Below are 57,671 nucleotides of genomic sequence, written 5' to 3'. Positions count from 1 at the left end.
CCGCCTCTTCCAGGACGGGGACTTTGTATTCGCCCATTCCGAATACGACATCTTTGGTCAGAAAATCGGCTTTGACATCTTCCGGTTCGAGGACGGAAAGATTGTAGAACACTGGGACAATCTTCAAGCGAAGCCCGCAGCACCAAATCCAAGTGGCCGAACCATGACGGATGGTCCGACTCTTCCCACGGATCTGGACAAGACCCAGGCCAACAAGATGCTGGTACGGTCGTTTGTCGAGGATGTATTGATGAACGGCCGGATGGACAGGTTTGCCGGCTATTTCAGCAATGGGAAGTACCTGCAGCACAATCCGCATATCGGCGACGATCTGTCCGGGCTGGGTGCGGCCATGAAAGGCATGGCCCAGCGGGGAATCAGGATGAAGTACGACCGAATCCACAAAGTGCTCGGCGAAGGCAACTTTGTCCTCGTGGTAAGTGAAGGCGAATTTGCAGGGAAGCCTACCTCGTATTACGACCTGTTCCGTGTCGAGGGCGGCAAGATTGCCGAGCACTGGGACACTGTTCAGGCCATTCCACCCCGTGCCGAGTGGAAGAACGCAAACGGCAAGTTCTGACCGGCGATCGGGGTCGTTAATCTGAGTACACGGCTGCGCGGTGGCAATATTTTCGCGCTCAGCGCGCAGCGCCGTCCAAGCGTCGGGCAGAAGCAAATCGGAGAAAAGTCCTGAAAGGCTAGCGGCGACAATCTGGATACATTTCGTAGGCGCATTGGCCATAGAAAAAGGCCATTCATTGAGTTTTCTGCAAACGGCTTTTTAACTAGTAACGCCGCTGGCAGGAATTTAATTCACATTCTGTTGCCAGTTAGATCGAGGGACGTCTGATTGGCGCGAACTCAGCTAGTTCGCGCCATTTTATACAGTGGCCATGCACAAAAGACCTGATAAGAAATTAAACCATGCGCATGTCCGCTATCGACCTATAGTGTTGAAAAAGTCGCTGAGCGACATGGCTAGGTTATCGAATCGTTGATTCGAAGAGAATTCAAAGCGGCAACCATGAGGGCGCCAGGCTACTTTTAGATCGCTCTATATGGCTGGATCAGCCAAGTTAAGTGCACTGGTACCGAGCTGTTTTGCCAAACGCCTTAGATTCTGAGCGGTGGCCGCCAGCAAGAACTCATCATGTGCTCCGCTCGGGCCTCGCAACCGTAAGCGATTTAATTTGAGGATGCGCTTGAGATGGGCAAAGAGCATCTCGACTTTCTTCCGTTCGCAACGAGACTGCCAATATTCAGGTGTTTGCATGATGGCGCGGGCGACATCGCGTGCATCCTCATAGACGCTGCGAGCAATCTTGCGCGTTGGAGTATTGGGACAGCATCGCGGCTTCAATCTGCAGTGTTTGCAATCGGACTTCCTCTGCCAACGCATGTGGCAAGTGATCGGACGGTCGGACAATTTGGACATTATTTTATTTGGAATAAATAGAGTAAAGAAATAGTTCGGTTTTCGCATTGTTCTTACTGTCCCCAGTGGAATTGACCGAATTGGCCAATCGTCCGCAATGGGAACGCCGATTCTATTGTTTGCTAACCTTTAGCAGCTCGGTGCCAAACCGATCCGAGCATTCTTGTGCATCCTCTTGTGCCCACACACCAGGGTAAGTGAGAAAGATGTCAACGGACGTATTGGCGCACGGTCGCATCCCGTAGTGGGACAGCAAGGCACGGTAACTTTGGGTGAATGACTTACATTGCAGTCCAAATGATTGCAACCGTCCCATCAGAAACAGTCATTTCTTTTTTCTTTTTATGTAAGCCTTCGAATTTTTTCACGTTAGCCTGGTAAATCAGGCACTTTAACTATAAGGATATCGATAGTTCAACTTTTGGGATATTGTTGACCGAGACTTTGACTCCAACCTTATTTACCTGGTATTCAACATAGCAATCTGATTTAGCGACGCCATTTCTTTGCCAGGAATTTTCACCATAACAAATGGTCTTGAACGCAATGTCTTCATTTGTCGGGTTATGCACGACGACGTACAAATCGGCATATTTATTCGGGCTAAAAACACCACCCCGGTTTTCGGTATTTCTAAACTCAAGCGTTGCAGTGCAAGCATGCAAGGCCAAAGCGCTTTGAGTCCATTTGTATGGTTTGTCTTTAATCGCGGCAAGGGCTGCTGTCGGGCTCTGTGCACCCATCGGATGTTTTCGCACCTGCTCCCAAAAAGATTTCTCTTCTGCTTCCGCCCTTTCTCGTTCGGCATCCCCTTTTTCATCTTGCTTGATGATTTCATCCAGTTCCACTGCCCATGTCTGGCCTAAGGACACCCCCAACTGAATGCATCTTCTTGAAAGTTCTTCGTTATTTACAAAGGTGAAGCCGAAATCGCTATCCCACTTATTGAAACGGTATAAAAAATAGGGGGTGGCTGCCACATTCTGGTTGAGTGCTTTGGTGTACCAAGCGATACTTTCGCTATCGTCTTCTGAAACGCCTTTTCCGAATTGATAGCACCATCCGACATTGTGTTGCGCCTCTTTCACCCCCTCCGTGGCCAGTTTGAGCCAGTAGTGAAAGGCTTGCTTCCAACCTGAGGGTTCATCGCCAACCCTGAGAAGATTTTTCGACGTTACCAAGTCGGAGAAATCCTGGTCAAAGGCTCGATCAGTCAGTACCTCGGCGTCGCGCGCTTTCTTTTTCGTCTCAAGTCTTTTCTTTAATACTTGTGATTTTTCTTTAATAATTGGGATGCCTTCTGCATTTGAACCATGTTCCGGGGGGTGTTTATTCTCTAGAACGTCAAATTTCTTCGCGTCCCCCTTTGCTATTACTTCATCAAGTGTTAAGGCTTTTTCGAGACCAAACTGAATCGCCAGTTCTTTAAACGCTTTTTGCGACACCATCCATTCGGCAAGGTGTGTCATCAGCTCTTCATAGTTCTGCCTGAAATCACTATTGCGCTCTGCAATTTCAGCCAGCGGCAGGCGAAGTATCTGGCCAATGTCAGCAGCCGTCTTGTTCGCTTTTTTGAGATCCTCATTTTCTCGGCGCAGATCTAATATTTCCTGCTCCAACTCCCGGCTGATCTGTTTTTGGATGCGCAGCCCCTCCACTCGAGCCACATCTAACCCCTGCAGCTCCGAAATGACCATCCCTTTTCCAATGGAGTCAATACTCATCAGTTTATCCTTTTAATAAAAGCTACCACGGTGGCCCGCCCTTAAACACTGGGGAGGGCAGTCTGGAAGTTGCATTGTTTCTTACATATCGTGTGATATCAAGCAATTCGCTGGTTGCAATCATCGGCCAGAAGTGTTTACGGCGTTCGGGGCAGTCCATGAATCAGCAGACTCAATGCGTACTTGACGGAGAATTAGATTTTTACGCGTTCGACGAAAAAGTCCGAGACCTGCTGCTCGGGTCCAGAGATGGCTCTACTCAGCACCTCTCAGTCAACATCATGATCGTAGACGAATAATTTGCTCTTGCAGGAGACGCAGAGTTCCGGAATCGGGAAGTTTGACGTCCGAAAGTAAATGACGCGCCGGTCTTTTGCCGGGCTTTTGCCGGTCTTCAGGTCAAAGGAAACGACGAATAGGGCTTGTCTGGCCACAGAAATAAATGCCGCGAATGCCGGAAAAACCGGTAACCGGTAGGCAATGACCGAACCAAGTGGTATCAGGATTTCATAGGTACCTAACTATGCTTAACTGTCGCCAAATAGGAAAGGCTTGGTGGGAAGATTTTTAGAGCTGAAAGAATTAGAGGTTTTCGTCTTGAAAATCCTTGTGTCGGTGGTTCGATTCCGCACCGGGCCACCAAGGAAATCCTTTGCAAAACACCAACTCATGCGCACGCGATGGTCGCTATGCGTATTGGAACAACGCACTGTGAGTAACGACCTTGTTGTGCAGATGTCGTCATCACGATGACATTGGCGACAGTGCGGCAATGGATAATTATCTTTCCATTGCTCCATAAACGAGCGCGCTCATTTGCTCGCGATAATACTTTCGTATGTCGCCCGGACCGGCGGACATCATCACAACAACCAATCGTTCTCCAGGATCAACCCAGAATATGGTGCCATTGGCGCCGTTCCATGAATAATCTCCCACGCTTCCATTGATTGGGGCGATACCCTGCTCCTTGCGCACTGCAACGCCTAATCCAAAGCCGTATCCATCGCGGCCTGATTCGTTGACGCCCACCCTGTTCTCGATGTGATTGCCCAGATGGTCGGACGTCATCAGTCGCACCGTTTTGGGGCTGAGAATGCGCTGGCCATCAAGCACACCGCCGTTCAGCAGCATTTGGCCGAAACGCAGGTAATCGTGGGCAGTGCCAAATGCGCAGGCACCCGCGCATTCAAACTTCGCCGCATGATCAAGAAGCGTCAGCCGTAGCGGCCTGCCAGTCAGCGGATCGGTCGTAAGCGGCTTGGCGATCCGGCCGCGCTTGGCTTCGGGCACGTGGAAGGTGGTGTCGTTCATCTTCAGCTTTGACCAAAGCCGTTCCTGCAATACCCGCTCAAGCGGCTTTCCCGCTGTTTTCTCGGTTATCAGCCCAAGCACGTCGGTGGAAAGTCCATAGTTCCACACAGTACCCGGCTGATACAACAAGGGCAGCCGCGCCAGCTGCTCAATGAACTCCTCACCCCCCCAGTTTATTGCCGCAGCCTCGGAAGACGGCGGATAGAGCTTATGTACTTCGGTAGTACCCTGTGCGCCATAGGTCAGACCGGAGGTATGACGCATGAGATCATGGACGGTGATTGGCTGCTTTGCCGGCTCCAGCGACAATTGCCCGTCCGCAGTGATTGCGGCGACTTGTTGGCTCTTGAACTGCGGGTACCAGTCACTGACAGGCGCATTGAGCGCAAGCCGGCCTTCCTCATGAAAGGTCAGCGCGCCGACCGTTGCCATGATCTTGGTCATCGAGGCAAGTTGGAAGATGGCATCGGTGTTCATCAACACGTTCGCCGCCTTGTCCTGAAAACCATGTGCCTTGAAATAAACCAGCTTGTTATCCCTGGCAATCGCTATGACGGCGCCAGGGAGCCGTGATGCGCTGATCTCAACGGCAAAAAAACGGTCGATCCTGAGGAGCGCTGCCGGCGAAAAACCGACGTCGGCAGGTTTGCTCCGCGGCAGAGGATCTTTCGCCGCGACAGAGCCGGATGGCAACGCAATATTCCCCAGCAAGGACACCGCGCACAATACGTGGAGGAATTTGCTCTTGTTTTTCATTGGCTTTTTCCAGCTGGAGCGCACTCCCAGGAACGATGTTGTGAAGGCTGAAGTTTTGTGGTTGAGGAACCCGGCAATTTCGGCTTATCGTACCAACCATCGCAGTCTCCTCTTCCACCCCGATGAATGGCAGCAATGGTATGGCGGGTGAGTCGGTCGGTCGGGTAATCAGCGATAAGGGGGTTCTTTACAACTTTCCTGCTCTAACCAGACCGGCAGCGAAATTGAGGAATCCATAAAAGTTGCGTGAAGCTGTCATTGACTTCGTGCCTTTCCGAAGCCGACACACCGTACAGGAAAAGCCTGCAGCATCAAGCTCCATAGTCGACGAACATTGGTTGAGAATCGCTTCTCATGCCCTGTCGTGCAGGGTCCATCCCAGCACAAGCGGACATTAATATCACGATCGTAAAAACGACCATTGCTGCTTTCATGATGTTGCTCCTAAAGTAAATAGTGGACGCCGATCCTCTTCGTTTGTCGAGGGTCGGCTTTCACTTTAGGTCACGCAGCACGAAGCGATAGAAATGAAAGCTGAATCAAACTGTTTTTTGATCCCGAACAGTTTCTGTCAATCTGACTACTGTCCTTTTATAAACCATTAAACAAGACTGATTGACTGGAAGTATATTTTGTAGCTTTCGTTTGCCTGCAATCCGCATTGAATGTCTTCGCGCGACGCAGGACATCGTCATCGACCGGCCTGGCCGGCTCGGCGCGGTTGATGCATTTGCATCGGATCGAGTGGCGCAGCCAGACGATCCGCCAGTGTCGTGAATAGGCACACTGCGCCCTCGTTCGCCCGGTTAAAGAATGCGAAGGCGAACGTAACGAGCAGCATCGAACCATGGACCGCGCATCAAAGGCGGCAAATTGATCATCAACGGCAAGCGCATAGTATTGGTGCTGATCCAGCTGGCCCTGCTGGCGTTGAATGCGCTGCTCATGGCAGTCTGGAGAAGATTCGTCTTTAACAAAGGCGTTGATGGCGAATTTCTAAGCGTTGTTGAGTGCTTCAATCAACAGCGGCAGGATTGCTGGCATCTGTCGTTCATCCCAGACCGCATACACTTCAGATCGGTACTTGGACGCACCGATTGAAAAAAATTTCACACCGCCCATGCCGGCATCCGCAAGCGCACTCGGAACCAGGGCAATGCCCATGCCTTTCGACACCAGTGATACGACGCTTAGCCAGTGACGCACTTCATGCCGAACAGTCGGTTGCAAGCCTTGCTCCTCGCACAATGCCAGAATGCGCTGATAGTAATCCGGCGATGCGCCTCGCGAAAACATCACCAGAGGTTCATCGGAAAGCAGACCAATATCAATCGTGTCGGCCACAGCCGCACGATGATTGACGGGCAAGCACCAAACGAAGGGTTCAGACGCATACAGCGCTCTATTGAACTCCCTGGGGATTCGAGCAGTATGAACAAAGGCAAGATCTATCTGCCCGCGCAGTAAAGCCTCTACGTGCTCGCTGGAGTTTCCTTCAGAGAGGACGATGTCGACATCCGGATGCCGTTTCTGAAAAGCGGTCAAGCGCTCGGGTAATTTTCGGAACAGCATCGATCCCACGATGCCGATGCGTACCCTACTGCCTGCGCCCTTCGCTATCTGCCGCACCTTTTCTTTGCCTTCCTGCACTTCCGCCAACAGACGAAGCGCAATTTCGCGAAAGGCAAGGCCAGCTGGCGTCAGTTTGACCGACTTGCTGTTGCGTTCAAACAGCGCGGCGCCGAGCGAGGCCTCCAGTTGCTGGATGTTCAGGCTCAACGGAGGCTGCGAGATCGCAAGCCGTTTCGCTGCTCGGCCGAAATGCAATTCTTCCGCCAGCACAACAAAGTATCTCAGGTGTCGAAATTCCATCGCTCAACCATTAAATAAATATATCAAACGATACCGATTCAATATTTGACGCATATTGTACCCGGGCGCACAATGAATTGAACCCGTATCCTGGAGGCTGATCATGAACGCGCGCGACGGTTTGTACGAGGAAGCAATTCCCGATCGTTTTGGCACTAATTCCTACTCGGAAGATCGGGAGATGGAATCGCTGCTGAGACTCTATCTTCCAGAAGATCTTGTCACGCATCTCAAACCTCATCTTCACCGCCTTGGCGAATTTGCCGGTGGTGCACTTGACGCTCTGGCGCAAACCTCCGACCAGCATCCCCCTACCCTTGAGCATCGCACCCGCACCGGCAAGGATTTTCAGAGAATCGTTAAACATCCTGCTTACATTGAAATGGAGCGGTTGGCGTATTCCGAATTCGGCTTGGCGGCCATGTCGCATCGTGGCGGTGTGCTCGGCTGGCCTGGTCCAATGCCGGCAGCTGCCAAGTACGCCCTGACCTTCCTGTTCGTACAGGCTGAATTCGGTCTTTGCTGCCCGGTATCGATGACCGATTCCCTGACCCGGACCCTCCGCAAATTTGGCGACCCTGCGCTGGTGGAGCGATATCTTCCGGCACTGACATCGCAGGATCTGGACGCCCTCGCGCAAGGAGCGATGTTCATGACGGAGCAAGGTGCGGGATCCGACATTGCCGCGACGGCAACCATCGCGCGACCGGAAGGCGACGTATGGAAGTTGACCGGCGACAAGTGGTTCTGCTCAAACCCGGATGCCGCGCTGGCGATGGTGCTGGCGCGTGTGGAAGGTGCGCCAGCAGGGATGAAGGGCGTCTCCCTGTTCCTGCTGCCTCGCCGACTCGAAGACGGCTCACAAAATGCATACCGGATTATCCGCCTCAAAGACAAGCTGGGCACTCGCTCCATGGCCAGCGGAGAGATCCGCCTTGACGGTGCGACCGCTTATTTAGTCGGCGAACTTGGCCGCGGATTCGTGCAAATGGCGGACATGGTGAACAATTCACGCCTTTCAAACGGCGTACGTGCCGCAGGCATGATGCGGCGCGCCGCAGCGGAAGCGCTTTACATCGCGCGTCACCGCAAGGCGTTTGGAAAGCGCCTGATTGACATGCCGCTGATGCAGCGGCAGCTAGCCAAGATTGTGCTGCCGGGCGAGCAAGCGCGAACCATGATGTTTCAAGCCGCTGAGGCTTTGCGGCGGTCCGACAGCGGCGACAGCAAAGCGTATTCCCTGGTACGCATTCTCACGCCAATGCTGAAGTTTCGTGCATGCCGCGATGCCCGTCGCGTAACCGGTGACGCAATGGAAGTGCGCGGCGGCTGTGGCTACATTGAGGAATGGAGCGATGCCCGCCTGGTAAGGGATTCGCATCTCGGCTCGATCTGGGAAGGCACCAGCAATATCGTGGCGCAGGATGTCATTCGCGCCATCGTTCGAGAGGATTCCCTGCATGTCCTGCAGGAACATTTATCGGGGTTGCTGGAACAGACCAATATGCACCCCGCCGTTCGTGCCCGTATCACATTGCTGGCAAGTGGTGCATCCAGGCTCGCGGAAAAGGCTGCGGCAACCGGCGGCGGCCACCTCTCGCGCCAGGCTGCCTCGGCGTTGTACCACCTGACTTCTGCCGTAGCGATGGCATGGGAAGGGAGCAACATCGGTTCGTCCAGACGCATGGCGCTTGCGCAGCTGGTCCTTTTGCACCGACTTTCGCCGAAGGATCCGCTCGACCCTGGCAGCGACGCTGGCACGCAACTGCTGTTTGACGATGATGCAAACACCGACCCGGCCATCCTGAATTTACTTGAGCAATCAACCAACGCCTAACAAGGGCAATGAAGGAGACAAAAGTGAAAATAGCCTCGATGGTTCTTACAAGCTTGTTTTGCATCCTTGCGCATACCAGTGTCATGGCCCAGGACACCGCGTCAGGCAAACCCATTACGCTGGTGGTTCCATTTGCACCGGGCGGCCCGACGGATGCGATGGCGCGTGTCATTGCAAATGAGCTCAAGGATATTCTCGGGCAGACCGTCGTCGTCGACAACCGTGCCGGTGCGGGTGGCAACATTGGCGCCGATATCGTCGCGCGGGCGCCGGCCGATGGCCAGACCCTGCTGTTCGGGACATCAGGCCCGCTCGCCATCAATGCCAGCCTTTACAAGAAAATCAGCTATGACCCTTTGCGCAGCTTTGCGCCGATCGTCAATCTGGGGTACCTGCCCAATGTGCTTGTCGTCAATCCCAGCGTACCGGCCAATAACGTCAAGGAACTCATTTCCTTCGGCAAGGCGAATCCTGGAAAACTGACGTATGCATCGTCGGGAAATGGCGCGTCGTCCCATCTCGCCGGCGTCATGTTCAACAATCTGGCCGGAACGGATTTCTTGCATGTGCCATACAAAGGCACCGGCCCCGCACTGAATGATCTGGTTGCCGGCCACGTTTCGATGGCATTCACCGATGTCCTGACCGCCCTGCCGTTTATCAAGGCAGGCAAACTGCGCGTACTGGGCGTGACGACCGCCAGTCGCTCGGGCGCCCTCCCGGACGTACCGACCGTAGCAGAACAGGGTGTGAAAGGATTCGACGTCAGCGTCTTCTTCGGCATTGTCGCTCCCGCAGGCACGCCACCCGATGTCGTGACCAAGCTGCACAAGGCATTTGCGACAGCGTTGAAGCGACCCGAGCTGGCGAAATCCCTGGAGAAGCAAGGGCTGGAAATGGCTGCCAAAAATGATCCCGAAAGCCTGCGTGCCTTCATGACGAGCGAAGTCGCCCGTTGGAAGGAAGTCGTGAAGTCATCGGGCGCACAACTGGATTGAACGATATGACAATGCCATCTGCCGGAGCGCTTCAGGGGCTCAAAGTGATCGATGTCTCACGGATCCTTGGAGGGCCGTACTGTGGCCAGATTCTAGGAGACCATGGCGCTGACGTGCTCAAAGTCGAGCCGCCCCAAGGCGATGATACCCGTACATGGGGCCCGCCATTCCTGAATGGGGTTGCTTCCTACTATCTCGGTTTAAATCGAAACAAGCGCGGGATGCGTCTTGACCTGAGCCAGGAAGCGGGCCGGACAACGCTGCTCGAACTTTTATCCGATGCGGATGTCCTGCTTGAAAATTTCAAGACCGGCACACTGGAAAAATGGGGGATAGGCTATGAAACGCTTTCCGAGCGTTTTCCGCGTTTGATTCACTGCCGTGTCAGCGGCTTCGGCGCCGACGGTCCGCTGGGCGGCCTGCCTGGCTACGACGCCGCGATCCAGGCAATGAGCGGAATCATGAGTGTCAACGGCGACGCCGGCGCAGAGCCCCTTCGCGTTGGTTTGCCGGTCGTCGATATGGTGACGGGCCTGAATGCAGTGATCGGCATCTTGCTGGCGCTGAATGAGCGTGCACGAAGCGGAAAGGGCCAGTTCGTCGAAGCTGCTCTGTATGACAGCGGCCTGTCCCTGCTCCATCCGCATGCGGCAAATTGGTTCCTCAACGATAAAACACCAGCCCGCACCGGAAACGCGCATCCCAACATCTATCCCTACGATAGCTTCCCGACGCGTACCTCCCCGATTTACCTCGCGGTTGGCAATGACCGCCAGTTTCAACTTCTGTGCAAAGTCCTGGGTGAGCCCGCTCTGGCCTTTGAGCCCGAATTCCAGGATGCCGGTTCTCGCTCATCCAATCGGCTGCGGCTGCGTGACCGGCTGACTGCGCTCTTTCAGCAATTCGATGGTGCGGCATTGACCGAGCAGTTAATGAACGAAGGTGTTCCTTGTGCCCCAATACTTGATGTCAAGAGTGCGCTTGAGCATCCCCATACGGCGCATCGCGAGATGATCGTCAGCATGCCGAACGGTTATAAAGGATTGGGTTCGCCGATCAAGCTCGGCCGCACGCCGGCGACCTACCGATTGCCGCCGCCGGATACGCTTGACGATTGAAGAATCCGTTGATTTGGCAACGGCGATGGCGTCATTTTGACCACGTCCAGTCATAAACAAGCTTTTCCTTTACGCAATGTCAACGACAAACTGTTCCTGAAAAGCCTTATCTTCTCCTTTTTCAGGATAACCACGCGGATTAGCAATTACTCGGCAAGAAAACGGTTCGCCGTTATCGATGCCGCAGACAACATAATCATTCGTGCAATGCAGGTGTCCATGCATCCAGATATCGGATAACGGCAATAGATCGTCCAGAGCGTTACAAAAGCCCGCGGTGCCTGGCGTGATGCCGTAGCGCGGGTCGGCGCTGCGCAAGGTGGGCGCGAAGTGTGTAACGGTGACCGTGGTGCCATCAAACGGCACCGCCAACGCATCGCGCAGCCAGCGTTGGCACTCGTGCGCAAGGGAGCGGATATCTTCGGCCAGCATTGGTTCGCCATTTTTGAGCGCGGTGTTCTTGCTGAGGTAAAAGTTGGCGGCTCGACAAGCCTTTTCCAGTGATTTCATTTGTTCCGTCACGGTGGCTTTTGATTTGGCGACAGCTTCAAAATCGCTCCACAAGGTCGTCCCGATAAAGCGTACCGAACCCACCGTGATGGTCTGTCGCTCCAGCCATTCAATGCCAAGCGTTTCACAGGTATTTTGCAGCCTTGCGTAGGTCGCGTCGTAGTCAAGCGAATCAAACTCATGGTTGCCAGGGATGTAGAAGACACGGGGCCATGCCGAACCCGGTCGTCGCGGTGAAAAGCGACGCAAACCAAAGTCGTCGGCCTCAAGTAAGGAGCCCGCCTGGTAGGAGCCGATGTCCCCGGCAAGTACGAGAACATCAACCTGCGCAGCAGCGCGCGGCACAAACTCTGGATAGTTTTCAAGATGAAGATCGGACAGTAGCTGGATACGCATAGGGCCTATGCTACCGTATCCTGGCGTCGGCACGCGATGCGTGGCTCCCCATCCATTTTACGAATGGGTGAAGGCAATGACACGAATCAAAGGCGACAAGCAAGCTGGCGAGCTGACGCAAGCCAGGCGCGAAATGGTTGACCACTGCTTGAACACTGCGAGAGTCAGCCTTGTCGGGCTGCTTCGATGCGCGCGATGTCGATCTTTCCCATTTCCATCATGGCTTCGAAAGCACGTTTTGCCGCAGCCCGATCTGGATCGGTAATTGCTGCCGTCAGCGCCCGTGGTGTAATCTGCCATGACACGCCCCACTTGTCCTTGCACCAGCCGCAGGCGCTTTCTTGACCTTCATTGCCGACGATCGCATTCCACAGGCGATCCGTCTCGGCCTGGTCGTCAGTGGCAACCTGAAACGAGAAGGCCTCGTTGTGCTTGAAAGCCGGTCCTCCATTCAGGCCCAGACAGGGAATGCCCATCACCGTGAACTCGACTGTCAGGATATCGCCCTGCTTGCCTGAGGGATAGTCGCCTGGCGCGCGATGGACTGCGACCACCTCACTGTCGGGAAACGTCTTAGCGTAGAACTCTGCTGCGTCCAATGCAGTACCGTCATACCACAGGCAAATCGTGCTCTTGCTATCCATGTTGATTCTCCTGACGCGGAATAGATATGCACTTGAAGCTGTGCAATTAGACACTTTACTTTACCAGCTTGCATGCCGGGGCGGGCCAGGCAGTCACATACGTATTGCTGCCTAAGTGGCGACAGATTGCTTCCAACCCTTAGCGGCCATATACCATGGCACTTTCCATCGACATTTGATCAACCTCTGTCTTGAATATGCATTTACTGGCCACTCCTCTTCGACGTCATCTTCATCAAACTTGTTACAGCCGCAGCACCCTTTTGGGCTGTCATTGGTTTCTGGTCCGCTTTCAATCTGGACACGCCATATATCACCAGGCCCAGCCCCCCCGATTTGCAACGCCGTTATTGGTTCACCAAGCATTGCCCAGGAAGCGAATAACGTCAATGCCGGCCCAAGGCTGCCAATCGCTGCAGCTTGTGCGGCACCCATGCGCTGTATCGCCAATGCCATCCAATATATTGGCAATGCCGTCGACAGCACGGCCATCAATGCCGCGTATATCCATACAGGCATTGGCAGCTGGGTCAGGATCGAAATCGGTCCAAACAGCGTAAAGTGCCCTAGGACTAGCAAACAGGACGTACCGCCGGCCAACCCAGCCAAGCGCATCGACCCCAGGCGTTGCACCATCGCACCGGTTCCAAGGTAATACAGTGCATAGGTCACCGCACTGGCGAAAACCCATGCTGAGCCAATCGCCACTTGCGTCCCGAAACCGGACTGGCCGAGATCATGCACGAACGCGATGCCAAGGCCGGCATAACACAGACCCATTGCCCAAGCAGTATGGCGCCCAGGCTTGCGGCGGAAAAGACAAGCTTGCATGATAAGCACCAGTGTCGGGTACAGGTAGAGAATCAGGCGCTCAAGGCCGGCGCTAATGGTTTGCAGAGCAACGTTCGGTCAGAGCCCTAGCGGTCAAAATGGCGCAATGGGAAAATAACTTCCCCAGAAATGCACTGCAATTGGTTTGAGTGTGGGACCAATCAGTGACGATTCGTCGTGATTGTTTTACTGAGATGTCGACCGATGCAGCGGCTCTGTTGAAGCAGCACGGCTTTGCAGCCTGCCGTCTGCCAGAAAGTATAGCGGCGTTTTGACTGCCGCTTGCAGCATACAGAGTGCGGTTTCAAAGCGTTCTTGCCCATGTTATAGCTGGCCATCCATTGGGGAGTAGCCGGCTTCCGTACAAGAAGCGCCCGTATCAACATGCTCGGCAGAATGTCTTTCGCTATGGTACGGGCGGCCGAAAGGTTGGCGAGACCATTGGCATGCCAACAAGATGGATCGGGCTTGTTGTGCATGCCATTCGTCTTTGCCCGACCCGGAAGCATCAAATGAATGTTATTTCTACCACTCTGATTGCGCTTGCCATGTCAACAGATGCCTTTGCGGCAGCGGTTGGAAAAGGCGCAGCGCTGCACAAACTTTAAATTGCGGGAAGCACTGCGAACTGGACTGATCTTCGGCATCATCGAAGCACTGACACCAGTCGTGGGCTGGGCAGCCGGACAACTTGCCGCACCTTACGTGGCTGCATGGGACCATTGGCTTGCATTTGGTCTTCTCGCCATTCTTGGTGCTCGTATGATTCACGAAGGCTTCTCTACAGGAAAAGAAGAAGTTGATAAGCCCCGCAGTCACTCTTTCTGGCTACTTGCCATCACCGGATTTGCAACCAGTATTGACGCGATGGTCGTTGGCGTTGGACTTGCGTTTATCGATGCCGATATCTTGGTCACTGCCGCCCCAATTGGACTTGCGACTTTCACGATGGTCACGCTTGGCGTGATGGTCGGCAGAGCGCTGGGCATCATCGTCGGCAAACGCGCGGAAATCGCCGGTGGCATCATCCTGATAACTATTGGATGCCTTATCCTGTACCAGCACATCGGCAAAGGCTGAACGTTCAATCGGCGGCTGTGAACAAGGACGCAACGCTATTAACAGAAGTCCACGATCAAGCGCGAAAATTGCGTCAGGACACGAAGCTTCTCACTGCATTCACCACGCCGATTTTTCATCGAGTTGAACAGATGCTTCCGGGCGGCATGGCTGATCGCGTCCTTGGTTGCGGCGATCGGAAGCTCTGTGGTATAACAAGCAGATGGCGAACAAACCGCAACTGCTATTGCTAGACCTACTGCTAAGTCTGAGACTTGGCCGGGGTCTGTTCGCGTTCGCCACCCATCTGTACCCACCACGCTAACGCACCTGTCTCCCCCCTGATCCCGGCCCTTGTACTCGCGTCTGCCCAACTGCAGGCGGGACAGGGGGAGCGCAAGTCGAATCCAACTAGCAGACGCAAGAATGCCCGCACCGAACGTGGAGTATCAGATGATGCACGACCCCTCGCAAAAATATCGCCCTTTCCCCCCTGTCCGGCTCGATAGCCGCCAATGGCCATCCAACGTCCTTTCCGTGGCGCCGGTCTGGCTGTCCACTGATCTGCGCGACGGCAATCAGGCGCTGTTCGAGCCGATGAATGGCGAACGCAAGATGCGCATGTTCCAGGAGCTTGTGCGCATTGGCTTCAAGGAGATTGAAGTCGGTTTCCCTGCCGCCTCGCAGATTGACTATGACTTCGTGCGCCGACTGATCGAAGAAGACCTTGTGCCGGACGATGTGACGCTGATGGTCATGACCCAGTCCCGGCCCGAGCTGATTGAAAGGACCGTGGAAGCCGTCAAGGATGCGCGTCGTGCGATCGTTCACCTGTACAACGCGACCGCCCCGGTGTGGCGCGACGTGGTTTTCGGCATGTCCGTGCCCGAAATGCTGTCGTTCATCGAGCGTAATGTGCAGCATGTGCGTCAGCTCACCGATGTGCAACCGCAGACGCAATGGCTGCTGCAGTATTCGCCCGAGTGTTTCAGCATGACCGAGCTCGACGTGTCCGTGCAGGCGTGTCAGGCTGCAATTGCGGCATGGGGCACGGGACCCGGCCGCAACATCATCATCAACCTTCCCACCACGGTCGAAAACGCCACGCCGAATGTCTTTGCGGATCAGATCGAATGGATGCACCAGCGGCTCACACCGCGTGAACACATCATCCTGTCGGTGCATCCGCATAACGACAGGGGTACCGGGGTGGCCACCGCGGAACTGGCGATGATGGCCGGTGCCCAGCGTGTTGAGGGCTGCCTGTTCGGCAACGGTGAGCGAAGCGGCAATCTCGATCTGGTGACCGTTGCGCTCAACCTTTATACGCAAGGCATCCATCCCCATCTGGACCTCGCCGACATCAACCGCATTGCACGGGTTGCCGAAGAGTGTACGGGTCTGCCCATCCATCCTCGTCATCCGTATGTCGGCGACCTCGTCTTCACGGCATTTTCCGGCTCTCATCAGGATGCGATCAAAAAGGGCTTTGCCGCCCGGGATCCAGGCGGCGTGTGGGAAGTGCCTTACCTGCCGATCGATCCTGCCGATATCGGTCGTACCTATGACAGCCTCATCCGCGTCAACAGCCAGTCCGGCAAGGGCGGCATTGCATTCCTGCTCGAACGCGAACGAGGTATCCAGATGCCGCGCCGCATGCAGGTCGAATTCAGCGCGCTGGTACAGCAGCAGGCCGACGCCAATGAAAGCGAGATCAGTGGCCAGGAACTGTGGCAGCTGTTCGGTGACACTTACCTGCACACCCAGCACGCTGGCGCTGCGCTGACCTATCATGGACATTCGCTGGCCGACGATGGCCAGGGCATCGAACTCGACGTGTCGCTCCATGGCAGCCGCCAGCGTCTTTACGGAAGCGGCAATGGGCCGATCGCAGCGGCCGTCGATGCGTTGGGCATCCCTGTGCGCATCGATCACTACGAAGAACGGGCGATCAGTGCCGGCGCAGCTGGCCAGGCCGTCGCCATCCTGGAAGCTGCATGGCCCGGGATCGCTGGTTCCACCTTTGGTGCCGGGATCAGCACCAATATCCTCACGGCGTCCGTGCTTGCCCTGGTCAATGCGGTCAACAGGCTGGCAGTCCGCGGCTGTCCGGTGACGCCGGCCTCCGAAAGGGTCTCGGCAAAATAGGCAAGGCAATCGACTCTGCAAAGGCATCGTGCGATGGCGACTGTTTCGGTTCGACGTGCCCAGCAAGAGAGGGGACGACGCATCGCGGCTAGCCCTCATCGATTTTCCATAGCCGATTTCGGTAAGCGCGTGCTCGTCGATCTTCTGCTGTGGGGCGGCCGCCGTCGGTTACCCGAATCGATGAAAGGACCGCCGCACTTCCGGAAGCAGGCGTTTTACTGATGTTCGACGGGCAGCTTCTAGCTGATTGCTTGCATTTTCTACCGGCCGCTATCGACCCGACGCAGACTTTGGCTTCAAAGCATAGGTAGTAAGGATGCAATTGCCTTCGTTTGACCCCGTTCTAAATAACCAAGAAATAATCTTTGACATAGATATCAACTGTGCTATCCTTTATTCGTCTAATTACGAATAAACTATGAAAACTCCGGCATGCACATCCCCGTCGCTTAAAGACTCGGTCGACTTCAACGTTGAAGAGCTAGCGATGCTTTGCAAAGCGCTTGGCCATCCGGTCAGAGTGCAATTGCTTGTGCACTTGAACAATCATGGCACATGTTTCTTCGGGAAATTTACGGATGTAGTCCCGCTGGCTGCATCAACCGTTTCGCAGCACGTCACTGTTTTGAAGGAAGCGGGTTTGATTATTGGCTCTCCTGATGAACAACGCATGTGCTACTGCATCAACCCAAAGCGGCTAGAGCTGCTAAAACAGTTAATCAATAAACTTTAAAAAATTTTTACCTTTTTATTCGTATTTCGACGAATTACAAATAGGAGCTCTTGAAATGACAATTAGACCGGATACCCATCTCGATCGCAGTCCATTGAATGCTTTGGTGTATGACGCGTTGGTGATCGGTGCTGGTCAAAGTGGCCTTGCTACTGGGTATCACCTTCAGCATGCGGGATTGAAGTTTGTGCTCTTGGATGGTGAAGAACAGCCAGGAGGATCATGGCCTCATTATTACGACAGTCTTCGGCTTTTCTCTCCCGCTCGCTTTTCGTCGCTTCCTGGCTTCCCATTTTCCGGCGATCCAGAGCGCTACCCCACTCGCGATGAGACCATCACATATTTGCGCTCCTATGCCGCGCATTTCAAGCTTCCCATCACCAAGGCACGCGTAGTCGGAGTTAGCAAGACGAACGATCTCTTCATGGTACGGGCAGCGGATGACCGAATTTTTTACGCCAAAACCGTTATTGCAGCAAGCGGTGCATTTCATCAGCCACAAATCCCAAAGATTAACGGTGAAGAGACGTTTAGAGGTCGTTTGATGCATTCCTATGAATATAAAGAGCCGACGTCCTTTGTTGACCAACGAGTGATCGTAGTGGGCGGTGGCAATTCCGCTGTCCAGATAGCAGCGGAGCTTTCAAAATTTGCTCATGTCACGATCGCAGCACGCCAACCGGTGCGGCTTATTGAGCAGCGACTCCTGGGGAAGGATGTACATTTCTGGTGGTGGTTGTTTGGCCTAGACACGAGCACTCCTAAAAGCTTGAAAGGCAAGCTGTTTCGATGGATGGTTTCTGGCGATGGACCTGCGGTGCTAGATGCAGGTGTCTATCGCAAGGCGCTGCAACAACAGAAGCCGGATCAACGCATGATGTTTGATCGTTTTACTCAAGAGGGTGTCGTATGGAGCGATGGAACATCCGAAAAAGTCGACTCCGTAATATTTGCAACTGGCTTTCAACCTGGCTTTGACTATCTTGCCCCGCTTGGGGCCTTGGATAAAGATGGCAATGCTCTGCAACTGGAAGGGGTAAGTAAAACGGTTTCTGGGCTGTACTTCATGGGAATTTCTTATCAGCGCACTTTTTCTTCTGCTACTTTACGTGGCGTAGGAGTTGACGCCTCTGCAGTAGTAAATCATCTTAAAACCGCAGTTTCGCTTGGTATTGGAAGAATCTCAAGCTCGCAGGAAGCTAGTTTAGCGATAGCCGAAGTTTGATCGTGCGGATAACGCAATCATTCAGATGACTTACTGCATATTGCCGTTCCTTTGGTAAGGTGGCATCAAAAATAGTTGATTGTTCGCTTGCAGCGGGTTACCGCCCTTCTCCACCGCCTGATATCCACCCAAAGCCGGCACTCACAATAGGTAGCGCAGAGATGTACTCATTCACCATTCCTAAAATGGTGGTTTTGGATGATTGAAATATTCCATTCATAAATACGTTGACAAATTCAGATATTTTTTGTTTCAATAGATTTGCCTCTCAAAGGGAGTAGCTGACACATACGCCCAAGTGCGTCGTGTCGCGGTGCCGTCATTACGGCGTTGGTGGTTGGCGGCCATCAGCGTTCGGTGCCGTGTCTCGGGATGTAAAAGTCCCGGGTAGCAAGACTGGCGAGGATCCCCGACAATTTGTTGCCCAAGCGTTGCCGGTTTGGGTTGAGAGGCTCGTCACGATGATTTCCATCGGTACCCCCTTATTGTGGACGCTGTTTACAGCGTTCGTCCTGATCGCTCTCGCGATCGATTTCCTAGCGCTAAATCGTCAGGGTTCGCATACCGTAAGCATGCGGGAAGCCACCCTCTGGTCGTTAATCTGGGTGGCTGTATCGTTTGTATTCGTCGGCTGGCTGTGGTGGTATCTAGGCGGTACCAGTACCGACCCCGACGCGCGGGGGCTCGCGGACGCCAAGGCGCTTGAGTTCATTACCGGCTATCTGGTGGAGAAGGCGCTCGCGGTCGATAATATCTTTGTGTTTCTCATGATATTCACCTACTTCGCCGTGCCGGCCGCTTTTCAAAAGCGGGTTTTGATGATCGGCATTTTGGGTGCTCTAGTCTTGCGCGCAATCATGATCCTGGTTGGCGCTTGGTTGATTGCCCAATTTCACTGGATCATGTATGTGTTCGGCGCGTTCCTGTTGTTTACGGCAATCAAGATGTGGTGGGCAGCAGGGCAGGAGCCTGACCTGGGGAATAATCCGGCGCTGCGCTGGATCAACAAGCACATGAAACTTTCACCCAGCTTCGATGGTGAAAAATTTTTCACCATCGACAATGGCGTAAAAATGGCTACTCCGCTTCTCGTCGTGATTCTGCTGATTGGCATCGTGGACGTGGTATTCGCGGTGGACTCGATTCCCGCGATTTTTGCCATTACGACGGATCCTTTCATCGTGCTCACGTCGAATGTCTTTGCGATTCTGGGCCTGAGGGCAATGTATTTTCTGTTGGCGGGCATGCATGAGCGGTTCCATTTGCTCTCCTATGGACTCGCGATTGTCCTGGGTTTTATCGGTACGAAGATGCTGCTCATCGACATCTACAAAATACCGGTCGCATGGTCTCTCGGTTTCACGGTCACCACGCTTGCAGTCACCATGGTTCTATCGCTGAAAATACCTTCCAGGCACGGCAAGACGGGGACGGCGTTTCCGTTCAGGCCCAAGCCGGAAAGCGGATCAACTGGAAAAAGCTGAGGCAAGGGTGGCAAGCGCTGAGGATCCTTAAGGCGGAGCCACCAAACCTTCAACAACTAAGCGCCTTTCGAGGCGCTTAGTTGCCTCATCAGTTTTCAGCAAAGTACTCACTAACAACATCAATATTGAATGCTTGCCTCGTAATGCGCTAAGCCATCACCTATCCCGTTAAAAGCGGGCATGTCTGCCTGACTTTCTGCTATCAATAGTTTCTGATCTCGACATGGAGAATCAGTACCCTGTCGCCACTCCCCCATATCGCTGCATACCATCGCTGGCGCAGCCGGGCAGCGCCGCGCGGTTCATGTCGCCGACGGACATGGCGGTAGATCGAGCAGGTATGTCTACGACGTCGTGACCTCAAGCAAGACGATCTGGAAGATCAGCCCTGCAGGCGTCGTGACGACGCCTGCAGGATCGCTCACGGCAGCAGGCGATGGCGACGGTGCCGGCGCGTCAGCCCGATTCATTTCACCGGAACATCTTGCCGCGGATTTCGCAGACTATGTATGGTCGTCGATGCACACAGACAACCCGCACTCATCTACGGCTACCAACTGCCTTTATCCGCAGGATCAAAAGCGCCATCACGTCACATGCGCTCGAAAATCGCGGCAATCCCCTGCCCGCCACCAATGCACATTGTCACCAATCCATAGCGCTTCTGCGTACGCTTTAACTCATACAGGCATTTCACGGTGATGATCGCGCCGCTGGCACCGAGCGGGTGCCCTAATGCAATTGCGCCACCATTGGGATTGGTCTTCGCCGGATCAAGGTCCAGTCCACGGCATACGCCGAGCGATTGCGCGGCGAAGGCCTCGTTGGATTCGATTACATCCATGTCCGCCAGCGTTAGCCCGGCACGCTGCAGTGCCAGTTTCACAGCGGGAATCGGCCCGGTGCCCATCAGCGACGGATCCACGCCCGCCACGGCATACGATACGAGGCGGGCAAGCGGTGCCAGCCCGGCGCGTGAGGCAGCATCGGCGTCCATCAGTACGACGGCGGCCGCGCCGTCATTCAGGCCGGACGCATTGCCTGCCGTGACCGTCCCGTTTTCTTTCTTGAAAGCCGGCTTCAGCTTCGCCAGCGCTTCCGCGGTGGTACCGGCCTTCGGATGTTCGTCCGTCTCGAAGGGCGTCGTGCCATTGCGGCCCTTGATCGCGACCGGTACGATCTGTTCCTTGAAATAACCCGCTTCAATTGCTGCCAACGCCTTGCGCTGGCTTTCCGCTGCGAACGCATCCTGTTCTTCACGAGAGATGCTGTACAGTGCCGCCACATTCTCGGCAGTAATCCCCATGTGCCCGGTACCGAACGGGTCCTGGAGTGCGCCCAGCAACATGTCGAGCATGGAGGCGTCACCCATACGTGTACCCCAACGCGCACCCTGCATGACGTAAGGCGCGCGGCTCATCGTTTCCACGCCACCGCCGACGGCGATCTCGCTGTCACCGAGCTGTATGGCATTCGCGGCCGTGATGATCGCCTGCAAGCCCGAACCGCACAGGCGATTGAGCGTCAAGGCAGCGGATTCCTTGGTCATGCCGGCATTGATCCCGGCCACACGCGACACATACATGTCGCGCGGTTCACACTGTATGACATTGCCTAATACGATCTGCTGCGCGGCGGCCGGATCGACCTTCGCACGCAAAAAAGCCTCCTTGACGGCGATTGTCGCCAGGTCAGCGCCGGCGAAGTCCTTCAGCGTGCCGCCAAAAGTGCCGATCGCCGTGCGCGCGGCGCCAACGACCACCACATCCTTCTTCTCATTCATTTTCATTCCTTTCTAAAATGCAATGCAAAAGCCATCGACCCAGGCAACGGCGTATCCCATTATGCGGGTTGGCGCCACCTGCGGCGCATCATGCGATCCTGTTCCCGAGGATATTCCAGGCTGACCGCTTCCGAAGACGCTCATCGTAGCCGAATGCGCCAGATTCCAGTCGAGCATGCTGCGAAACCATGCACCACCGCACTGTCGCACTGGCCGATTGCGGATTGAAGCTGTTGGAACGAATTTTCCAAAGCTAGCCACCAGTGCGCTTGGCATGATGACCATGCTTTCTGAGTTCTGACATGATCTGCTCGCAGTGGTCCCCCTGTACTTCAATCACACCGTCCTTCACCGTTCCGCCGGAGCCGCATGTTGTGCGCAACTGCTTGCCCAGCAAAGCCAGTGCAGCAGGATCGAGTGCCAGCCCCTTGATGAGCGTTACGCTTTTTCCGCCCCGGCCTTTCGTCTGGCGTGATACGCGCACCACACCATCCCCTGCGGGCAGGGTCTTAAGCCTGCAGGCACATCTTGAAACGGGCTGCCGGCAGTCAGCACACATGCGTCCGCCATCGGTGGAATACACAAGGCCGCCGTTTGAACTGCTTTTCATGTGTTGCTCGGTATTGTTCGAAGGAAGATCGCTCGAGTTTAGCACCGCGTGACCGTCCGCTCATGGTCCTGGATTCAACCGGTCGATGCAACGAGTCGACCCAATCGCGGAACCGGCGTTTGGTCGGCTACATTGCCCGACGGTGAATCCTGCCGCATCGCTTGCCGACGCGATCCGATACCCGTTATCGGCCAGGACGCTTCATCTGGCACGACGTCGGCTGGGTAGCGACATACGCATCGATCTTCTTGTCGGTGCGCCAGCCATAACCGGTATTCTCCTGGTCGTACTTCACATCCGTGTCATTCGTCTTGACCCACGTATTGATGTAAATCGGCTGCTGCAGCTGATGATCCGCCTTGCGCATCTCGACCTCGCCGTTGAGCGACTTTATCTTCATCCCTTCCATGGCGAATGCGACTTTCACCGGATCGGCGGACCCGGTATCCTTGACGGCCCTGGCAAGCATCGACAGCGCGCTGTGGCTCGACATCAGCCAGTAATCATCGTTGTACTTCTTCTTCATCAGCTCGACGACTTCCTTGCCTGCCGGATCACTGTTCACATTCCAATAGCTGACGTTCTTGACGCGATCAGCGCCCGCCGCCCCCATCGCCTGCGGTACGCCCGACGTATAGGCGGTGTAGGTGTAGAACGTTGTCTCCAGCCCCGCATCCTTGGCTGCCTTCACCATCAACGCAAGGTCGGCGCCCCAATTGCCGGTAATGACCGCGTCGGCCGACGCCGCCTTGATCTTGGCCACATAGGGCGAAAAATCCTTGACCGTGGCAATCGGATGAAGGTCATCGCCGACGATCTGGATATCCGGACGCTTGCGCTTCAGGTATTCCTTTGCAGCGCGCGATACCTGATGGCCGAGCGCATAGTTTTGCCCGATGATGTAGACCTTCTTGATGTTCGGGTTGTCGGCGATATAGGTCGTCAGTGCTTCCATGCGCATATCGGAATTCGGCTCGAAGCGGAAGTGCCAGAAGCTGCACTTGCTGTTGGTCATGTCCGGGTCGAGCGCCGCGTAATCGAGATAGACGATTTCCTTGCCCGGATTGCGCTCATTGTGCTTGTTGATTGCGTCAAGCAGAGCCAGGCCAACGCCAGATCCGGCGCCTTGAGCGATATAGCGAAAGCCCTGATCGACGACCGTTTTGAACGCGATCAGCGATTCCTGCGGACTGGCCTTGTTGTCGAACCCTACGACTTCCATGGTATTTCCGGGACCGGCCCATTTCTGTTCGGTGGCGATGCCGGCAATGAGCTGCAGGCTGTTCAGCGCATTGCGGCCCGGCGGCGCGAACGGACCCGACAGCGGGTCGATGAATGCGATGCGGATGTTTTCCGCCTGCACGGCCGGAGCGAATAGGGTGGCGGCGATCGAAACGGAAAGCGCGATGCGGCGCAGCTTGGTTGTCATGGTCGTTACTCCTTGCGCGATGAATGGTATGGACGGTCAGGAGCGTGCGCGCGCACGCCTGGCCGTTTCCTCGTCCTGCAGGTCTTTCTTGGAAAGCTTGCCAACCGCAGTCTTCGGCAACGTATCGCGCAATTCCATCGCCTGAATCATTTCGTGCTTGCCGAGATGGGGCTTCAGGAACGCACGCAGTTCGTCGAGCGTGAATGCGGGCGCGCCTTCATTGAGGCGAATGAACGCCTTCGGGCATTGGCCGCGGTATTCATCCCGGACGCCAATGACCATGACTTCTGCCACCGAAGGATGCTTGTAAATGGCTTCCTCGATCAATCGGGGATACACGTTATAGCCGCTGCAGAGAATCATGTCCTTGATGCGGTCCACGATCCATAGAAAGCCATCGTCGTCCATGTAACCGACATCGCCGGTGCGAAGGAAGCCGTCGGTCGTCATGCTCGCCGACGTTGCATCGGGATTTTTCCAGTAGCCCTTCATCACGTTCGGACCGGCGATGCAGACCTCGCCTTGTTCGCCGTAGTTGACCGTGCGCGCCGGATCGTCGACGCCGGCGAATCGGAGTGTCACGCCGCACATCGGCACACCGCAAGATCCGATCTTGTGCGGGCGCAATTTCGGCGTATTGGTACCGACGCCGCACACCTCGGTCATGCCCCATCCCTCCCGAAGCGAGCAACCGGTCAGCTTTTCGAACCGCTCATGCACCTCGACAGGAAGCGGCGCACCGCCCGAGTTGCTGAACTTCAGCGATGAAAAGTCATAGGTATCCACGTCCGGCACACCATTGATGGCAGTGAACATCGTCGGCACGCCAAAGAAAACCGTCACACGGCGCTGTGCGATATCCCCAACGGCTGCGGTGGGGTCAAAGCGCGTATGCAGCAGCAGTGTCGCGCCAAGGCGGATGCCGAGCAGCAAGTTGAAAGTCAATGCATAGATATGAAATAGCGGCAGCATGAGAAGAAACGTTTCCCTGCCAAATGCCAAGCCGTTGTCACCGCTCAGGTTGAGCATCGCCTGGCTGCATCCGGCCGACAGGTTCGCATGCGTCAGCATGGCGCCCTTCGGCAGGCCGGTGGTGCCGCCGGTGTACTGCAGCACCGCGATGGTTTCATGCAAATCGGCTGGCTCCATGGCCACGTAGCGCCCGTCATTTTCGAGCAGTTGTGCAAATGGAATGCGTTGCGCATCCCACACCACCTCAGTCGGTTTTTGCGCTTGCCGGAGGGCGGATTGCGTTGCGTCCGGCACATCCGACACTTCACCCAGGTTGCCGACTACCAGCGTTTTGACACGGGTGCGGGCCATGAGCCTGTTCATCAGCGGGTAAAGCGATTCAAGGTCCAGCGTGACGATAATATCGGTTTCGCTATCGCCGATCTTATGTTCAACCACGTTCTCCGCATCCAGCGGGGAGTAGTTGACGACCGTGCCGCCGGCCTTGAGTACAGCGAAGAACGCAATGATGAAATGCGGAGTGTTCGGCAGATACAGTCCAACCTGCACGCCCGGCCGCACGCCTAGTTGTTGAAGACCTCGCGCCGCACGATTGACGCCGTCAAGCAGCTGCGCATAGGTGGTTGTCTTTCCGTGGAATTGTATGGCCGGACGGTCGGGAGCAGCCGCCGCGGCAATGTCCAGCAGGCGATATACGGGCATCACCTCGACTCCGGCGTCCCATGGCAGGTTGGGCGGATACGACTTGATCCACGGATAGTCGGGGAAATTCACTTTGTCTGTCTCCGTTGCCACCTGATCGCGCAAGCCGGCAGTATTCTGCAGCGACTACGCGTCATCGCTTGTAGCTTGTAGTTGGACTTCTGTACAAAGCTTAAGTGCGGAATGCAAATGTATCCAATGATTTTGTTGGATGATGCAATATGCACAGGATTCATGCCGCCCCTGTACCTGTATCGACAAGCAGTAATGCCATGCGGCATCCCTGCCGGCGTGGGAGATGTGCAGTTGAGGCAGGAGGGATGTATTTATCGCTAGACGGCCTGCGCAGCAGAAGCGATTTGTCTGCTCTTCTGAGGCAGAGGAACCGACGTGGCATCAGTTTGCGGATGCATTACCGACAGAATTCTGGTGACGCAGCCAGCGGGCCACCACATCGTTTTCACTGCCGGCATGCCAGTAGAGAAACAATTCCAGCCGCAAAGACGAAAACGGCCAGGCAGGATTTGATGATGCACCGTATCGTTGGTCTTCAACGCGAAACAGCGGGGCATCGTCATCAGCCTATTCGTCTGGTTTAGGATGCGGCAGGCAGCCGAGTAATGCTGGTACCGCCCCCTCACCTGCCGCGTCCATCCTCATGGCCAGAAAATGCAGTTACAGCGTCGTAAGCGCGTCGGGCGTGAATGCGGCGAGTTCGTCGAACCGCCCCTTTTGCACCTTCAGTGGCCACGCTGGATCGGTGATGAGCGCGCGCCCCACGGCAACCAGATCGAATTCGTCCCTCGCAAGCCGTTCCTCCAGTTCGCCGATGTCGCCGACCTCGGCACTTTCCCCCTTGAAGGCATGGATGAAGTCGCTGCCTTTGAGCCCGACCGAACCCACCGTTATCGTCGGGTGGCCGGTGATCTTTTTTGTCCAGCCAGCGAGATTGAGCGACGACCCCTCGAATTCAGGCTCCCAGAAGCGACGCGTCGAGCAGTGGAAGATATCGACCCCCGCGTCAACCAGCGGCTCCACGAACATCGCCAACTCCGCCGGAGAATTCGCAAGCCGCGCACCGTAATCTTGCTGCTTCCACTGCGAATATCGAAGGATGACCACAAGGTCCGGCCCGACACGCCTTCTTATCGCCTTGACGATATCCTGGACGAAACGCGTGCGTTTGACGAGGTCTCCGCCAAACGCGTCGGTACGGCGGTTGGAGTGCTCCCAGAAAAACTGGTCCAGCAGATAGCCGTGCGCGCCGTGCAGCTCGATCGCATCGAATCCGATATCCGTGGCCGCCGCTGCCGCTCTGGCGAAAGCATCGATGGTGTCGGCAATGTCGGCATCGCTCATCGGATCCGTTACCTGCTTCCCGGAGGCTGTCAAACCGGATGGCCCGTCCGATTTTCCGTCGGGACAAGGGCCGGTTCCCGGCTTTCTCACCATGCCCATGTGCCAGAGTTGCGGTGCTATTTTTCCGCCGGCGGCATGCACTTCCTGTACAACGCGTCTCCAACCGTCAAGGCTTTTGGGGTCGTAAAAGTTCGGTATGTTCACGTCATTGGATGCACCGGGGCGGTCGATCGTCGTGCCTTCCGTGATGAGCAGGCCGACGCCTCCCTCTGCGCGCTTGCGGTAGTAGGCTGCAACGTCTGCCCCGGGAATGCCATCGGGACTCTTGGACCGGGTCATCGGCGCCATCACGACGCGATTGGACAGCGACAGCGACTTGTAATTGAACGGTGAAAAAAGGCGGCTGGAATCAGAACGCAAGAAATCCTCCTATGGGAATCACGAATCCGGGTTGAAGCAAGATGTGCATAGAACGCTCGTGCTATTTTATGCTATCGAGAAGATCTGTGATCGAGCTGACTCTTGGAAAGTTGATTGCCACGGATGCACTGCTTGAACCGTTGTCAAGATTGCCACGCCGACCAACCCAAATTTCGGAACATGAACTAGCACGAAAGATTTCCACTGCTTAATCCGGATCCTTGGGTGGGGGCCCAAAACTTGATCGTGCGTGGAGAGGGCTATTCGGACGGCGTAAAGCCGTTCGGTCTGCGCGAAGATATCTTTGTGACGGGTTGCGTATTGGCCGACCTGTTGCGGGAGGCGATGGACGGCTCTTGGCCTACCGTGTGGCGCCAGCGATGTATTGCGGCGATCGGGGGGCTGGAATGGTGTTCCGCGCAGAATCCGTCAGATATTAGGGTACAGTTCGTCGTAGCAGCCACGCTGTCTTTTCCCGACGACGTGATTCGTGAAAGCGGGCTCCACTGCACAGATACTCGGGAAATGGCTCGAAGCCGGTGGTACAGGGACGCTCACTGACTTGCGCTTGGCAAGGAGGCCTGACGACAGCGTGTCATCAGTTCATGATCAAGCATCCTTGAGACAACCTTGAACGAAGATCGCCAAGCCACCTTAACCATAGCCCTCCCACCGAATTTGATGATGTTCACGGATATCAAAGCGACCAGAACCTGACTGTTCCGTGTGACGATGAGATAGGACTTGTGCCTGTCAAGATCAACGGCGAGATCGACAATTGCCTTGTTGGCGGTACAGTTCGTGATTAAGAACGCTCGGTGGCGACAGCACGTTGTACTCCGGACTTCTCTCCACAAGATCTCGCGTCACATCTACTTCGATCATATTCGCCTTCCAGCTAACCCGACTGACGAGCAAGGGAGAGACCAGCATATGCTTGCCGGGCCACCAGTTTCGAGTATTGACCACGATCATGCATATGCGCCAACCCTTGACGTCAAAGATAAAATCGTCGACATGCCCGACCATATCCTGCGCCGCATAGATGTCAAATCCTGAAACTTCGCTGCAGAAACGCAAGTAAGGATCTCGACGGACACGCTCGCGCGTGATCCTCAATGCCTTGTCTTCCTTTCCTTCGTCTTTAGAAACGACACGTCCGCCAGCAGTTAGGTTGCTTATATGTCCCCATTGCGGGGGACCAGCCCAGTAATATGGATAGCGATAGTACTGAACTAGTGCTACCTCCTGCCGACCCGAGACGGGCTTTGAAATTGCGACATCCGGACTGGACTGAATGTCTTGCCTGACGAAGTCGACCTGCAGGGTTTTCCGGACCAGACTGATCCTCCTCACGGCAGCAGTCGATATCAATACCCGTCGCCCGGGCATCCGATCTCGTGTGTCGACGACAAGATACCTAATTGCCCAATCCGCATCATCGAACAGAACGTCTACCACATGACCCAACGCACCATCGACCGCCTCAACGGAAAAACCAAACAGCTCGTCTACGCTCTTGAGTTTGCCCATGACGCTCTCCTCAGCAATGGCAATTCGGTTTGTACTGGTAGTATCAAATTCCAAAAAACACTGCCAGCATTCTGACTCGGCATCGCAGGTGTTAGGTAACAAGGCGACCAATCAGCCGCGGACTTGATTGATCGCCTTGATTGAGCGGCTTGAGAGCGGTGTTGTGTCAAATTTTTCCGTGAACACGCCAATTCTGAATGGCAGGCGATATTTGCCGGACCGAGCAAATACGCCATTTGCTTATGCCGCAGCTTCACCAGTTCTTTGCAGACGTCCGCAGCACAACATCGCTCATGAACTTACGTGTTTCTGCACTCGATCTTCATGGACTCGATGGAGTCAATGAGGCCTAGATTTGCCCTCAAGTCCTGAACAATCTGATTCGGTCGAAACAGGACTGCCGGGCCACCATAGCCTTCTTCACCATAGGCTGCCACCAATGCATTCGGGCCGACACTCATACCATCTGCTCGCCCATTCCAGTTTTGGCCTGTTACCGTTTCCAGCGTCGGCATATACTTCGAACCGATAATGGTCAGGTACTCCTGCTTCGCCGGCGTACCGATATTGTCGGACAATTGGACCCAGCATCCATTATTCAGGAGCGGGTCTGGTTGCGAGGCCGGAGCAAGCACCGTAACAGGCTTGCTAGGATTCGCCGATGCTGCCGCCGCATTCGGCGTAACCGAAACAGACTGCGCCCATGCAGGGTTCGCGGCAATCGTGAGGCCCGCCAGCGCGGGAACTAGAAGTCGGGATAATTTGAACATTATTGCCTCCATAGCGGTTGATTTTGAATCGAATGATGGACCCCGTATCACATACGACCTGCTTGCGAGTACGGGTTCAGTCAATTGCGCTAACAGCTAACACTACCAGCACTCACGATGCAACGTTGTCGCAGGCAATCTTCACCGATTTAAACTCGTCGAAGAAGCCCATTTTTTTGCTGACATCGTTGCTCTTCTGGCCTGGCTTGAACGTCGAAACGAGGTCGTTGAAGTTTTCGTTGTCGTAAACCAGAACCCGAGCTTTCGGTCCGGTCTCGACGCTGGATATCTTGCGCTCCCAATCGAGTCCGAAGGGTCCGGTCATGTCAGGCATTTCGGCCGGGCCAACGAGGGTCAGCGTGTCGCCTGAAAAATTGGTGTTGTCATAAAATTTCGCCCAGCAGCCCTTCTTCATCATATTCTGGCCTTCAGTGGAAACCACCGGGACGACCATATAGCTGATCTTCGGATGACCAGGCGGGAGTGCCCCCTTGCCCGCAGCGGCAGCTTTGTTTTTTTGCGTCTCGCCCATAGAGCTCTCTTTTGTGCTGGATGCACCCTGATCCGTTTTAGCGGCGCCTCCTCCCGACGTTGACGCCGCACCCGCCTGGGCAGATGGCGGTGAAGATGCCCCTGATGTGCCCTGGCTACCGGAACTACTGGATGACGCAGGCGGATTAGGGCTTGCACCGCTGGCACTTTGGCTGAATGACGGTCCAGGGATAGTGATGAAAGCGACAGTGGACGCGAATGCTACGGCTTTGTGTAATAGCGCGATATTCATGATGTACTCCTTGATAGTGGGTCGTACCGGCAATCCAACCAACAGTCGAGGGCATGCCGGTTGTAGTCATCTGACTGCCATACAGTCGGCGGCAGCTTCGTTAAGAACATCAATGGTCCCAGCATAGGAAGCGAAAATTAAACCTTGGTTAAGGCTTTAAAGAATCTCGGGTACGCGGTTTGCTTCAATCTGCACGTTCGCGAGGTTGTTTCTCGCGTAGAACTGAACCTTTACCGGCCTTTCAAGGAGAACGAAATGAAAAGTCCTGTTCCAGTTTGCTTGGCACTAAGTATTTGCATCAGCACCGCATTCGCACAAAAGCCGGATGAATACAATGGCTGCCAGCTTCGGGAAGGCGCGTTGTGCGCAGACATGAACTTGAATGGTCTAACACTGCGCGGCACCGACCTTGCAAATTCCCAGTTTTCCGGATCGAACCTGGCCAAGGCGCAATTGCGCGAAGTGATATTTGATGGGGCAAACCTCACGAGGATAGACCTGCATGGCGCAGATTTACAAAACGCTTCACTGATTGAAGTAGATTTGCGAGCCGCCAACCTGGCAAACGCAAACCTCAGCGGAAGCGAAGGAACGAACGCAAACATGCAAAACGTGATTGCCAGGGCCGCCAACTTTCAATACGTGCAGTTTCAAGGTGCCGATTTCGCAGGTGCCGAAATGGCGTTGGCGAACTTCGATGGTGCAAAGCTGCAAAGAGCTACGTTCCGATCTGCGAACTTGAAGGGCGCAACGTTTCGCAGTGCGGACCTTCGAGGCGTCAACTTTACAAACGCTGATTTGACAGGCGCAGACCTGACCGGGGCATTAGTTGACGCGGCAATGTTTTCCAGGGCGATCACCAAGGATTGCAAAGCTTGTCCATGAACATGCGCGTCAAATATGGCAACCTGGCAGGGCGTTCAACAGAATGAGGACCCAGGAGCCGATACGTGAATTGTCAAACATGTACTGTTCACCGGACCGGAGGCTATCCCGGTTTGGGTGACCAGCATGCACAAATCGCTTTGCACCATCAGGTCCGACAAGCGATCTTTAGCGACGCAAAGTCGTCGAAGTAGCCGGTGCGCTTACTCAATTCGGCGACTGACGTCCCCGGTTCGAGTTGCGAAGTTTTCTGCCGGAACGAATCGTTATCATAGACGGTCAGAACCGCGGTCCTGCATAGTGCTATGCTCTTCACTCGATTCGTCCAATTGATTCCAAAGGGCCCGACCATGGATGGCATTGCTTGTGGACCAGTCAGCGTAATAGCACCACCGGCGAAATTGCTGTCCTCATACAGCCGACTCCAGCAGCCATTGCTTATTAAGCCCTGTTTTTCCAAGGATCTGGAAGGCATAAGAACAAAATTGGATGCCTGATGCTGGCTGGTGCCGCCCCCTTCCTGTTGCGCCCGTGTTGCCTGGTCAGTCGCTTTCGAGGACGCAAACCGGGCGTCGGAAGCCCATGAACCTCCGATAGACAAGAGCAAAATAGCAGCGAATGCCGCTGTTTTCCAACTGTGGGCAGCTGCAAACATAGAGCCTCCTGCGTTATTTAACCTGTGCTTATCCGGCAGACTCGATGCAATTCCCGATACTTGCGTCCCGGCCCCTCACCATTCAGTAGCACTCGACCCGATGCGGGCCGGCTTTGAATGCGGTCCCCGGTCGCCACAATGGACCACCTTGGGCAATCTGCATAATTGCCGCAACGACGGACGCGTATGGACTTTTGTCTCCGGCGACCTCTTCCCTAATCGGAATTTCGGGCCGGTCACCTGACGTGTCGGGACTGTCGCAAGACCAGGGGAAAACAATATTTACATGAACGCGTTGCAGTCTACTTCTGGTCGAACCGATACGAGCCATGTCCACCATAGCCGATGACGCTGCTGCATAGACGACCTGCGCGTAGGTTGAACCGGTTGGCGGTGGCGCGAATACGATACAAACCATGCCATCAGGAGCCATGAAGCGGGGAACGTGCTTTAGCAGGTAATGGGCATTTAACAGATCAACCAGGATGGCTGTTTGCCATTCTTCGGTTTCCAGTGAATCAAAGTCGGGAAACACTTGCAGGTGAGAGTTGCAAACGACTACATCTAGCTGCCCGTCGACGGCTGCCGCTTCACGTAAGGCTCGTTTGATACGCGCCTCGAGCAGATCAAGACGGTGAAAATCATCGATGGCGGAGCCCCCCACATTTGGATTGAGCGTGCCATCAGTATCTGTTTCGGCGTACTTGCAGTCAGCAATTGCTACTGGCATGCCTGCCGACGCTAACTCGAGCGCAACTGCAAGTCCAAGTCCACTGCTGCTACCGGTTACGAGTGCGTTCATTCGATGAGCCTCCTGAAAACGGGTCCGTAATCAGATTCTTGTCCCCTGCGGCGCACGACGGCATATCGGACTTAACTCATAGGGACTGGAACAAAAATCCTGGTTTCGCCGCGTTGTATGAGCAAAGCAACGGTTTTTTGATCGTTCGCCAGGAGCGAGGCCAATTCATCGGCCGACTTCACCGCTTTTCCGTTCAGCGAAACGATGATGTCACCTGGTCGGATACCGGCCCGACTCGCAGGTCCGCCGCTTTGCTCCACGACGATGCCGCCGTCGATGCCATTTCGCTTGCTTTCTTCGTGTGACAGCGGCCTGACCGCTATACCCAGCAGCCCATTTTCACCTTCTCCTATAGTATGTCCCGGAGCAGCCATACTGTTTTCCGCGTCCAGTAACGTCGCCATCAGCTCCTTCGGTTTGCCTGCTCGCCATACCGTAAGATTCACCTTGTCACCTGGCTGCGCAGAGCCGACGCGAGCCGTCAAGTCGGCCGACCGTACAATTTCTGTCCCGTTGTATTTGAGAATTACATCCCCCGCCTGAAGACCGGCTTTCTGTGCCGCGCTGCCGGGCGTTACCCTGGAGACCAGGGCGCCTTTCGGTTGCTGGAGTTTGAAGGAATTGGCCAGTGCTTGATTCACTTCCTGGACAGTTACCCCAAGGCGAGCGTGCCTGACTTTTCCCGTCGTAACGATTTGCTCCTTCACCTTTAACGCGACGTCAATGGGGATGGCAAACGACACGCCTCGGTATCCACCCGAGCGGCTGTAGATTTGGGCATTGATACCGATGACATTGCCGTAAGCGTTGAAGAGCGGCCCACCGGAATTGCCAGGATTAACCGCGACATCGGTCTGGATGAACGGCACATAGGTTTCGCCAGGAAGAGACCGACCTTTGGCACTGACAATTCCCGCTGTCGCGCTGTGCTCAAATCCGAACGGGGCTCCGATTGCAAGTACATAGTCGCCGACACGCAAGCGAGCCGGATTACCGACATTGACAACCGGCAGACCGGTTGCGTCGATCTTCAGTACTGCGACGTCGCTGGCAGGGTCGTTTCCGAGCACTTTCGCCCTGTACTCGCGCCTGTCGCTGAGTTTGACCGTCGCTTCACGGGCATCGCGCACGACGTGGGCATTGGTCAAGATCAATCCGTCCGCTCCCACGATGAAACCCGAGCCCTGCCCGCGTGATGGCATCCCGGGCAAGGGCGCGCTTCCCTGGAATCCGGGAATGCCTTGGAAGAACTTATAAAATGGATCGTTTGCCAGCCGCTCCGGCAAGGCGCCGGCCGTCGCGTCAGCAACACCTTCGGTCGTCACACCAACTACCGAAGGACCGAAGCGTTCCACAATGGCTTTGTAATTTGGCGCAGGCGCAGGCGCGATCGGTTTCTGCGGTTCCTCTGGTGTCGCTGATGAAACGCCAGCCTCGGACGTCGCCAGCGCGGTATTGGATGGTACGACAGGCTGGCGGTTAAACCAGCTCGCTGGATTCCAGCTTCCCGCATTGATGCCCGCTGTCGCAACAATGCCTGTCCCTACAAGAGTAACGGCAAGTAGTTTGGATGGCATGAAATATCCTCTTGTCGTTCCTGAAAGCCTCGACAATAGAAGATTAGGTCGCGGATATTAAGGCAGAATTAATATCGAACGCTGCAAGACAGCCGGTGCCGGTCGAGCGACCACCATTTTCGTATCAGTTGGATGCGGCGCGATGGCGACCAAAGCAAACAAGTACACGCAGCCCCCCGAGTGGCGAGTCGCCGAGTTTGACGGACGCGTGATGATGGATCGCGACGTTTTTGACAATGGCCAGTCCCAATCCGTTGCCGCCTTCTTCGTTTGACTGTGCACGATAAAACCGTCTGAATACCCGCTCCCGTTCATCTGCGGGAATTCCCGGCCCGCTGTCGTCGATGCATAGACACATTCGATTGTCGGCCATGTGCAGATTGGCCTCGACGGATCCCTGCTTGGGCGTGTACCGAATCGCATTGTCCAGCAGGTTGCGCATCAGAATAAACAACTGGGTCGCATCGCCCTTCATCTGCATATGATCTGGCGCATCCATGCTGATGTTGATATGGCGCGCTTCCGCAAGCGGATACATTTCTGCAATAGCGCGGCGCATTGTTTCAACAAGGTCAACGTCCACTTCCTTGAATGTGCTTTCGCTATATTCAGTCCGGGCAGCTGTAAGGAGTTGCTCGATCATCCGGGTTGCCCGGTCGACGCCGTCATCCAGGCTACGCATAGCGGCAATCTTGTCCTTTTCATTGTCGGCGGTTGCAAGCAATCGCAGCTGCAACTTCAATGCGGTCAAAGGGGAGCGCAATTCGTGGGCGGCGTCGCCCACGAAGGCGCGCTGGCCGTCAAATGCTCGCTTGAGTCGTGCCAGCAGCAGGTTAAGCGCCTTGGCAACCGGCGCAATCTCGGTGGGCATGCCTTCCTCGGTGACAGGATCGAGCGACCGGGCGTCACGTTCGGTTACCTCTCGTTCGAGGTGGCGCAACGGCTTTAGCGCCTTTCCGATGACCAGCCAGATCAGGAATGCCATGATTGGCATGTGTGCGATCAATGGCATCAGGCTGCGCAATGCGGCACCCGCGGCAAGGTCATGCCTGATATCGTAAGGCTGCGCCACCTGGATCACGCGACTACGGCCAACCATGCTATAGACCCGCCAGCGTCGGCCGTTGGCGTACGCATCTGCAAATCCGAGAATTGCCTTTTCAGGTAACGCAATACCCGGATGCGACAGATACAGGACATTGCCGCTTTCCGTCCATATCTGAACAACAACATCATGCTGTTCTTCTTCAAATACATCCGAAGACCAGTCATCAACCATCCCCTGGTCACGCAACGACAACGCAGTTTGCCGCAGCTGATAGTCGATGAGCTTTTCGTTCTGGTCGAGCGTGCGCTGATAGGTCGCATACCCGATTATCAAGGCGGTGATCAGTGCAGAGGTCAGCAGATAAACCGTCAATCTCGCCCGCAGGGATTTCATTCAGCAGGTTTCTCTTTGGGGACCAAATAGCCGACACCACGTACATTTTTTATGATGTTGCTTCCCAACTTGCGGCGAATCGCGTGTATGTGAACCTCGATGGCGTTGCTGTCGAGTTCATCACCCCACCCGTACAAGCGTTCCTCAAGCTGATCGCGGGAGAGAATGTTACCTGGTCGAATAACCAGCGCCTCGAAGATCGCGTATTCCTTGCCCGATAGATAAACAGGAACGCCGTCCCGCCAGATTTCCCGGGAACCCGGTGATATGCGCAAGCCATGCAGCCTGATATCCGGCTCGGCCCTGCCAGTGCTGCGGCGTATAGCTGACCGCATCCGAGCGGATAATTCATCCATATCGAAGGGCTTGACCACGTAATCGTCCGCGCCGGAATCCAAGCCTTTGATGCGGTCATCCACCGCATCTCTCGCAGTGACGACAATAACGGGAACGCTCTCCCGCTTCTGGCGCAGGCCGCGCAGAATTTCAAGTCCCGATTTTCCAGGCAGGCCAAGATCAAGCAATACCAAGTCAAAATGTTCGGTCGACACGGCGGTTTCGACCATTCTTCCATCACGGACCCAATCAACGATACAGTTATCGCGCATTAACGAAATTTTGATGCTATCGCCGATCATTGCATCGTCTTCCACCAGTAGCACTCGCATGTTGCCCTCCAAGCCCAACGAATTCAGATTGGTCAGTTTTGTCGGAAGCGGGATGCCTGCCATGCCGGAAGCTCGCTTTATACCGACAACCCATGATCTTGAACCATGCCTATCCGTTGCAAGAAACGACCCACTCCCCATATCGCGGCAAAAAAATGCATAGCCAACAGTGCCGCTGTCGTCTTCCCTGGAATGCAAACAAGTGAGCGACAGCATGCATCATATAGATTGATATTGCTTCTTCAAAGTTAAGCGAGGATTAAATTGCCTGCCTGAGCATGCACAGCAATGCACGGCATCGAGGACGACAACGACGTTCGTATCGCACACGCCCAATCCGCTGGTTCGCCAAGGTTTGGCCGTTGTCACTGCTCTGGAGAATGCAGATCGGAAACTAAAACATTGGACCGAATATAAAGTACCAAATCTGGTAAAAATTACACGTGCCGTTTCGAAAAGTCGTTGAGCCTCATCATCGTCCATCGTATGCAGTTCAGCGGGCAGGGCCGGCCCTGGCGCCCGTTTTGCGTCAGCCGTTCGGCATGTGGCACACGATATGCGACCGCGAAAGGCACCTGCCCGCTCTTTCATTTATGGGCCGGCCTTTTCGGTTGATTCATTGCCTTTAACGCCATGAAGGAGCGCCTTTTAAATTGAATGCCACTCGGAGGCACTGATCATGTCGAAATTCGCACGCAAGCTTCTCCCTGCCGTTACAGCGCTGGCGCTCGCAGGAGCATATCCGGTCGTGTACGGCCAAAGCAGTTCGGTCAGCGGTACCGGCAATTTGAAGGAATCCAACCCGAAGGAATTGACGCAAGCCGGCCCAAGCGCCGGCAGCCGGTCCGGTGATCCAGCAGAAGACCGCGCGAAACACTCGAGCACCAGCGGCGCAAGCGGAACGCAAGGCGCCGCTGGCAAGTCAGGAGCCTCGGCGGACACGGCAAGCGACGACAAAGCCATCCAGGACCTTCTGGCGGCGGCGCAATCGCTACGTGAATCAATCCAGACAATGGCGCAGATGCCTGCTGGAGAAAAACGGACAGAGGCTATTCGCGAAGGTAATGAAGCGCTGATGCAGGTACAAGCTGCCATGGCATCCCTCCCGCCATATCTCCTTCTCGCTAATGCGAAGGAAGCCGACTATAAGAAAGCCATCGACAAAATGAAGCAAGCCAGCGATAAGCTCTACAGCGCTGCGGATGCCCTGGCCAATCAACCACGCGGAAAGCAGAGTAGTGCTGCGGTAAGGCAAGTCAACAAGGCATTGCTCGAGACCAATGAAGCGATGCTGACAGGCCTGCAAATGAGCGCAGCGGGAAGCAATACATCGGGTACTGGCAGTTCGGGCACCAGTGCCGGTTCATCCGGCAACGGGAACGGCGGCAGTGCCGCTGTGACCGGCCGTCCCGGGGCAAACAACGTGGACCTGTCGGGCACGGCCGGTTCGGCCAGTTCGGGCAGCGGCGCTGGTTCCGCCAGCACCGACAAGGAGGTCACTGCCAATGTAAAGGGCCCTACTAAGGCAAACGATATCGGCGTGATGGATAGCCCCAACTCGCGTGCCTTGAGAGGCGGCGCAACCGAAGCAAGCAGCACTGATGGTAAAGCGACGTCCGGAAAATAGGCGCATGCCGAAGGCTCTGGAGTTGAGTTCATCATTAGAAGAACTCCAGGGCCGTTCGGTCTTCACTGGCGGCAAACTGCTCGTCCGGCGATGGGTGCCGCAGCCCTTTCCTAGAAGAAAGGCACGTAGCCCTGACAATGTGCATGCGTGTCTGTGCCGCGACAGCCCGATTTTGAACAAGAAGAAAGAGCGCCCGATTCCGTTAGCTGGCGACGCTATCGGGATGGTGCGGGGTGCACCGGGTATCTGCAATTCCATAATACGGCGTGATGGGTGGGGTCATGATTAACCATGTCAATGGGAGTCGGATCGTGCGCTAGGCAGCTACCTGACCGATCATTCCCTCTTCCAAGGGAAGAATCGATTATGTTGATCATCACAATTCACTAGAAGGCGCCAAATGAACTTTGATTGGATGGAAGCGATGACCTCCGTGCAGGGAATGGCAAACGGCTTCATGGAGCGATTGCCATACTTCGCTATCGCCTTGGTGGTCTTCACCGGATTCGTCTTCATCGGCAAAGGTATTCGTAGCGTAGTGCTAAGCATCAACGTTCGAAACAGGAAGCACTACAACATCGGACTGGTTTTAGGCAGGCTTAGCAATGGACTGATCATATTTATCGGTCTGCTGATCGCGCTTGTCATCGCAATACCGGGATTCACACCCGGTCAGCTCGTGAACTTGCTGGGGCTTTCCAGTGTAGCGATCGGGTTCGCCTTTCGGGACATTTTGCAGAATTTTCTTGCCGGCATTCTCATACTGTTGACCCAGCCGTTTCGAATCGGTGACCAGATTGTTCTTGATGAATTCGAAGGCACTGTAGAAAACATCGAGACCCGCGCAACCTTCATCAGGACTTATGACAGCAGGCGGATTGTCATACCGAATTCGAAACTTTTTACCGATCCTGTCATCGTGAATACCGCCAACGAAAAGCGCCGGCTCCAGTACGACATCGGCATTGGATATAGCGACGATATCGCCCGCGCCAAGGACATCATGCTTGATATGGTGCGTGGCATCCCGGAAGTGTTGCGTGACCCCGCGCCGGACGCGATCGTGGTTGAACTTGCTGGCAGCACAGTCAACATACGGCTACGATGGTGGGTACAGCCGCCTCGTCAATACGATACTCTTCATTCAACGGACGTGGTGCTCGAAAAGGTGAAGAATGCGTTGGTAAAAGATGGCATCGACCTCGCCTTCCCGACCCAACAGATCCTTTTCCACGACCAGACAGAGGAAACCGATGGTGATCGGTCGCGCCAACGGGAGGGGTGGCCTCAAGGAAGCCGCAACGCTCCATCCCAGGCCCGCATAGTCGATGGGATTCGCGCTTCGCGCCCAATGAGGCACCATAGAAACGAGCGTGAAGCTGAAAACCGAATGGACATGAATCGCACAAAACAGGCCCCGACTGAAGATGGCCAGAATCGCAAAGGGAATGCTTGAGCGACAGCACGTGAACCCTTGGGAGAAAACGAAGAATGAGATAAGAGCGCTGGCAAAGCCCGACTCATCATCGATGATCGATAAAGCGATGCTTGGAGAAACGCGCCAATGATTGCCTCAGTCCCGGTCCTTTACCATGCCACATTCGATTGTGAGAGCGTCTTCATCCTCTATCCCTCCGACCAACATTGTGGCCGATCCGGTTCAATTCTGCATGTGGCAAGCATCGGCCATTCCCCTTCAGATCCGTCGGGAGGCATCAGCAGGCAAGTAGCGACGCGAAATCTCTGCCGCAGCACTTTCGCATACAAGGCGGAATCATTGGCACATGCCAAGCCCGCTTCCGGCGCGGCATCGCATTGCCGCGTGCGCGGGATACTGGGTCAAGAGCATTCGGGTTACGCCATTGGTCCAGCCAAAACCGTCCTGCAACGGATATTCACCGCCACCGCCACCGCCAACCTCATGCGTTACTTCACTTATTGCGTATTTTTCCACAAGCTTACTTTGTTGTTGATACAGCGCACCTACGGTAGTTAGCCACCGGCAGGCAATATCATCCGCCAGCGTGCTATTGCCGTAACTCGACAATCCGCGAATGGCGATCCATTGCAATGGCGCCCAGCCATTTGGACGATCCCATTGCTGATCGCTAAATACCTCCGTCGTCGACACGCCACCATATCGCAACAGTCTACTGGAAAGCGTTTGACCGAGGCGGTCCGCCTGATGTCGGTTTGCAAGCCGTACGAAGAGCGGTGTCATGCACGCCGCAGTCAGATTCGTGCGCATGCGGTCAAGCGTCCAATCGTAATCAAAGAATGCACTCTCTTTTTCGTTCCACATGAACCGGTTGATTGCCGCCTTTCGGTCCAAGGCTTTTTTGAGGAAGTTGTCGCGGCTTGAGTAATCACCGGTCATGCCGCAAAGTTCTGCTATTTTCGTCTCCAGGTGGTAGAGAAAACAGTTCAGATCGATCGGAAGGATTGCAGTGGTGCGTATCGTGCTCAGGCCTCCTTCGGCGTCCAGCCAGCGCGAACTGAAATCCCAGCCGGAGGCAGCGGCAGCACGCAGATCTCTGTACACATCGTGCACTGGCCGGCATCCGTCGCGGGCCGTCATTATGTCTTCGACAAATGCTTCATCACGTGGACTGTCCCGGTCGTCCCAATAGCGATTTAACAATTCACCGCTCTTCATGCGGACCACATGGCGGTGCGCTTCACCCGGACGAAGTGCATCTCCTTGATCCATCCAGTAACCGTGCTCCCTGCGTAGCTGTGGCAGAAAATGCAATGCCGGACTAACGCCAACGCTTTCGAACAAGTCAACCATCAAAGCGAAAACCGGCGGTTGTGATCGGCTCAAATAGTAAGTTCGATTGCCGTTGGGGACGTGGCCGTATGCATCAATCAAATAGGCGAAATTGCGCGCCATGTCGCGCAATAAGGACTTGCGTCCGCTAGCGGCAAGTCCCAGCATCGTAAAGTAAGAGTCCCAATAGTAGAGTTCTGTGAACCGTCCACCGGGAACCACATAGGCATTGGGCAGCGGCAAAAGCGACGAGTGTGCCGGATGCTTGCGGGGCTTGCGCGTCAGTACCGGCCATAGCTGGTCGATGTGTGCCCGCAATGATCGATCGGGATCAGATACATAGTCGGACGGCGAAATTTCGGGAATATAGAAATGCGTGTGTACGAACGTCGCGAGGTCAAAGCCCGACACTGCCTGGTCCGACCGGTAAATGTCGAGAATACGGACCGGGCTTTGATTCCGCGGCACGCAATCGGCGAAGCTCTTGCTGTCTGCAAAAATTCTCTGCGTTTGCACCGCAACGAAAAGTTCTTCGTAGCGTTCAGACGGCGTCAATGTGTCGGCAGGTGCGACACGAGCGGTTCTCTTGAATGACGCCTTGAACAGATCATCACTTCCGTTAACATCCGCCACAGGTCGTTGGTTCGAGATCGTTGTCGCGCTTGAAGGTCTCATTCAGGTCCGTTGCAAGGGCTTCGTTATTGTTCAGAATAGTTCCACATCAAGCCGCCATCGACATACATCGTGGTGCCGGTGACGTAATCAGCATCTGACGATGCAAGAAAGGCAGCAACACCCGCAACATCCTCCGGCTTGCCGATTCGCCGAAGCGGAATGTTCGAAATCAAGGCTGCCGTTTGCTGCGCGTTCTCCAACAATGCCCGGTTCATCGAGGTCCGGATCGCTCCAGGGGCGATATTGTTGACGGTTACACCGAGCGGTGCCAATTCAATGGCAAGATTTCGCATCATCATTTTCATGCCGCCTTTACTCATGCAGTAGCTGGTGAAGCCTGGAAACGGCAGCTCTTCGTGAACAGAACTGATATTAATGATCCTGGCACCGTGTTTCGATTCCCGCAGATACTGAACGAATGCCTGAATGGTAAAGAACACGCCCTTGAGATTGACATCCATAACATTTCGGTAGGCCTCTTCCGAGGTGTCCCAAAACAGCGCTTTTGTTTCGATGCCGGCGTTGTTGACCAAAACATCGATTCGCCCCATCTCGCGCACACCCTCTGCAATGGCGCGATAGTCGTCCTCTACAAAACTGATATCGCCCCTGACGATACAACAACGGCGTCCGATTGCCTTGACTTCATCCAGCGTGCCCTGTGCAAGTTCGTCGTCCGGCAAAGCATGAACGATGATATCTGCGCCTTCATTGGCGAAACGTAACGCAATCGCTTTGCCGATTCCCTGCGCGCTGCCGGTCACCAAAGCTACCTTCCCAGCAAGTTTCATCGATATCCTTTGTGGTGGGATGAACCAGGTTGGTGGTTCTATTTTCAAGCATCACGGGCTGGCTCCAGCTTTTGGATTTTTCATCTACCCATATCGACCGACAGCATGCGATGCAAATCATAATGACTGCTTAGCCATTTTCATGCCAACCATGTACGTAAACCAAATAATCTTGCTGCCAAGCGACGTACCCTAGCCCGGCAATTTGCTGATAAGCCCGCCTTCTTGCATGCATTAGTCGTTTGAATGGAATGATGAAGCCGCCCATCCACTAAACACTGAAATGCTATGTGCTATTCACATCGCCTTTCAACTGTCATTCGAATTCTGGTTTGGACCTACTGAATGGCTTTAACATTCCGCTTTGATACGACAGGCCCGTTATAAAACAAGGCGCTTGACCAGGACTGTCGAAAGCGTCGATCCAAATGCGACCGTTACGACGAGAAAGAATGAGTTCATCTTCGACAGCGTCCGGTTTTCACTAATCCGCAAAAGAAGGATTGCCCCCATAGGCGTGCGTTCCAATCAATATCACACGGACCTAATTGCCCCAGTCTTCAAAAAACGTTGCGATGCCCCTTCCATATTGTGGTGTTCAATAGAGCATGCTCGTCGACCTTCCACATAGCAGAAGTTTTGCTGCCGGAGTCTGAAATCGTGTCCGCCAGCACAAGACATGCCGGGCGCTGCATGGCACCGGCCTTGCTACGGATATCACCCCTGTTCACACATCGCTATGGAGGATATATGTCACCTTTATTAGCAACTGGCTTTCTACTTCTCTCAATCGCATCAAGCACTGCAACAGCGGGCACGCCGGAAAAAGCTGCACCGTCGGCAGGCACCGTCAAGGCGACGGCCTCTGGAAAACATGCAACGGATGGCCACACACTGAGCGATCCTGGCGTGGCAATGGAATGCCTTCCATCGGCCGTGAACTGCCCTGTCATTGACCCCAGCGGCAGGTCGGTCGTTACGACCGACTCACTGCCGATCGGCAGCACCGGAGAATTCGATGGCACGATCAGCGAGTCCAAGTATCCGACAAGCGTCGGCTACGGAAGCATGGGGAGCGGCCTTACAGGCTCACCTACCGGTCCGGCCCCCGGACCGGTCAACGGCATGGGACGGTAGAACATTCCCTGTGCTGACTCGCCCCAGTGCGGCCCTCGTCCTTGCAATCGGAAGAGGGCCGCTGATAGACACGGATGTCATTTCCTTCTTTTCATTCGATATTGACTTGGGAAATGATGTGTCCAAGTGACCAATAGTTGGCAAGAGGCCCATCATGCGCTCTATTTTCTTATCAATCATCTTGCTAAGCCCAGCATCAGCATTGGCGTATGACCTAGTCGCAACGGACGGCTGCACGCCCCGATCAGGGGCGCATTGCGCCCGGGCCAATTTGAAAGGCGTTGACTGGCGAAATACGACGCTCCGCTATGGAGATTTTGAAAATGCCGTACTGATCGATGCCAATCTTACTCGTGCGAACATGGAAGGCGCCGACCTTCTCGCGGCAAACCTGACAGGTGCGAATCTTGTCAGGGCGGACCTGAGCGCCGCCGACCTTCGTGGCGCAACTCTGGAGAGAACGCGTCTATCGCAGGCCGAGCTAAGCGCCGCACGAATGGCAGGCGCGTCGCTGGATTGCGCCGTATTGCGTGACGCCCGTCTCGTCCATACCGACCTGGAGGGGGCATCCTTAAGAAATGTAGATATGACCGGTGCGTTCCTGCACGGAGCATGGCTGGTCGGGGCGCGACTACAGGGAGCCGATCTCCGTTCTGCAGATTTGAGTGGTGCCAACTTTACCGGAGCCAACCTGGCAGGCGCCGATTTAAGAGGTGCCAACATGACGGGCGCCGACCTGACCGGCGCGATACTGACCGACGCAAAAATCGACCTTGCAACGATAACTTCAGTAGAACGTTAAGGTCCGTATCAGGCCTTCGCCGCTCCAGAACCAAACCCGTACCGAAAAACCGCATAAACGGTTCCCGCGCATCGCCGTGCCCGGTTGCATCGTTAGCGGAAACCGTGCAAATTGCTCCGGCTTGAATACACGCCACAGGGCGATTCACACCGCAAACTGTTCCGTCAGGAAATAGATTGAGACGAACTTAAGTTACACGATTTTGAAAAAGCTACCGACGCTTGCGAAAGACTGGACATTGAGTAGAAGTCATCCCGGCAGCGCGATCGCTGTTGCGCCACTGATCTTGATGCCATGCTTTGAATGTGATGACCAAGTTGGTCTGGCGAATCTGCCTTACGGGTCGACAAATATCGCAGCATCACCTTAATTCGGCTTTAATTCAGACCATTTATATTTTGATTAACCAATCTCGGTTGACTTTAGGCGTTCATTAGAAAGGAATTTTAGCAGCGCTTTCCGTCCGCCCCGTAATAACGGTTCGATGACGGCTACCTTTGCTCATTCCGGATGCCTGCAGTTGGCGTGGATGATGTCAACGCATGCTTCCTCGTCTGGTGTCGGTCGAACACACGCCGCACATGCGAAGTCAAGCGCCTGTTGAACAAAGCCGCATTCAGCAATATCAATCTCGATCAAGGAGCTATCATGATGTACTTGCCAACCATAGGTTCAATCATCGTCGCGGGTGCGCTGGTTGCCTGCGCACCAACACAAACATCCCGGGGTACGGGCCAGGTATTGGACGATGTCACGGTCACCGCAAAGGTAAAAACAGAAATCGCCCAGACGCAGGGAATCGGCGATGCAGCGCAGATCAACGTCGATACGTACCGCGGCGTGGTGTCGCTGGCCGGCTTCGTCGACAATGAGCGACAGGCGCAGATTGCGATGCAGGCGGCAAGAAGGGTACCCGGCGTAGAAAAAGTACAGAACAATTTGCAGGTAAAGCCGGCAAAGTAGATCACAGCAGGTGGTGACATGACCCGGCGCGATGGCCAGATGCGCTTTGCACAGTCATGTCTCTTTGAAGCGAAAGCGGTTCGATCGGGCATTCAGCATGCCTGCCCAGCCGCTTGATCGAACGGTATTGCCGATCGACGCCAATACATCACAGTCCACGCAAGGAGATTCGCAATGAACCGAAAAATATTCGCCGTCGCCCCACTAATGGTGGCGCTGGCCTCCATGCAACCAGCCTTTGGTCAAGGCGCCGATACAGGCGCGCAGCAACAAAGTGCTTCAAGCGGCGCCGGTGCTGCCAACAGTGCAGCGTCGAGCAACGACCAGGCGATTCAGAAGCTGCAATCGGCGGCGCAGTCCCTGCGCGAGGCAGTCCAGGCGATGGCGAACGCCCCCGCAGGCCCACAAAGGGCAAATATCATGAAACAGGGAAATGACGCATTGCTGGAGGTGCATCGTGCAATGGCCAATCTTCCGCCTGATCTCCTGGTTGCAAATGCTACGGAAAGCGACTATAAAAAGGCCGTCGATAAACTAACCAAAAGTACGCAAGCGCTGCACGACGCCACATTGGCCTTGGCGAAAGAGCCGAACAGCAAGCGCCGCAATGAGTCGATCAAAAGAATCAACGAAGCGTTGATGGAAACGAATCAGGTACTCATCAATACGATGGTCGCATCAAAATAACACGTCCAGCCCACACGGCTTAGGGGATGGGCGGACCGCCGGACCCTCCAGACAATGTTCCGCACTTCTCTGGCGCACTCTTCTGCATTTCTGCACTGTGGTCCAATGCCTTTTGGATCCGAGCGCCATGGAATGCAGCAGACATCCACTCATGCTATCCGGCCATCGCACTGCAAGGAGAGTTTTTGCCAGTTCCCGGTTCAATGAGGGCGAGCAGCGCCGCAGGGGGCGCAATCGCGGCAAGCGACAATGCAGCCGCCCCTCGAACTAACAGGCTGTCCCACGACGGATGGAACTCTGGATTCTTGAGTCGGCCCTCGACAACGAATGGCGCACGGACTGCAAAAATGCTGAAGTCCTTGGGATGTGCGCTGATCACGAGATCAAGTGCTTCGTTACCGAAATGGACATTGCCGTCCATGGTGAACCGCGTGTCCGTTGTGTCAACAACGGCCTTGTCCATACTCAGTACACCGTTACGTGCAGTAGCGCTGACATACGCACATCTGACCTTCACGGTCTGCTCCTGGCCCAGCCAAAGCAATAGTGCCTCACCGCCGTCGAGGCCTGCCAGCTCGACCAGCAAGGCGTCTAGTGTGCCACCGGCCATTAGGATTGACGCCTGTCCGTTGATTGACCCAAGCATCTTAGCGACAGATTCACCCTGCGTTCTAAAATTTGCCCTGCCGCTGATCCTACCGGTGCTGTTATCGGCAATGTCATAGTTTCTTACTATTTCTGCCAACTTGATGTTGTTTAATTCTAGCGCCACTTTTCCGCGCACTGGTCTCTCACCTGGTCGCTCGACCAGGCGTATGTCTGCTTTTACTGTCCCTCCTGCAATGCCAAGCGTGATCGGTGTCAGAAGCAGCCGGCCTTCCTTCAGCGAAAAGTTCAGTGCCAGATTATCCAGCGGGAGCGCGTCCAGATCGATACGCTTGGCATCGTAGTGAACATTCGCATTGAATTGCGACAGCATGTCGAACTCGAAATCTTCATCCGGCAATACGGTGTCGAGTCTCCTGCGTTCCAACGCTTTTTTCCTCTGGGCAGGAGTGGCACTTTCATCGGGTCCGGTCCCCGGCGAAGCGCCTATGATGCCAGCCAGGTCGTCCAAATCGAGAAGATCGGAATGAATGTCAGCATTGACATACGGCTTACTCCCGGTGTTGTCAATCGTCAGACGTCCGCTGAGATCGCTATCGCCTACTGTTCCTTTGAAGTCGGTGAACCGCCACACCCCCTTGCGCCGGGAAAGATCTCCGCGGAGCCGGTATGGCGGAAGCTCGGGCAAGCGGAAGCCGACCAGGGATTCGACCTTGCGAGGATTCGGCCCTGATATTTCCAGCGTGGACTTGAGACCGGCCAGCCTCAATGGCTTGCGCAGCGAGCCTCTGATCTTTCCGTTTGTTTCCAGCATCGTGACATCGATATTGAACGGATAAGATCGATTGCGCATCACCTGCGCAATCGGTCCAGCTGTGCCGGTCAAGGAAAATGGTTCATTGTCGAATCGGCCACTGCCTTTGAGCTTAAGGCCGGATTCAGTCGAGGTAACAGACATCCTTAAGTTGGTGCCGGTCTTGTCGTTGTATCGAACGATACCTGAACTCATCGGCTTTCCGCTTTTCGCATCCAGCTCCAGGTCGATATCCGCGTTAAGCCATCCCGGAAACCGTTCCCCGAGGTCGAGCGGCTTCAGCGCCTTTTCAAGATGAACGTCTTCTACCCTAGCAGAGATGCTGCCAAACACATTCTCTCGCTCGGAAACCCTCAGTGCCGCATTGAATGTCGCCTTCCCACCGCCCGCTTGAAAGCGCAACGGCGCTATCGTAAGTAGGCCGTCCTTCAGTAAGCATTCGAGCCGCACATTCCGCAGCAGCACCTGCTGCGGTGCGAAAAACCGGTCAATCGCAAGACTGATATCTGCATCGATGCTGCGCAGCTTCTGGTGCCACCCGAGTGAGTCGCCCTCTGCGTCCAGCAACTGATCGAAATCGGCATAGGCGAGCGTCTTCGCGACAATGCCAATCTGGATGAAGGGTTCCTGTATCAACTTGCTCGAGCCCGTATCTCCCCTGCCGCCGAGTACCCTTTGCAATGCATCGACATTGCGTACCAGCGCCGACCCGGCAAAACTGGACTTTCCAATTCTGGCTTGCAAGCCGTCGATCTGCATAACCTTCTTTTGTTTCATTACATGGCCGGATATCGCATAGTTTGGGAAACGCGGTATGTCCATATTGATGATCTTTGATAGTCGTTCCGTGCCTGGCCCTGACAGGGACACATCCAAATCGAATCTATTGCCAAATTCGGCGACGGTGCCGGCGAGTGTCATGTCGGTATCGGCAAGCGACATTTCCAATGCGACAGCGCTCATCGCGTCAGGTGTCGTCAATAGTTGGAATGGCTGTCCTGTAAAACTGAACGTTGTAGACGCACCTCGGAATGTCCCGCCGCCTTGCATTCTCAGCAGCCATTGCTGGCTGTCTCGAATGCGAGCGAGTTCCAATGTCAGCGCAGTGTTGTTCGCCGGTGCCCGGTAGTCAAGCCGACCGTCGGCCATCCCGACGCCGTCCGATGAAAAATTAACCTCGAATCTGCCATCTACGATCCCACTGATCTGAGCCCGGCCATTGATCATCTCCAGCAGCGGCGAAACAGCCACATCATCGAGGTCCATCGCAATATTGCCGTGCGGATGAGGACCAGATACATCCAGTCTGAGACGCGCCTGGGCGTGTCCATCTGCGATGTCCAGCCTGAACGGATCGACGACGAGCACCCCGTTGGAGAGCGAAAGGTCTAGCGCCAAGTCATCTAGCGGAACCGAGTCACCGCCTATCTTCTTCCCATGGAAACGCACTCGGGCGTCGAATGTCTTCAGAGTGGACCATTGAAACCAACCTGGCTCCTGCGCCCTCGCATCGCTCGAACGGATGTCAAATGCCCTGACACTGTGCAAGAGCGGCTCTATGTCCAGTTTGGAGAATTCCATATTTGCGTCGATAAGCGGTTTACGAGCGCTTGTATCGACAAGAATTCCGCCACGAAAACTGCTCTTCCCGACATGGCCATTGAAGTCCGGAAGCGATATCGCATCGCCTCGGATCTCCAGCCGGCCCCGCAGCTTGAATGGCAATGGTGCTATCGCCCCCTGCCCCATCGGCAGCACGGATGCAAGATCACCCCCTTCCAATAGCAGCTGCATATTAACTCCGTCCAGTGCCATAGGAGAAGCAATTGACCCGTCGGCATGTGCCTGCAACGCGGCGGCCTGAACAGAGACTTCAACTGGATACGGGCTCGCGCTGTTCAAACCCGCGAGAGAGCCGGCCTTCACATCCAGCTGGTACGGCTGTCCTTCGAACTCGCCCCTTGCTGCCAGGCGAACCGGGTTCCCGGAGGCCGCGAATCCTTCCAGGAAATCGACCGTTGCAGTCACTCTAGTATCTTCGGTATCGTTCTCATAAACAAATCGTCCATCAGCAATCATAATATGCTCAATGAATGGCATCTTCCGGTTATCCGGCAAAGCTGACTTGGCGCTCGTTGTGCCATTGACTTTGCTTGAATGGGTGCCCCAGCTGACCGCACCTTGCAGCGATTTTTCCAGGTAGAGGATCGGCGCGACCAAACGTACTTTGCCCAGTGACATCCGATCTTCAAATACGGTCAGAGGACGCATGGAAACTGACACGAGATCCGCTTTAAACCTGTATTGACGGTTGCTCCATTCAGGATTTGCAACACTGACATGCGAGACGGTGATGGCCGGCAGTGGAGATACGCTGAGACCCACGTCGCCGGCAATCCGCACTTCGCGGCCTAATGCCTTGCTCGCGACGAACTCGATCATCGGCTCCGCAAACAATGTAACGGCAGCTGTTAAAAGAAGGAAGAATGCGAGTAGTGCAATACCGGCCCATCGGGCGATTGTTCGCATAGCCGTACCCCAGTCATGAAAGCGAAACGAGAACTGCGACGCGACCGAGCGCAACACATCCTCGCCGCTTAATGCACTTCGTCGCGATGGATAGCCCTGCTGCTGAAATCACGCATCAACATTTGTCGCAATGCCAGCCCGTCCAGGTGAATGGGCCCGATGCCATGGCCGGGAGCCGATCCGGCCATGGCGATTCCGCTCAATTCCCACTCGACAGCTCTTTCGTCAGCGCCGCAGCCTGATTGCTCTTCATTTTGCCGCTGATGATGTCCTTGGCGGCAACCTCCGACTTGTAAAATGCCCGATTGTCGTTATCGTCGAAATGAATATCCGATATGCCAACCGTTGCATTCGCGAATGCACCTTTTGTATCTGCCCAGACGATGACATCGCCACGGCCTGCATTTGCTTGCGCTTTTGCTGTGTAATTTACGAGGGTCAGGCCGGTTCCGATGCCAACCGAAAAATTATTCTCCTTCATGAACTCGTTCACGGCTTTCTCGTTCATCAGCAACATTGCGATGGACCCGACCTCGGCGCCTGCCTGCAAGCCGACACTAACGCCGCCTATGTTGTAGAACACCGGGCTGCTCCAGGTTCCGTTGTTGTTTGCCAGCATAACGCCCTCGCCGCCGCGAATGCCGATTCCCCATCCGCCTCTCCCGTACGTAGGCACGATAAATACGCCCTTCGCCTGCTGCAGCAGTTTCTTGATCTCCGGATCAGCTTCCATTCGTCGGACCACCTCGGCTGCTTCGGTAACTTGCTGCATCGTATCTGATGCAATGTATGGCCTGGATTCTGCAGTTGACGGCTGGGCCTTCATACTGGTCGCTGACGCGCTCGACGCTCCGGATGTGTCTGGTTTGGCATTTTGCGCAAGGCCCTGCGTACTGACCGTTGCCAATACCATTGCCGCCATCGCCAGGAAAGATTTTTTACCATATGCTTTCGAGATCATGATGCTTCTCCTATTGAGGTTAGTTGCAACGTTTCAAAAGGCGGCGGCGCCATGCCGAGGCACCCCTGACGTTCCTCTAGCAAGAGCCGGTCCACCGCGGCCGACGGCTGGGATACCACTGATGCATCCCTAGCGTCAGTGCGCGAGTACACGGTTGTTACCGTCGATTGAATTGTCTGGACCATGCAGGATGAAGGCCGCTCAGGCCGTCGGGTCACCGTGGCAACGCAGGCTCTGTCTAATTACTTTTCGGTTGCATGAGGAAGCATGAGCGGTTCACTTGCTTCAACGGACGAGGTGAGATATGAAGATCAACAGATTGATGATAACGGCGCTGCTTTCCATCGCGGCAACGCTGCTGACCGCATGGCTTGCTTTGAATCTGTCCGTTGGCGATAAAGAGATCGATACTCGCCTGAGCAGACTGTATGCCACTGATGATGCACAATTCAGAAGGGCGATGAGTCACGTACTCACTCCGCCGATGGTGCCGGGCAATCACGTCGAGGCACTGATCAATGGAGACCACATCTTCGCTGCGATGCTTGACAAGATTCGCGCCGCCAAATCGACCATCACCTTTGAAACCTATATATTCTGGTCAGGCTCGATCGGAAAGACATTTGCCGACGCCCTTGTTGAACGAGCCAAGGCCGGGGTAAAGGTTCACGTCATGCTTGATTGGATAGGCGGTCAGATCGATGACAGCTTTCTCCGGCAAATGCGAGACAATGGAGTTCAGATACGACGATATAACGCGCCGCACCGGACAAATCTGAATGTGCTGAACAACAGAACACATCGCAAAATCCTGGTGGTCGACGGAACAACCGGATTTATCGGCGGCGTCGGGATTGCCGACGTTTGGCGTGGCAATGCGCAAAATCCTGACCATTGGAGGGATACGCATTACCGGGTGACGGGCCCGGTAGTAGCACAGCTGCAATCGGCATTCATCGACAACTGGCTCCACACGACCGGGGATGTACTGCACGGTGCGGAGTATTTTCCTCAACTGGCTTCCACGGGGACTCATCTGGCGCATGTCTTTACCAGTTCACCTGGCGGCGGCTCCGAAAGCATGCAACTGATGTATCTGATGGCGCTCACGGCGGCTGCCGATTCAATTCGGATATCGGCGTCCTATTTCATTCCTGATGACGTGGCGGTGAAAACGCTTGTTGCCGCGCTCGATCGCGGCGTAAAGGTTCAGATCATTCTGCCAGGCCCATACATCGACTTCGAGGTCGTTCGCTGGGCGTCGCGCGCAACATGGGGGAAGCTGCTCGCTGCCGGAGCCGAGATTTATGAATACCAGCCGACAATGTATCATGTCAAAACACTGATTGTCGACGCGCTGTGGGTCTCGGTGGGGTCCACCAATTTTGATAATCGATCGTTTAGCATCAACGATGAAGCCAATCTTAACGTCTACGATCCACAATTTGCCCAAAGCCAGATTGCGGATTTCGATCGCGACCGTACAAAGTCGCGCCTTGTCACATTTGAAGAATGGGCGAGTCGCAAATGGCATCAGAAACTACTGGACGCCGCGGCGTCACTATTGAGCTCGCAGCTTTGACAATGGCGTATGCCCGTCATGTCGCGTTGCCGAGTGATTTATTTTAGTTTGCGAGCACGCTCGCGAACGTCCTGCGTGTGCAACAGTACCGGTTACTCCACATCGAATCCGACAGTGGCTATACAAATGTCTTCGCATAGATAGACGAAATGACTGGTTTCTAAGCGGCCATCCACGGACCTTTACATGGTAAATGGCAAGGGCTGCATGCCGAGCATTTCGTCTTTTATATCCATGACCTCGATAAGCGTTGCAAGACTTTTATTAAGCTTAAAAAGTTGGTCCTGATCCAGCTTGCGAAGCGCCTCAGGCAACAGGCCCCGCGCTGACCTGGGCCCCTTTTTAAGTACATTGCTTCCCTTTTTGGAAAGCACCAGGCGCACGACACGATGATCATTCGGGTCACGCAGCTTATCAATGCACTCCTTCTTCACAAGCGCATCCAGCAGATTGCTAGCGGTGGCCTGATGAATAGCCAGCTTTTCGGCGATCTGGCCGACCCTTAATCCTGGAATCTCCTTTAACTCCTGAAGTACCCACAACTGCGCACCGGTTACGCCACAATGCTTTTCAATCCAGGATGAATGCCGAGCAGCCGCTCGGATAATGACACGGAGATTTTTAAGTGCTTCCACGCTGGCTTCAATATTTGCCTCGTGATCCGCATGAATTTCTGCTGAATTATTTCGAGTTACCGGCATGTCATTTCTCTTGCAAATAGCGCCTCGGAATCATCTCTAAGAGGTAGATCAACAGTACGTTACTACAGCGGCGTCACTCCTTCTTGACAATCGTCGTTAAACAGAGTGCCGTCGCGCTACGAGCCGCCACTTCGATTCCCATATATGGCCTTTCCGCCTTGCCGTCTATATCCGGTTACGCACAGTCATGTTCAATTGGAGTCCCTGCGAGTTGCTCTATATCGACAATCTCCACATACCGAGTCTTGCAGTCTTAAAGGAAGCTCCCCATGCTTTCAGTGATATGTTGCGATTTAGAAATGCATTGTCCCAAATGTATTTACTACAAATTGTAAGAACATTTTACGTTGCCATATATCGTGAGCGCTGTGGCGGTCGATTCCCCATACGTACCTGAATGCCCTTTCCGTCGTTGACAAGGCGTTTCATCGAAGTATTGCGCTGACAGGACGGCAGGAATGTTCCTTGCAACTGTCCTGATGCCTGAGTTCCGCTACTGTGCTGGAGCGGTTGGGTAGGAGTGAGGCGCGAGAGTGAAGCGAACTGCTTGCGTTCCCCCACCTATTTTTTAGCATCATCGTCACTCGAATTATTGTTTGTTGCCGGTGTACTTACTGTCTTGCTAACGATGCTTCCACCCGACTACCCTCTATATCGTTCGGCGGCGAGTGCCGGCCGAGGACGCTATGAGGTGTTTTTCGCGCCATCTATGCCACCTGGTTTCTGGCTACGTTATCGGCTCGATATCACCAAATTTAGGTGACATTTCACTGCCTCATGCTGACTTGTCCAGACAGTGGTATCGCTTGCCAAGAGATACAAGGTGCACGGCAACGTAACAACACCTTGGAAGGACAGACATGCTGAAAAAAGTCCATCTGCAACAACTCCTCATCTTCGTTCGTTCGAGCCTTTGGTTCGTTCCTTCGCTTCTGATCCTGACCGCCATCGGTCTAGCGCTCTCCCTTGTCGAAATCGATCGATACTTCTATAAGGACCTGCGTGCCTTATGGCCGCGGGTATTCGACACCGAAGCCGAAGGTGCGCGTGGGATGCTATCGGCGATTGCATCATCCATGGCAACCGTCGCAGGTGTGGTTTTCTCCATCACGATCGTTGCTCTAGCGCTGGCGTCATCGCAATACACATCCCGAATTCTCCGCAACTTCATGCGCGACAGGTCCACACAGACCGTGCTCGGAGTTTTTGTCGGCGTGTATATTTATTGTCTGCTTGTGTTGCGTACGGTCAGTGGTGATAGCAATATTTTTGTCCCTTCCCTCGCAGTATTGGGCGCCGTCGTGCTCGCAGTCGTCGGCATCGGCTTTTTTATCTATTTCATCCATCATATTTCCTCGTCCATTCAAGCATCCGAAATCATCAAGACAGTCACCGAAGAGACGCTACAAGCGATGGGAAAGCTGTACTCAGCCGACATGGAAGATGATGCAGATCACATCAAGTTTGCTGACAATTTTTCGGACGCCGCATGGCAAAACATTCCTGCTTCCAGGATCGGCTATATTCAGACGGTCGATTCAGATGGCTTGCGTGCCTTCGCCCGGAAGCATGCGGTCATTATTCGCATGGAGGTCGGAGTAGGAGAATTTATTGCGTCGGGCCGGCCGCTTGTTGCGATTTCCGGCACAACCCGGATGGACGAGATAGCCATCAGAGAGATCAACAACTTCTATGCAGTTGCCTCGTATCGCACGATCGATCAGGATGCCGCATTTGGCATTCGTCAGTTGGTTGACATTGCACTGAAGGCTCTGTCACCAAGCATCAATGACACGACGACCGCGATCACCTGCATCGACCATCTATCGGCTTTGCTATCCTTTTGTTCAACTCGGCGCATTTCACCGGTGTTCAGCGCTACTGAAACAGAGCCTGGCGTCATTGCAAAAACACCGGATTTTGAAGACTTGGTCAATTTATCGTACCGCCAGATTCTTGCAAACGCAGAGGGCAACGTGGAAGTCATGGTTCGGTTGCTTGATTCGCTCACGCATATCGCAAGCCAAGCAAAGTGTGGCAAACAATGGGCAATCCTTGACCAGTGGGTGAGCGAAATAGAGGAAGCAGCTGCACGCAGCGTGAAGCAAGCTTCGGCGTTGGGACGACTTCGTGAAAACGTCATCAGTGCCCGCTTAGCGATGAGAATACCACCTGCATCCATTACTGGCACCAAGCACGCTGACCTCGGAAGGATATAGCGGTATCCGACTCGGATAGAGAGATATTTCATCCCTGCTTAAACAACCAGTTGGCCTGAACGTTATGCGCCGTCAGCAAGTCCTGACAGTCATCGCTGCTGAAATGGCTGCCCTGGCCCGAATGCACCGTTACGGTCCGTTTTGGCCGGCAACGCCAGACAGCCATCAACCATGCATTCACTGCCCGTTCCTGGTCGACGCAGGGGTGCATTGACTGCAACTTTCGGTCGGGCGGAAAAATCGATTACCGCCGCAGGAGCAGTCCACCGTCATGCGTGCGAATACAGATGATATCGGTGCCCGATACCTGATTCGGCTCTGCCACATCGCGCTGTTGCTGCAGGCAGTTCGGCGCCGCCACGGCAGCGTGCCCGCCACGATGTCCACGTCTTCTAAGGCAAGCCGAACCAGCGCTTTGGTCCACTCTTCCTCCTGGTCGCCCGCCTGATTAAGGCAATGCTGAATAGCGAAGCCGCACTTCCTGGTCTTTTGCTACCACCCGCGCGCCTATCCAGCGTGGTGCAATAGTGCTGGTGCCGCTGTCGCTGCTGCCGCGCCTTCGGCGAACTGCGCGTTTCACGCTGAGCACGCTTGCGGGTCGTTCCGTACCACAGGCGCTGACGCTCTTGCGCAGCGTCGCAGTCGATGATATCCATGGCCGATAAAGATAGTCGTCGGCCGAATTGACCGCAGGGGAGCGATCCTTTTTGCTCCGTCATCCTCCGAACCCTACTGGTTTATCATGGCGTTTCTGGCATCCTTTTTGCTGCAACGCCCTGCATCGACGGGCACGTTATCCCCCTGCTCTCGGGTGCGGATTGAGCCTCTTCAAGACCGTTGCCAAGGCATGCAAGCAATCAGACCAGACCAGTCAGCTTCTTTGATCCGATGCACCAGCCCTGGCAACGCGGACCCTATTTCCACCTGTCGTTTTTTGGCAGAAACTATCGGCAAGTATCACTCTTTTGAAACGCCGGTATACACTTAAGCAATGTCGAAACGTCCAACCAGCCATCGTTCCCCGGTCGAGAAATTGGCCCGTGCCACTCTCAATGATGTCGCGCAGCAGGCAGGTGTGGATGTCTCTACGGCATCCAGGGTGCTGCGGGGCGCGGATAACCAGCGCGTGAGCGACGATACGCGTCAACGCATCCTCGAGACGGCCCGGCGCCTGAACTATCAGCCTAACATGACCGCACGCAGCCTCCGCGCAGCGAAAACATTCTCGCTTGGGATCGCCGTACCGCAGCTGGACAATCCGGTTTTCTCACAGATGATCATCGGTGCCGAACGCGGAGCCCGTGAGCGCGGGTATTCATTGCTGATTGCACATATCGAGGAAGGCTCGTCGGACGATGCCGCGTATGAACGGCTGGCAAGCGCCAACCGGGTGGATGGCCTGCTGATCACGACCCTTGACGACAACAGCATCGTTCTGCGCGCCGCCCGAAAGGCGCATGTGCCGGTCATCCTATTGAATCGTACAGTGGAAGGAATCGAAAACTCGATTTATTTCGAGAGCGCGGAAGCGGCAAAAATTGCTATGCGACACCTGATCGGACTCGGTCATACAAGGATTGCACACCTGTCGGGCCAGCTCAATCCATCCACCGGTATCGGACGGTTCGCGGGTTACCGGGATGCGTTGGCCGAGGCTGGCATTGCCTACGACCCCGACCTGGTGGCAGTGTCCGGCTACACGATCAAGGGCGGAGCCGAAGCGATGCGAACCATACTCCAACAAGTGAAAGAGCCCCCTACCGCTGTTTTTCCTATTACGCTCACGACCGCGGCCGGTGCAATCATGGCCATTCAGCAGTATGGCATCAAGATACCTGACGAGATGTCCGTGGTCACCGTCCATGATGGGCCCCTGGCTGAAGCGGTCTACCCGCCCCTGACGACGGTCGATATGCCGGTTGAACGAATGGGCTACGACGGCGCCGTCGGTCTCATCGATATTATCGAGGGACGCAAGACAACCATTCGCTCCATGCTGCAGCCGTTATCTCTGCTCGTACGCGGGTCAACGGCCGCAGCGCGACCAAGCCGAGAGCCGCAGTCTTAGCGCTGCGCGAAACTGGCCCCCATCCTGTCAGCACGCCTTAGACAATCAACGACCCGGGTTACGTCGGCTGGCGGATGCAGATGACCGATATACGGTGCGGCGCACGTTTTTTGTGCAATTGCGACGAGCTCCGCCTCACTGATGTTTGCCGCTTCCATGTCGGCAAAACAGATCGGCAAACCGATCTTGCGGCAAAAATCGGCGTGTTCCCGCGTCTCGGCATCGGGTCGGTCTTCGGCGATGAGCTGCTCGATCGTCCCAAACC

General features: G+C 54.9%; 45 protein-coding genes and 2 pseudogenes (1 of these 47 running past the window's edge). 19 read left to right on the top strand and 28 right to left on the bottom strand.

Annotated elements, in window-relative coordinates:
• Window positions 1-580, top strand: partial view of a nuclear transport factor 2 family protein gene (locus V7080_RS00235; protein ID WP_334186378.1) — the 3' portion only. Its footprint begins 293 nt before the window's first position; only the last 580 of its 873 coding nucleotides appear in the window; the start codon falls outside the window, past its left edge; its stop codon occupies window positions 578-580.
• Between the two features lie 474 nt (window positions 581-1,054).
• Here the strand turns inward: V7080_RS00235 and V7080_RS00230 are convergent.
• The 4 genes and pseudogenes from V7080_RS00230 to V7080_RS00215 all read right to left on the bottom strand — a co-directional run.
• Window positions 1,055-1,384 (bottom strand): annotated as a pseudogene (locus tag V7080_RS00230) (transposase); the annotation flags it as partial.
• A 446-nt stretch (window positions 1,385-1,830) separates the two neighbouring features.
• The gene (locus V7080_RS00225; protein WP_334186377.1) at window positions 1,831-3,159 is read right to left on the bottom strand and encodes a tetratricopeptide repeat protein; all 1,329 of its coding nucleotides are present in this window, start codon (window positions 3,157-3,159) and stop codon (window positions 1,831-1,833) included.
• A 780-nt stretch (window positions 3,160-3,939) separates the two neighbouring features.
• Window positions 3,940-5,229 carry a serine hydrolase domain-containing protein gene (locus V7080_RS00220; protein WP_334186376.1) on the bottom strand — a complete coding sequence of 430 codons (1,290 nt, stop codon included), beginning with the start codon at window positions 5,227-5,229 and terminating at the stop codon, window positions 3,940-3,942.
• A gap of 996 nt (window positions 5,230-6,225) precedes the next feature.
• Window positions 6,226-7,101, bottom strand: a complete 876-nt coding sequence (locus tag V7080_RS00215; RefSeq protein WP_334186375.1) for a LysR family transcriptional regulator — start codon at window positions 7,099-7,101, stop codon at window positions 6,226-6,228.
• 103 nt (window positions 7,102-7,204) lie between these two features.
• Here V7080_RS00215 and V7080_RS00210 point away from each other — a divergent pair, with 103 nt between their 5' ends.
• The 3 genes from V7080_RS00210 to V7080_RS00200 are packed head-to-tail and all read left to right on the top strand — an operon-like array spanning window position 7,205 to window position 11,054.
• Window positions 7,205-8,938, top strand: coding sequence for an acyl-CoA dehydrogenase family protein (locus V7080_RS00210; protein WP_334186374.1), 1,734 nt, complete (start codon window positions 7,205-7,207; stop codon window positions 8,936-8,938).
• Between the two features lie 38 nt (window positions 8,939-8,976).
• The gene (locus V7080_RS00205; RefSeq protein WP_442947163.1) at window positions 8,977-9,936 is read left to right on the top strand and encodes a Bug family tripartite tricarboxylate transporter substrate binding protein; all 960 of its coding nucleotides are present in this window, start codon (window positions 8,977-8,979) and stop codon (window positions 9,934-9,936) included.
• 5 nt (window positions 9,937-9,941) lie between these two features.
• Entirely contained in the window at window positions 9,942-11,054 is a 1,113-nt protein-coding gene (locus V7080_RS00200) for a CaiB/BaiF CoA transferase family protein (RefSeq protein WP_334186394.1), read from the top strand.
• A gap of 69 nt (window positions 11,055-11,123) precedes the next feature.
• On the opposite strand, the gene V7080_RS00195 is transcribed toward V7080_RS00200, so the two are convergent.
• The 4 genes from V7080_RS00195 to V7080_RS00180 all read right to left on the bottom strand — a co-directional run bounded on the left by V7080_RS00195 (window position 11,124) and on the right by V7080_RS00180 (window position 13,914).
• Window positions 11,124-11,960, bottom strand: coding sequence for a metallophosphoesterase (locus V7080_RS00195; protein ID WP_334186373.1), 837 nt, complete (start codon window positions 11,958-11,960; stop codon window positions 11,124-11,126).
• 164 nt (window positions 11,961-12,124) lie between these two features.
• Window positions 12,125-12,604 (bottom strand): VOC family protein, encoded by a 480-nt coding sequence (locus tag V7080_RS00190; protein WP_334186372.1) that lies wholly within the window; start codon window positions 12,602-12,604, stop codon window positions 12,125-12,127.
• A 111-nt stretch (window positions 12,605-12,715) separates the two neighbouring features.
• On the bottom strand, window positions 12,716-13,435 hold the full coding sequence (locus V7080_RS00185; RefSeq protein ID WP_334186371.1) for a DMT family transporter: 720 nt from the start codon (window positions 13,433-13,435) through the stop codon (window positions 12,716-12,718).
• A 161-nt stretch (window positions 13,436-13,596) separates the two neighbouring features.
• The gene (locus V7080_RS00180) at window positions 13,597-13,914 is read right to left on the bottom strand and encodes a hypothetical protein (RefSeq protein WP_334186370.1); all 318 of its coding nucleotides are present in this window, start codon (window positions 13,912-13,914) and stop codon (window positions 13,597-13,599) included.
• Between the two features lie 33 nt (window positions 13,915-13,947).
• Between V7080_RS00180 and mntP the strand changes: the two are divergent.
• The 5 genes and pseudogenes from mntP (at window position 13,948) to V7080_RS00155 (ending at window position 20,084) form a co-directional block, all read left to right on the top strand.
• A pseudogene (gene mntP / locus V7080_RS00175) lies at window positions 13,948-14,515 on the top strand (manganese efflux pump MntP).
• A 432-nt stretch (window positions 14,516-14,947) separates the two neighbouring features.
• On the top strand, window positions 14,948-16,642 hold the full coding sequence (gene leuA / locus V7080_RS00170; protein ID WP_334186393.1) for a 2-isopropylmalate synthase: 1,695 nt from the start codon (window positions 14,948-14,950) through the stop codon (window positions 16,640-16,642).
• Window positions 16,643-17,060: 418 nt separating this feature from the next.
• Window positions 17,061-17,375: an ArsR/SmtB family transcription factor gene (locus tag V7080_RS00165; RefSeq protein ID WP_334186369.1), complete on the top strand. Its 315-nt coding sequence runs from the start codon at window positions 17,061-17,063 to the stop codon at window positions 17,373-17,375.
• Window positions 17,376-17,430: 55 nt separating this feature from the next.
• Window positions 17,431-18,600, top strand: a complete 1,170-nt coding sequence (locus V7080_RS00160) for a flavin-containing monooxygenase (protein ID WP_334186368.1) — start codon at window positions 17,431-17,433, stop codon at window positions 18,598-18,600.
• Between the two features lie 461 nt (window positions 18,601-19,061).
• Window positions 19,062-20,084 (top strand): TerC family protein, encoded by a 1,023-nt coding sequence (locus V7080_RS00155; protein WP_334186367.1) that lies wholly within the window; start codon window positions 19,062-19,064, stop codon window positions 20,082-20,084.
• Between the two features lie 344 nt (window positions 20,085-20,428).
• Here V7080_RS00155 and V7080_RS00150 read toward each other — a convergent pair whose 3' ends face one another.
• The 9 genes from V7080_RS00150 to V7080_RS00110 all read right to left on the bottom strand — a co-directional run bounded on the left by V7080_RS00150 (window position 20,429) and on the right by V7080_RS00110 (window position 30,446).
• Complete coding sequence (locus V7080_RS00150) at window positions 20,429-20,554, bottom strand: hypothetical protein (protein ID WP_334186366.1); 126 nt, start codon at window positions 20,552-20,554, stop codon at window positions 20,429-20,431.
• Window positions 20,555-20,676: 122 nt separating this feature from the next.
• A complete protein-coding gene (locus tag V7080_RS00145; RefSeq protein ID WP_334186365.1) occupies window positions 20,677-21,867 on the bottom strand; it encodes an acetyl-CoA C-acyltransferase family protein in 1,191 nt (396 codons plus the stop codon).
• 253 nt (window positions 21,868-22,120) lie between these two features.
• Window positions 22,121-22,477: a translation initiation factor Sui1 gene (locus V7080_RS00140; RefSeq protein WP_334186364.1), complete on the bottom strand. Its 357-nt coding sequence runs from the start codon at window positions 22,475-22,477 to the stop codon at window positions 22,121-22,123.
• 184 nt (window positions 22,478-22,661) lie between these two features.
• Window positions 22,662-23,906, bottom strand: coding sequence for a branched-chain amino acid ABC transporter substrate-binding protein (locus V7080_RS00135; protein WP_334186363.1), 1,245 nt, complete (start codon window positions 23,904-23,906; stop codon window positions 22,662-22,664).
• 36 nt (window positions 23,907-23,942) lie between these two features.
• Window positions 23,943-25,652, bottom strand: coding sequence for an AMP-binding protein (locus tag V7080_RS00130; protein ID WP_334186362.1), 1,710 nt, complete (start codon window positions 25,650-25,652; stop codon window positions 23,943-23,945).
• A 603-nt stretch (window positions 25,653-26,255) separates the two neighbouring features.
• Window positions 26,256-27,359 (bottom strand): NADH:flavin oxidoreductase, encoded by a 1,104-nt coding sequence (locus V7080_RS00125; RefSeq protein ID WP_334186361.1) that lies wholly within the window; start codon window positions 27,357-27,359, stop codon window positions 26,256-26,258.
• Between the two features lie 759 nt (window positions 27,360-28,118).
• On the bottom strand, window positions 28,119-28,892 hold the full coding sequence (locus V7080_RS00120) for a PRC-barrel domain-containing protein (RefSeq protein ID WP_334186360.1): 774 nt from the start codon (window positions 28,890-28,892) through the stop codon (window positions 28,119-28,121).
• A gap of 299 nt (window positions 28,893-29,191) precedes the next feature.
• Window positions 29,192-29,662: a hypothetical protein gene (locus V7080_RS00115; protein ID WP_334186359.1), complete on the bottom strand. Its 471-nt coding sequence runs from the start codon at window positions 29,660-29,662 to the stop codon at window positions 29,192-29,194.
• 112 nt (window positions 29,663-29,774) lie between these two features.
• On the bottom strand, window positions 29,775-30,446 hold the full coding sequence (locus tag V7080_RS00110; RefSeq protein WP_334186358.1) for a beta/gamma crystallin domain-containing protein: 672 nt from the start codon (window positions 30,444-30,446) through the stop codon (window positions 29,775-29,777).
• A gap of 255 nt (window positions 30,447-30,701) precedes the next feature.
• Here V7080_RS00110 and V7080_RS00105 point away from each other — a divergent pair, with 255 nt between their 5' ends.
• Window positions 30,702-31,331, top strand: a complete 630-nt coding sequence (locus tag V7080_RS00105; protein WP_334186357.1) for a pentapeptide repeat-containing protein — start codon at window positions 30,702-30,704, stop codon at window positions 31,329-31,331.
• 148 nt (window positions 31,332-31,479) lie between these two features.
• Here V7080_RS00105 and V7080_RS00100 read toward each other — a convergent pair whose 3' ends face one another.
• From V7080_RS00100 to V7080_RS00080, 5 genes are all read right to left on the bottom strand, one after another.
• Window positions 31,480-31,986, bottom strand: a complete 507-nt coding sequence (locus V7080_RS00100; RefSeq protein ID WP_334186356.1) for a beta/gamma crystallin domain-containing protein — start codon at window positions 31,984-31,986, stop codon at window positions 31,480-31,482.
• Between the two features lie 82 nt (window positions 31,987-32,068).
• Window positions 32,069-32,788, bottom strand: a complete 720-nt coding sequence (locus V7080_RS00095) for an SDR family oxidoreductase (RefSeq protein WP_334186355.1) — start codon at window positions 32,786-32,788, stop codon at window positions 32,069-32,071.
• Window positions 32,789-32,859: 71 nt separating this feature from the next.
• Entirely contained in the window at window positions 32,860-34,365 is a 1,506-nt protein-coding gene (locus V7080_RS00090) for a Do family serine endopeptidase (protein ID WP_334186354.1), read from the bottom strand.
• 124 nt (window positions 34,366-34,489) lie between these two features.
• Complete coding sequence (locus V7080_RS00085; protein WP_334186353.1) at window positions 34,490-35,806, bottom strand: ATP-binding protein; 1,317 nt, start codon at window positions 35,804-35,806, stop codon at window positions 34,490-34,492.
• Window positions 35,803-36,474: a response regulator transcription factor gene (locus V7080_RS00080; protein ID WP_334186392.1), complete on the bottom strand. Its 672-nt coding sequence runs from the start codon at window positions 36,472-36,474 to the stop codon at window positions 35,803-35,805. The genes V7080_RS00085 and V7080_RS00080 overlap by 4 nt, the downstream gene beginning before the upstream one ends.
• Before the next feature lie 679 nt (window positions 36,475-37,153).
• Here V7080_RS00080 and V7080_RS00075 point away from each other — a divergent pair.
• Both V7080_RS00075 and V7080_RS00070 read left to right on the top strand, forming a co-directional pair.
• Complete coding sequence (locus V7080_RS00075) at window positions 37,154-38,101, top strand: hypothetical protein (protein WP_334186352.1); 948 nt, start codon at window positions 37,154-37,156, stop codon at window positions 38,099-38,101.
• 400 nt (window positions 38,102-38,501) lie between these two features.
• Window positions 38,502-39,557 (top strand): mechanosensitive ion channel family protein, encoded by a 1,056-nt coding sequence (locus V7080_RS00070; RefSeq protein ID WP_334186351.1) that lies wholly within the window; start codon window positions 38,502-38,504, stop codon window positions 39,555-39,557.
• Window positions 39,558-39,875: 318 nt separating this feature from the next.
• On the opposite strand, the gene treF is transcribed toward V7080_RS00070, so the two are convergent.
• A complete protein-coding gene (gene treF, locus V7080_RS00065; protein ID WP_334186350.1) occupies window positions 39,876-41,546 on the bottom strand; it encodes an alpha,alpha-trehalase TreF in 1,671 nt (556 codons plus the stop codon).
• Between the two features lie 23 nt (window positions 41,547-41,569).
• Window positions 41,570-42,337, bottom strand: a complete 768-nt coding sequence (locus tag V7080_RS00060; protein ID WP_334186349.1) for an SDR family NAD(P)-dependent oxidoreductase — start codon at window positions 42,335-42,337, stop codon at window positions 41,570-41,572.
• A 750-nt stretch (window positions 42,338-43,087) separates the two neighbouring features.
• On the opposite strand from V7080_RS00060, the gene V7080_RS00055 reads away from it, so the two are divergent.
• The 4 genes from V7080_RS00055 to V7080_RS00040 all read left to right on the top strand — a co-directional run bounded on the left by V7080_RS00055 (window position 43,088) and on the right by V7080_RS00040 (window position 45,926).
• Window positions 43,088-43,474: a hypothetical protein gene (locus tag V7080_RS00055; protein WP_334186348.1), complete on the top strand. Its 387-nt coding sequence runs from the start codon at window positions 43,088-43,090 to the stop codon at window positions 43,472-43,474.
• Between the two features lie 154 nt (window positions 43,475-43,628).
• Window positions 43,629-44,276, top strand: a complete 648-nt coding sequence (locus V7080_RS00050; protein WP_334186347.1) for a pentapeptide repeat-containing protein — start codon at window positions 43,629-43,631, stop codon at window positions 44,274-44,276.
• Between the two features lie 648 nt (window positions 44,277-44,924).
• The gene (locus tag V7080_RS00045; RefSeq protein ID WP_334186346.1) at window positions 44,925-45,239 is read left to right on the top strand and encodes a BON domain-containing protein; all 315 of its coding nucleotides are present in this window, start codon (window positions 44,925-44,927) and stop codon (window positions 45,237-45,239) included.
• A gap of 174 nt (window positions 45,240-45,413) precedes the next feature.
• Window positions 45,414-45,926, top strand: a complete 513-nt coding sequence (locus tag V7080_RS00040) for a hypothetical protein (RefSeq protein WP_334186345.1) — start codon at window positions 45,414-45,416, stop codon at window positions 45,924-45,926.
• A 154-nt stretch (window positions 45,927-46,080) separates the two neighbouring features.
• On the opposite strand, the gene V7080_RS00035 is transcribed toward V7080_RS00040, so the two are convergent.
• A complete protein-coding gene (locus V7080_RS00035) occupies window positions 46,081-49,875 on the bottom strand; it encodes an AsmA family protein (RefSeq protein ID WP_334186344.1) in 3,795 nt (1,264 codons plus the stop codon).
• 199 nt (window positions 49,876-50,074) lie between these two features.
• Window positions 50,075-50,836, bottom strand: coding sequence for a lipid-binding SYLF domain-containing protein (locus V7080_RS00030; RefSeq protein ID WP_334186343.1), 762 nt, complete (start codon window positions 50,834-50,836; stop codon window positions 50,075-50,077).
• Between the two features lie 304 nt (window positions 50,837-51,140).
• Between V7080_RS00030 and V7080_RS00025 the strand changes: the two genes are divergently transcribed.
• On the top strand, window positions 51,141-52,418 hold the full coding sequence (locus V7080_RS00025; RefSeq protein ID WP_334186342.1) for a phospholipase D-like domain-containing protein: 1,278 nt from the start codon (window positions 51,141-51,143) through the stop codon (window positions 52,416-52,418).
• 182 nt (window positions 52,419-52,600) lie between these two features.
• On the opposite strand, the gene V7080_RS00020 is transcribed toward V7080_RS00025, so the two are convergent.
• Window positions 52,601-53,119 (bottom strand): MarR family winged helix-turn-helix transcriptional regulator, encoded by a 519-nt coding sequence (locus tag V7080_RS00020; protein WP_334186341.1) that lies wholly within the window; start codon window positions 53,117-53,119, stop codon window positions 52,601-52,603.
• 860 nt (window positions 53,120-53,979) lie between these two features.
• On the opposite strand from V7080_RS00020, the gene V7080_RS00015 reads away from it, so the two are divergent.
• Window positions 53,980-55,338, top strand: coding sequence for a DUF2254 domain-containing protein (locus V7080_RS00015; protein WP_334186340.1), 1,359 nt, complete (start codon window positions 53,980-53,982; stop codon window positions 55,336-55,338).
• A gap of 991 nt (window positions 55,339-56,329) precedes the next feature.
• A complete protein-coding gene (locus tag V7080_RS00010; protein ID WP_334186339.1) occupies window positions 56,330-57,406 on the top strand; it encodes a LacI family DNA-binding transcriptional regulator in 1,077 nt (358 codons plus the stop codon).
• Here V7080_RS00010 and V7080_RS00005 read toward each other — a convergent pair.
• Window positions 57,403-57,671, bottom strand: a 269-nt coding sequence (locus tag V7080_RS00005) for a hypothetical protein (RefSeq protein WP_334186338.1), incomplete at its 5' end; no start/stop codon positions are given. The two genes, V7080_RS00010 and V7080_RS00005, sit on opposite strands and share 4 nt — an antisense overlap.

The organism is Noviherbaspirillum sp. (assembly GCF_036846085.1).
In the GTDB taxonomy this organism is placed as follows: Bacteria; Pseudomonadota; Gammaproteobacteria; order Burkholderiales; family Burkholderiaceae_D; genus Noviherbaspirillum.
The sequence above is the reverse complement of the archived record's forward strand: the minus strand, read 5'-3'. Positions and strand labels throughout refer to the sequence as shown.

What these genes read in the sequence shown, in the direction of transcription:
- V7080_RS00225 (WP_334186377.1), bottom strand. Translation starts at nt 3,159, where the DNA reads ATGAGTATTGACTCCATTGGAAAAGGGATGGTCATTTCGGAGCTGCAG.
- V7080_RS00220 (WP_334186376.1), bottom strand. Translation starts at nt 5,229, where the DNA reads ATGAAAAACAAGAGCAAATTCCTCCACGTATTGTGCGCGGTGTCCTTG.
- V7080_RS00215 (WP_334186375.1), bottom strand. Translation starts at nt 7,101, where the DNA reads ATGGAATTTCGACACCTGAGATACTTTGTTGTGCTGGCGGAAGAATTG.
- V7080_RS00210 (WP_334186374.1), top strand. Translation starts at nt 7,205, where the DNA reads ATGAACGCGCGCGACGGTTTGTACGAGGAAGCAATTCCCGATCGTTTT.
- V7080_RS00205 (WP_442947163.1), top strand. Translation starts at nt 8,977, where the DNA reads ATGGTTCTTACAAGCTTGTTTTGCATCCTTGCGCATACCAGTGTCATG.
- V7080_RS00200 (WP_334186394.1), top strand. Translation starts at nt 9,942, where the DNA reads ATGACAATGCCATCTGCCGGAGCGCTTCAGGGGCTCAAAGTGATCGAT.
- V7080_RS00195 (WP_334186373.1), bottom strand. Translation starts at nt 11,960, where the DNA reads ATGCGTATCCAGCTACTGTCCGATCTTCATCTTGAAAACTATCCAGAG.
- V7080_RS00190 (WP_334186372.1), bottom strand. Translation starts at nt 12,604, where the DNA reads ATGGATAGCAAGAGCACGATTTGCCTGTGGTATGACGGTACTGCATTG.
- V7080_RS00185 (WP_334186371.1), bottom strand. Translation starts at nt 13,435, where the DNA reads ATGCAAGCTTGTCTTTTCCGCCGCAAGCCTGGGCGCCATACTGCTTGG.
- V7080_RS00180 (WP_334186370.1), bottom strand. Translation starts at nt 13,914, where the DNA reads ATGCACAACAAGCCCGATCCATCTTGTTGGCATGCCAATGGTCTCGCC.
- leuA (WP_334186393.1), top strand. Translation starts at nt 14,948, where the DNA reads ATGATGCACGACCCCTCGCAAAAATATCGCCCTTTCCCCCCTGTCCGG.
- V7080_RS00165 (WP_334186369.1), top strand. Translation starts at nt 17,061, where the DNA reads ATGAAAACTCCGGCATGCACATCCCCGTCGCTTAAAGACTCGGTCGAC.
- V7080_RS00160 (WP_334186368.1), top strand. Translation starts at nt 17,431, where the DNA reads ATGACAATTAGACCGGATACCCATCTCGATCGCAGTCCATTGAATGCT.
- V7080_RS00155 (WP_334186367.1), top strand. Translation starts at nt 19,062, where the DNA reads ATGATTTCCATCGGTACCCCCTTATTGTGGACGCTGTTTACAGCGTTC.
- V7080_RS00150 (WP_334186366.1), bottom strand. Translation starts at nt 20,554, where the DNA reads ATGAATCGGGCTGACGCGCCGGCACCGTCGCCATCGCCTGCTGCCGTG.
- V7080_RS00145 (WP_334186365.1), bottom strand. Translation starts at nt 21,867, where the DNA reads ATGAATGAGAAGAAGGATGTGGTGGTCGTTGGCGCCGCGCGCACGGCG.
- V7080_RS00140 (WP_334186364.1), bottom strand. Translation starts at nt 22,477, where the DNA reads ATGAAAAGCAGTTCAAACGGCGGCCTTGTGTATTCCACCGATGGCGGA.
- V7080_RS00135 (WP_334186363.1), bottom strand. Translation starts at nt 23,906, where the DNA reads ATGACAACCAAGCTGCGCCGCATCGCGCTTTCCGTTTCGATCGCCGCC.
- V7080_RS00120 (WP_334186360.1), bottom strand. Translation starts at nt 28,892, where the DNA reads ATGGGCAAACTCAAGAGCGTAGACGAGCTGTTTGGTTTTTCCGTTGAG.
- V7080_RS00115 (WP_334186359.1), bottom strand. Translation starts at nt 29,662, where the DNA reads ATGTTCAAATTATCCCGACTTCTAGTTCCCGCGCTGGCGGGCCTCACG.
- V7080_RS00110 (WP_334186358.1), bottom strand. Translation starts at nt 30,446, where the DNA reads ATGAATATCGCGCTATTACACAAAGCCGTAGCATTCGCGTCCACTGTC.
- V7080_RS00105 (WP_334186357.1), top strand. Translation starts at nt 30,702, where the DNA reads ATGAAAAGTCCTGTTCCAGTTTGCTTGGCACTAAGTATTTGCATCAGC.
- V7080_RS00100 (WP_334186356.1), bottom strand. Translation starts at nt 31,986, where the DNA reads ATGTTTGCAGCTGCCCACAGTTGGAAAACAGCGGCATTCGCTGCTATT.
- V7080_RS00095 (WP_334186355.1), bottom strand. Translation starts at nt 32,788, where the DNA reads ATGAACGCACTCGTAACCGGTAGCAGCAGTGGACTTGGACTTGCAGTT.
- V7080_RS00090 (WP_334186354.1), bottom strand. Translation starts at nt 34,365, where the DNA reads ATGCCATCCAAACTACTTGCCGTTACTCTTGTAGGGACAGGCATTGTT.
- V7080_RS00085 (WP_334186353.1), bottom strand. Translation starts at nt 35,806, where the DNA reads ATGAAATCCCTGCGGGCGAGATTGACGGTTTATCTGCTGACCTCTGCA.
- V7080_RS00080 (WP_334186392.1), bottom strand. Translation starts at nt 36,474, where the DNA reads ATGCGAGTGCTACTGGTGGAAGACGATGCAATGATCGGCGATAGCATC.
- V7080_RS00075 (WP_334186352.1), top strand. Translation starts at nt 37,154, where the DNA reads ATGTCGAAATTCGCACGCAAGCTTCTCCCTGCCGTTACAGCGCTGGCG.
- V7080_RS00070 (WP_334186351.1), top strand. Translation starts at nt 38,502, where the DNA reads ATGAACTTTGATTGGATGGAAGCGATGACCTCCGTGCAGGGAATGGCA.
- treF (WP_334186350.1), bottom strand. Translation starts at nt 41,546, where the DNA reads ATGAGACCTTCAAGCGCGACAACGATCTCGAACCAACGACCTGTGGCG.
- V7080_RS00060 (WP_334186349.1), bottom strand. Translation starts at nt 42,337, where the DNA reads ATGAAACTTGCTGGGAAGGTAGCTTTGGTGACCGGCAGCGCGCAGGGA.
- V7080_RS00055 (WP_334186348.1), top strand. Translation starts at nt 43,088, where the DNA reads ATGTCACCTTTATTAGCAACTGGCTTTCTACTTCTCTCAATCGCATCA.
- V7080_RS00050 (WP_334186347.1), top strand. Translation starts at nt 43,629, where the DNA reads ATGCGCTCTATTTTCTTATCAATCATCTTGCTAAGCCCAGCATCAGCA.
- V7080_RS00045 (WP_334186346.1), top strand. Translation starts at nt 44,925, where the DNA reads ATGATGTACTTGCCAACCATAGGTTCAATCATCGTCGCGGGTGCGCTG.
- V7080_RS00040 (WP_334186345.1), top strand. Translation starts at nt 45,414, where the DNA reads ATGAACCGAAAAATATTCGCCGTCGCCCCACTAATGGTGGCGCTGGCC.
- V7080_RS00035 (WP_334186344.1), bottom strand. Translation starts at nt 49,875, where the DNA reads ATGCGAACAATCGCCCGATGGGCCGGTATTGCACTACTCGCATTCTTC.
- V7080_RS00030 (WP_334186343.1), bottom strand. Translation starts at nt 50,836, where the DNA reads ATGATCTCGAAAGCATATGGTAAAAAATCTTTCCTGGCGATGGCGGCA.
- V7080_RS00025 (WP_334186342.1), top strand. Translation starts at nt 51,141, where the DNA reads ATGAAGATCAACAGATTGATGATAACGGCGCTGCTTTCCATCGCGGCA.
- V7080_RS00020 (WP_334186341.1), bottom strand. Translation starts at nt 53,119, where the DNA reads ATGCCGGTAACTCGAAATAATTCAGCAGAAATTCATGCGGATCACGAG.
- V7080_RS00015 (WP_334186340.1), top strand. Translation starts at nt 53,980, where the DNA reads ATGCTGAAAAAAGTCCATCTGCAACAACTCCTCATCTTCGTTCGTTCG.
- V7080_RS00010 (WP_334186339.1), top strand. Translation starts at nt 56,330, where the DNA reads ATGTCGAAACGTCCAACCAGCCATCGTTCCCCGGTCGAGAAATTGGCC.